This window comes from Lysinibacillus sp. VIII_CA, assembly GCF_049943995.1.
Classification (GTDB): Bacteria; Bacillota; Bacilli; order Bacillales_A; family Planococcaceae; genus Lysinibacillus; species Lysinibacillus pinottii.
In genome coordinates, this window is sequence record NZ_JBNFXM010000004.1 from 67,059 (window position 1) to 123,943 (window position 56,885).

Genomic DNA, 56,885 nt, shown 5'->3' on the forward strand with positions numbered 1-56,885 from the left:
GGAAAAGATGTTGCCAGTTCCAAGTGCGAGTATAAAAGAAGGAATGCAAGTAGCGGTCATCCATGTGGATCAATCTCATTTAAAATTAAGTTCAACGATGGAAAATCAAGAGCTGTTAAAAGAAATTGATGAGGTCATCAAGGGTGTGATGTAAGAGTTACTTTTAAATAGTAAAATAAATAATAAAAGCTGCCATCATCTACATGACTGTAAGATGGGCAGCTTTTATTTGTCCTTCAGCGGGAAGGTATTACATGTTATCACAATCGTTCCTACTTCCTTTATAGCTTCTTACAATTTTGGTTTACAGAATCTTCATTGTGTTTGTACGACTCATGTATGTGGTTTCATAAACTGGCAGTCATCATCGTGTACGATTTTCATTAAAGGGAGGAGCTACGTTCATACAACTTGAAGAAGGTAACAACCAATAACGAAAAACAATTACACATGGCGTCCATTTAATGATAACTTTTTGGTCGTAAAAACAACTAACTTGTTGTTCACAATTTTCGGCTGTACATAGTGCTATGCGGGTTAAACAAAGAATTTCTAAGGGAAAGTGTTCACTTTTATTTGTTTGATGATTGGTTTTCTTTACTTATGTCATCTTGCAAACATACTATTCAATTGTAAGCCCGCTGAAGTTGATATTCATACTGTCAAACACATAGCTGTTTGTACAAAGCTGAAAAATATGAGGTACAGAACAAATTGTTTGTTCTGCACGTTTATCTTATAATATTCTGAAAAATTAGTCAATTAAAAAGCTATTGATTTTTTATTTTTCGTGAGTGCTATAAATACAGTATAATCGTGTAGGAAGGGAATGAGTTTGAACTATGGATCATTTAATGAGTAAAGTACGAGAAATTTATGAACAGTTTGACGCCAGCCATGATTTTCAGCATATTGAGCGTGTCTATCAAAATGCGCTAGCGATCTTACATACAGAACCAGCAGCCGATGCCGAGGTTGTTAAAATTGCGGTGCTGTTACATGATGTGAGCGACAAAAAGTATACCGATAGTAAGGAACAGGAGGAACAGCTCATTGCAGAGCTCCCTGTTAGCGAAGAAAAAAAGCAACATATTCGAGATTGTATTGCACAAGTATCGTTTAATGGTGGAAATGAGCTAGTGGCTACATCTTTGGAAGCAAAAATCGTTCGCGATGCAGACCGTTTAGATGCGATTGGGGCAATTGGCATCGCACGAACATTTGCCTATGGTGGTGCGAAAGACCGCAAGCTTTATGATAAGGATGAAGAAGCACGCACACATATGTCAGAATCCGAATATCGTCAAAAAAATACGTCATCTGTCACTCACTTTTACGAAAAGCTATTGCTGCTAAAGGATTTAATGGTAACGGAAAAGGGCAAGCAAATGGCACTTGAACGTCATCAATTTATGGAAAGCTTTTTACAGCAATTGCAACATGAAATAGGTCAATAGCATAAAGCACCGCCCTCAATGGAAGGGAGGTGCTTTTATGTGATGTTCCGGTATTTCTTTCGTAGTATTAAAAATAGGAAGAGAATGTTCAGCCCTATAAAAATTAAAAAATAGTTTCCCCTTCAATCCACTGCGTTTGTTCATATTTTTTTCTTTAATGAATACAAAGTTTCGATATATAGAAATAAATTAATTACGACAGCAAATTCCATTTAGTTGCTGATAGTGGGGTGGTTGACATAACCATTTTATTGTGATGGAAAGTTTTTTCGATGAAATCTGCAATACTTGCATATTGGGCGATTTCATAGTCAGTAAATCGTAATGAATCGTCCGAACTCTCTTCTATAATTAGGAATCATAACAATAAACTTGGAAATTTTCATCATGTTACTCCTTTATATTAACTTGGAATAGTATGTTACACTACTGTTTTAGACTTCTCAAATGGTAATTTATACTAATATACTACCGCTTTTGTACAACAAATTCATCAAAAGGGGAAAGCTGCTGAACGAGCAGGTCTAGAACAAAAGATCATCAAATTTCCGTGTGTTTACAGGAGAATGGGAACATCATTAGGACAAATTGTTGATAGTTTGTTGTTCTTTGTTTACCTGTCAATTGATGTTATGATGAATAATGGATATCAATAATCGTCTACATAAAAGTAGTGTGGGCATGAACAATACCTAACATGAAAGAGATGGAATAGTGGAATGAGTCATTTAATCGTACAAAATTTAACAAAAACTGTGGGCGATAAAACGCTTTTTGAAAATATTGAATTTACCATTTATGAGGGTGAGCGAGCTGGCTTAATCGGTATTAATGGTACAGGTAAATCGACCCTGCTGTCGATTTTAGCAGAGGATATCGAAGCGGATACTCTCACTATGGATCGCCCCAACAAATACCGTATCGCCTATTTACCACAGGAACCGTCATTTCAATCAGGAGAAACAGTTTTGCAAGCAGTCTTTGCTGGCGATTCACCGGTTTTACAACTGAATCGTCAATATGAGGAAACGGTGGCTGCACTGGCAGTAAATCCAACATCTGAAAGTTTACAAAAGACTTTATTTGGTTTGCAACAGCGTATGGATGAAGAGCAGGCATGGGATGTCAATGCGCTTGCGAAAACAGCCTTAACAAAGCTAGGCATTGAAACATTTGATAAAGAAGTGCTAACGCTTTCTGGCGGACAGCAAAAACGAGTGGCATTGGCTAAAGTATTAATTGAACCAGCAGATCTCTACTTATTAGATGAGCCGACCAACCATTTAGATGTGGAGGCAACGGAGTGGCTTCAAGAGATGGTGCTACGCTTAAAGGGTGCAGTTATTTTTATTACCCATGATCGTTATTTCTTAGATGAATTATCAACACATATTTATGAGCTAGCCGATCAAACTCTGTATAGACACACCGGAAATTATGGTGATTTTTTAGAGGCCCGTGCCATCCGTGAGGAAATGAAGGCGGCATCTGCTCAGAAGGATCGCAACCGTTATCGTTCAGAGTTGAAATGGATTCGTCGCGGTGCAAAGGCGCGCTCTACTAAACAAAAAGCGCGTATCCAACGCTTTGAAAAGTTGGAGGAGAATTTAGAGCGTAAATCAGAGGATGTTTCATTGGAAATGGGACTCGCTACAACCCGTCTTGGGCGCAAAGTACTCGAGGCTGAAAATATTTCGAAAGCATTTGGACAGCAAAAGATTCTGGATAACTTTTCATTTTTACTCCAGCAAGGTGACCGTATTGGCATAATTGGTGCGAATGGCGTAGGGAAATCTACCTTATTAAAGATGCTAGCAGGAGAGCTTACACCAGACCAAGGTGAAATTCTTGTTGGATCAACAGTGAAGCTCGCCCATTTCAAGCAAACTTTACCGAAAATGAATGAAAATGAGCGTATGATTGAATATATACGTGAGGCTTCGAATGATATTACAGATGCAGAGGGTGTACGCTATTCCGCGGCTCAAATGCTAGAGCGATTTTTATTCCCACTACATGCACACGGTACACCAATTGGTAAATTATCAGGTGGTGAGCGCAAGCGCCTTCATTTATTACGTTTATTAATGGAGCAGCCTAATGTTTTATTATTGGATGAGCCAACCAATGATTTAGATATTGAAACATTAGGTGTGCTTGAGGATTTCATTGAGCATTTCCCTGGCGTAGTCATCACGATTTCCCATGACCGTTTTTTCCTAGACCGTATTGCGAAAAAGCTATGGATCTTAGATGGAAAAGGGCAGGTTGAGGAAACACTGGATCTTTATAGTGAGTATTTGGAGAAGCGTGAGCATACTGCAACTGCTAAAGTTGATGCACCGAAAGCTGAAAAGCCGAAGTCTGAAAAACCAAAATCAGACAAGAAAAAGCTATCATTTAAAGAGCAAAAAGAATGGGAAACGATTGCAGATGATATTGAGAAAGCAGAAGCAGCTATTATGGAGACCGAAGAGGGAATCGCTAATGCTGGTTCAGATTTTACAAAACTACAGGAATTAACAGCTAAGCTTGATGAGCTAAATGCACAGTATGAGCATCTGATTGAAAGATGGTCATATTTAGATGAAATTGCTAACGGATAAGGAGCGATAGACATGAAGATTATTACAATTGAACCGACACCAAGTCCAAATTCTATGAAGATTGTTGTTGATACAGAGCTACCGTTCGGGAAAAGCTATAATTTTACAAAGGATAATAAAGATGAAGCGACTGGCGAAGCAGCAGCTATTTTAGCTATTGAGGGGATAAAGGGCGTTTATCATGTAGCTGATTTCTTTGCGGTGGAGCGTAATGCAAAATATGCTTGGGAGGGTATTTTAGCAAGTATCCGTCAAGTATTAGGTGAAGACGTTGAAACGCAAGATGAACCAATGGTAGCTAACGAGTTTTACGGGGAAGTTTATGTCCATGTACAGTTCTATAAGCAAGTACCCCTACAAGTAAAAGTGTTTGATAACCAACGTGAACATCGTATGAGCTGTGGTGATCGTTTTGTCGAGGCTTTTAACCAAATTATTGAATCAGCAGTAGATGAAAACTATATTTTCCAGCGTAAATGGATTGATTATGGTGTGCGGTATGGTGAACTAGAAGAAATCGCAGAAGCGGTCAAAAGGGAAATTGATGTCACATATTCTGCAGAACGATTAGCAGAAATTGTAGCTGCGATTAATAATGATGATGAAAAAGCAATCGTTCCATCCAATAAGCTGAAAATAACAGTGGAACAGTTCCAACAACCAGAATGGGAGAAACGCTTCCAGTTGTTAGACCAAATGGCTGATCCGGAGCTGGATGATTTACCATTGTTAGATTTAGCTTTACAGGATGAGCAAATGTCTATTCGTCGTCTAGCAACTGTATATTTAGGGATGGTCGAAGATGTTACGGTAGTTCCATATTTAGAGAGAGCCCTTCAAGATAAAAGTGCCGCCGTGCGACGTACAGCAGGTGACTGTATGAGCGACCTTGGCTTTGTAGAATTTGAAGGAGCTATGCAGCAAGCCCTACAAGATAAGAACAAATTGGTACGTTGGCGTGCAGCGATGTATTTATATGAGGTGGGTACAGAACAATCATTACCCGTATTAAAAGCGGCTGAAGATGATAAAGAATTCGAAGTAAAGCTACAAGTGAAAATGGCCATTGCCCGTATCGAGCAAGGTGAAGAAGCAAAAGGCTCGGTTTGGAAGCAAATGACCGAATCCCGCCAACAATAATTATGGAAGAAAAAACCAGCAATTGCTGGTTTTTTTATTTTGGTGTGAGAGCTTTATGCCAAAGAAATGAAGTTGCTCAATATCCTTGATTTTCAAAGGTGTTTACTTTTTAAATTATAAAAAATAACATTAAGTAGAAAAAATGTTGTTTTTTAGCGATTTATGGCTAAACAAAAAGTTAAGGTCATGCTATGAATTATTAACATATTGTCTAGTTTCATAGAGAAGGGTCAATGTTAAAATAATATAAATTCAGAATATTCTATAAAATAGGAGGTCCTTTGCATGACAGTAACTAGTTTAAAAACAACCAAATCGTATGTGCGAGATCGGCAGGCGGTCATCGCGTTAACACAAAAGCTAGTACGAATTGAAAGCGTTTACCGCGAGAATGATCCAAAGGGTAATGAAGAGGAGGTAGCACACGTAGTTGCGGCATATTTAAGGGATATTGGCATTGAGACGCATGTAGAGGAGGTTGTGCCTGGCCGGCCGAATGTTATTGGTATTATTGATTCGGGCAAGCCTGGGAAAACATTACTTTTCGAGGGTCATACAGATGTTGTAACGGAAGGAAATCGAGATGCATGGGCATATGATCCGTTTGGAGCAGAGATTGTTGAGGGGCGTATGTACGGCAGAGGAACAAATGATACGAAGGGGAATCTCGCATGTATGATTACTGCCTGTCAATCACTACTACTAGATCAGGAAGAGTTTACAGGCAAGATTATTTTATGTATTCCTTGTGATGAAGAGGGGCTCATGCTGGGCATTAAACATTTTATTAAAAACGGCTGGGCAGACGGAGTAGATGGGGCTATTATTTGTGAGCCACAGGAAAACAATGTATGCATTGCACAGCGTGGGGCGATTCGTTTACAGGTTGATATTTTCGGTAAGATGGCATATGGAGCAATCTCGTGGAGTGGCATTAATCCGAACTGGCGTATGGCACGATTGATTGTAGAGCTGGAGAAACTAGAAAAAGAGGAGCAGGCTCGGTTAGGACGTGACCCAATGCTGAATTGGCCATCTATAACACCAACGATTTTACGTGCGCCTGTTAAAGGAGATGCACAAATCAATGTCATTCCTGATCACTGCATGACGACACTTGATATTCGTACGGTTCCTGCCCAAGACCATGATGAACTACTAGGAAGAATCGAATCCATTATTAAACGATTACAGGCAGATGATCCGGATTTTAACGTGGAACTAACGATTCTTGATAATCGACCTGCTACAGCAACTGCTAAGGAAGATGCTGTTGTACAGGCCATTTACGAGGCAGTAGCAGAGGTGACAGAGAAGGAGCCAAAATATAATGGTGTTCCTGGTGCTACAGATGGTACGTTTCTTCATGTCCATGGGATTCCAATAGTGACGGTTGGTGCAGGAGATCGTGAAATTCCTCATCAAATCAATGAATATGTAGATATTGAAGAATTGGCAGAAACAACTGCCATTTATCGTTTAGCGGCATTAAAATTTTTGGCTGGTGATGTCCAATGACAACGATAAAAATTGCAGTTATACCAGGCGATGGCATTGGAAAGGAAGTCATGCAGGAAGCATTAAAGGTTATAAAATGTGTGCAAGAACGGGATTCATCCTTACAAATGACAACGACGGTTTTTCCGTGGAGCTCTGAATACTATTTAGCGCACGGCTGTATGATGCCAGAGGATGCACTTGATACACTACAAAAATATGATGCGATATTATTTGGAGCAATTGGTGATGCTCGCGTACCAGATGATGTCACGGTATGGGAGCTCATTATGCCGATTCGTAAAAATTTCCAACAGTATGTGAATTTCCGTCCCATTAAATCTTTGCCTGGGATATCCTCACCTCTAGCTGGCGAGAACGAGATTGACTTTGTCATTTTCCGCGAAAATGCTGAGGGCGAATATTCGGATAGTGGTGGTCGACTGTATCTACAGCAGCCACAAGAAATGACGATTCAAAATACAATTATGACGCGTATTGGAATTGAAAAAATTGTTCGTGCAGCCTGTGAATATGCTCAGCAGCAAGGGAAAACCAAGCTGACAAGTGCGACAAAATCTAATGCAATCATACATTCCATGAAATTTTGGGATGAGCATACAAGAAAAACAGTGACACAAATTGCACCAGAATTACAGCTTGAATCCATTTATATCGATGCATTAGTCGCTTATTTTGTCGAACGACCACAGGAATTTGAAGTTGTTGTGGCTTCCAATTTATTTGGCGATATTTTATCTGATTTAGGCTCTGCCATTGTTGGGGGGCTTGGGCTGTCGCCGTCTGCAAACTTAAATCCAGAGAAGAAATTTCCGTCTATGTTTGAGCCTGTGCATGGTTCCGCGCCAGATATAGCCGGCAAGGGTATTGCCAATCCAATAGCTCAAATATGGTCGCTTGCCTTACTTCTTGGACATCAGGGAAGAAAGGATTTAGAACATTTGATTGTCCAAGCTATTAGTAAAGTACTGGAAGAAGGCGTCGTGAAAACGGCTGATATTGGTGGACAAGCAACGACGGCACAAATGGGCGATGCGATTTGTCAGGAAATCAGTCATATGTCTGTAACAGCGGGAGGTGTATAGTATGGCAACTGAGCCAAAGGTGATTGTTGTGACAGGAGCAGGTGGCGGAATGGGACAAGCCATTATTGAAGAGCAGCTTAAGCAGGGTAATCTGGTCATAGGACTTGATTTATCCATAACGGCGCTGTCAAATTTAACCCATGACTCCCTGCAATGCTTTGAAGTTAATGTATTGCAGGAGGAGCGAGTGAATGCCATCTTCCAGGAAATTTTTAATAAGTATGGGAGAATGGATGGACTTGTCAATGCACTAGGGATTGCACAAGCTGCTACGCCCATTGAGCAAGTAACAATGGATGATTGGAATCGCTTAATGGATGTCAATGTAAAAAGCTTATTTATAACAGCAAAAGCAGTTGTCCCCTTTATGAAAAAACAGCAAAAGGGTTCTATTGTGACGATTGCTTCAATTTCAGCAGTACGTCCAAGACCTGGCTTACAGGCCTATATTGCGTCAAAAGGTGCAGCGGAAAGCTTTACGAGAGGGCTAGCGATTGAGCTAGCACCAGACCAAATTCGTGTTAATACGATTCATCCTGGACCTGCTGATACACAAATGCTTGGGCAATTTGCTGCACAAGGGGCAGATGTCGAGCAAACCAAGCAAAGTGTGTTTGTGCAATCTGTCCCACTAGGGCGATTGGTGAAGCCTTCTGATATAGCAGGAGCTGTCAGTTATTTATTGTCTGATGCAGCTAGCATGGTCACTGGGACGACCTTACATGTAGATGGTGGTCGTGGATTATAGGAGGGGTACGATGAAAAATATTCCTATGTTGATTAATGGGGAATGGATTTATGGGGATGCAGAAGTATTGCTAGATGTTGAGAATCCTTCAACCGGAGAAATCATTGCGCAAATTAGTAATGCAAGTCAAGCGCATGTAGAAGAAGCGGTGCGATCAGCACGTAGAGCCTTTGAAAGTGATGAATGGCGACAATGGAAGGCTTTTGAACGAGGTCAGTTATTAATTGACTTCGCTCATTATATTCGTCAGCATGCCGAAGAATGGAGTTTACTAGAATGCCGGGACGTAGGAAAACCTTTAACACAAGCAAGGGCAGATATTGAAGCGGCGGCTCGTTATTTTGAATTTTACGGTGGAGCGGCTGATAAAGTGATGGGGGATACGATTCCAATTGAGGATGGACTATTGAATGCAGTAGTACTGGAACCCGTTGGTATTACGGTACATATCGTGCCATGGAACTATCCGGTTCAAATTACAGCACGAAGTGTCGCTGCGGCGATTGCTACAGGCAATGCAGTTATCGTGAAAAGTGCAGAAGATACACCACTTACTACACATGCCATTACGGAATGGCTTGCAGAGAAACTGCCTACAGGAATCTTTCAACATATTACGGGCCTGGGACGTGATGTGGGTCCATATTTAACCTCACATCCTGATATTAATCATATAACCTTTACGGGCTCTGTTCCTACTGGAATTGCAGTGATGAGAGCGGCAGCAGAAAATGTGGTCCCTGTAACATTAGAGCTTGGCGGAAAATCACCCAATATTGTGTTTGCGGATGCCAATATGGAGCAAGCATTAGAGGGCGTTGTAAGGGCTATTATTCAAAATGCAGGGCAAACATGCTCTGCTGGGGCTCGACTACTCATTGAAGAAAGTATAAAAGATACATTTCTCCCACAATTAGTGCAAAAATTTCAAGCGATACAGGTGGGGCCTGGTGAGGCGGACATGGATATGGGGCCATTATTAAATGAACGTCAGTATACAAAAATCACTACATTATTACAGCAAGCTAAAAAAGACGGCTATGTCATCACTGGCGGGGAGCCATTGACGATTAAAGGGTATGAAAATGGCTTCTATGTGCAGCCAACTATACTAGATGGAGTACAGCCGAATGATCCTTTAGCACAGGAAGAAATTTTTGGGCCTGTGTTGACGGTTTTAACATTTGCTAGCGTGAAGGAAGCCATTACTCTAGCCAATAGCACAGAATATGGCTTAGTTGCGGGTGTGTGGTCACAGAATATTGATACAGCTCATTATGTGGCAAGTCGTGTGCAGGCAGGACAAGTATTTATCAATAATTATGGGGCAGCTGGTGGTATACAAATGCCGTTCGGAGGCTATAAAAAAAGTGGCATTGGTCGAGAGAAGGGCTTTGTTGCTCTGCGGAACTATACGCAAATGAAAAATATTGCCATACGCTATGCACCACCTATTCAACGCTAACAGGGAGGGACGCCTATGGAACATGCAAAAGTTAAAGAAGTGCTCTTAGAGGTCAATCAATTATCCATTCGATTCCATTTGAAGAATGGCAAAGAGGCCAAGGTGGTAGATGATGTGAACTTTACCATTCATAAAGGAGAAACGGTTGCATTGGTGGGAGAATCAGGCAGTGGCAAAAGTATTACATCGTTAGCTATTATGCGTTTACTGCCAATCCCTCCTGGGGAAATTACAGCAGGAAGCATCCACTTAAACAGCAAAAATTTATTAGCCTATAAAAATAAAGAGATGAGCCATATTCGTGGCAATGAAATTAGTATGATTTTTCAAGAGCCCATGACCTCCCTAGACCCAGTATTTACTATCGGTAATCAAATGGTAGAGGGCATTCGAAGACATCAAAAGGTTTCAAAAAAAGATGCTTGGCAAAAAGCACTACAATTATTACAGGAAGTGGGGATTGCTAATGCGGAGAAGGTAATCGCTGAATATCCACACCAATTATCGGGGGGGATGCGGCAACGCGTCATGATCGCCATTGCGATGTCTAATAATCCTCAGCTATTAATTGCGGATGAACCGACTACAGCATTGGATGTAACCGTACAGGCACAAATTTTAAAGCTGATGATGAAAATGAAGGAGGAGCATCAATCAGCCATTTTATTTATTACTCATGATATGAGTGTTGTTGCAGAAACAGCGGACCGTGTCATGGTCATGTATGCAGGGCAAATAGTGGAGGAAGCTCCCGTAAGAGAGCTTTTTTTAAATCCCCAGCACCCTTATACGATAGCACTGTTAAAAACAATGCCGAGTCTTGAAACGGAGGTCACAAGGCTGCCATCGATCCCGGGCACTGTGCCCCCAGCATATGCCTTACCAGAAGGTTGTCGGTTTGCACCGCGCTGCTCGCATGCCATGGCGCAATGCCATCAGGATAGTCCGACCATACACCATATTCAAGAGACACATAAAGTGCGCTGTCATTTATTCACAGAGAAGGAGGAGCTGGCACATGACGGAGAAAGAAGTTTTACTGGAAATTAATCATTTAAAAGCTTACTTTCCTGTGAAGCGCAAGTCTATGAAAGAAGAGAAAAAAATGGTCAAAGCGGTCGATGATATTTCCATTGAAATCTACCGAGGAGAGACGCTAGGTATTGTAGGCGAATCTGGATCAGGAAAATCTACATTTGGACGAACGATTTTAAAGCTCGTTGAACCAACAGCTGGGGAAGTATTGTATAAGGGACAGCCAATCCAGCATTTAAAAGGGAATAAGCTTCAATCTTATCGCAATCAAATGCAAATGATTTTTCAAGATCCCTTTGCCTCTCTAAATCCTAGAATGCGCATTGGAGCAATTATTGAGGAACCAATGAAATTACAATTAACGTTGACGAAGGAACAGCGCAAAGAGCGCGTGAAAGAATTGTTACAAAAGGTTGGACTTCCTGAAGATGCGATGCATAAATTTCCACATGAATTTTCAGGAGGTCAGCGGCAGAGGATTGGGATTGCAAGGGCTCTTGCGATTCGCCCTGAATTCATTATTGCGGATGAGCCAGTATCGGCATTAGATGTGTCTGTGCAATCACAAGTCCTAAACTTAATGATGGATTTACAGGATGAATTTCAGTTAACTTATTTATTTATTTCCCACGATTTAAGTGTTGTGAAGCATATAAGTGACCGTGTGGCGGTGTTGTACTTAGGGCGGGTTGTGGAAATTGGGACGAAGAAGGAGCTATACGCTCATCCATTGCATCCTTATACACAAGCATTGCTATCTGCCATTCCAGTCGTCCATTTTGATGAGCCAAAACAAGAAATACTTTTACAAGGTGAACTACCTAGTCCAATCAATCCACCTGTTGGCTGTGTGTTTCATACACGTTGTCCATATGTTATGGAAAGATGCCAGCACGAGAGGCCTAAGCTTCAGGAGAACAATGCAAATCAGCGCGTCGCTTGCTTTTTATACGATTAATAATCTGAATATTTAATTTATTTCGAATTGAGGTGTTGGTATGTTTGGTAATATTACCGATGTTCCAGGGATCAAGGTAGGGCATCGTGAAAACGAAGAGGGGATTACAGGCTGTACGGCACTATTAATGGAAGGCGGGGCAGTGTGTGGGGTAGATGTTAGAGGGTCTGCACCAGGTACTCGTGAAACGGATGCTTTAGATCCTATTAATGAAATTGATCGTGTGCATGGTATTTGTCTGTCAGGGGGCAGTGCCTTTGGGTTAGATGCTGCCACAGGAGTCATGCGATTTTTAGAGGAGCAAGGAATTGGGGTTGATGCAGGTGTTGCCAAAATTCCAATTGTACCAAGTGCCGTCCTCTTTGATTTATTTATCGGTGATCCTCAAGCTCGACCTACAGCACAAATGGGCTATGAAGCGGCTCAAGCTGCGCAAGTAGGTTCATTTCAAAATGGCAATATTGGCGCGGGCTATGGGGCAACGGTAGGTAAATTAGCAGGACCAGACTTTGCCATGAAGGGTGGACTTGGCAGTGCATCATTTGCGGGTAAGGATGGGCTTATTGCTGGGGCTATTGTGGCTGTTAATGCAGTGGGAGATGTCAAACATCCTCATACACGGCAAATTTTGGCGGGAGCGAGAAATCCTCAAACAGGACAGTGGCTGGATTGCTGTGCCTATCTCGAACAGCATGCACAATCAGAGGCACTTGCTGGCACAAATACAACCATTGGCGTAATAGCGTTGAATGCAAAATTAACAAAGGCAGAAGCAAAAAAGATTGCCCAGCTTACACAAAATGCACTCGCCCGAACGATTTATCCTGTCCATACGATGCTTGATGGCGACACTATTTTTGTGCTAGGTACAGGAGAGCAGACATTTGCGCTAGATTATTTGGGACATTTAGCGACTAAGGTGATGGAGGAAGCTATTCTTGCTGGTATTCAAGCGGCAGATAAATTGGCAGGGGTGGAAAGCTATACAAGCATTCAAAAGATAAGCACTTAGGAGAAGGGGGAACGGCAATGAATTTGAAAAATAGTGGGGTAATACTCTTCATGTTCGTGATGGCATTCATTATAAGTGCATGTTCAAGTGATGGAGCGAAAGTATCGACGAGCTCTAATAGTTCTGATGGCCAAACTACAGCAGATGTACCGCAGGAAATTGTAGTACGTGTAAATGATGATCCGGATTTTTTAGATCCACATAAGGCAACCGCATCCATTTCATATCAAATGATTATGAATTTATTTGAAGGATTAATGGCACCAGAAACAAATGGTTCTTTAAAAGAAGGACTTGCAGAGAGCTATGAGGTTTCAGAGGACGGTTTAACATATACATTTAAGATTCGCCAAGGAGTGAAATTCCATAATGGTGATGATTTAACGATAGAAGATATTCAATATTCATTTGACCGTTTAATGGGGAAAAACGGTGGTGAAAAAATGTCCAATAACTTTGATAACGTGGCATCAACTGAGGCACCAGATGCCAGCACATTTGTGATTAAGTTAAAGAATCCTAATTCTAACTTCCTGTATTCATTAACGGCAAGACAATCAGCAATTATTCCTAAAAGTAATGATGGGAAGCATAATGAGAATCCAATCGGAACAGGTCCTTTTGCCTTTGTGAAATACGCGCCAGGGACAAATTTAGAACTTAAGAAAAATGAGAACTACTGGCAGGAAGGCTTACCTTATTTGAATAAAGTTACGTTTACCTTCCAATCGGATGATCAAGCAGCGATTATGAGCTTGATGGCAAATGAGGTTGATTTAACAAGTGTGCCATGGCATCGTGTGAGTGAGGTTGAAGGGAGCTACCATTTAACGCATCAAAATAATAACTCATCCTTAATCATTACATTTAATGAAACAAAGGCTCCATTCGATAACGTAAAAGTGAGACAGGCTATGAACTACGCGATTAGTAAATCCGATATTATTGATTCGGTATTTGCGGGCTATGCTGTCCCACTTGGTTCAAATATGAGTCCAGCGATGGGCGATTTCCAAAAAAAGGGCTTAGAAAGCATGTATGAACGCGATATAGAAAAAGCAAAGGCGTTATTGGCAGAGGCTGGTTATCCGGATGGCTTCAAAACAAAAATTACGGTATCTTCACACAATGATATGTATTCGAATATAGCTCAAATTGCAGTTGCGAATTTACAAGAAATTGGTGTTGATGTGGAAATTGAGGTGGTGGAGTGGGGAATTTGGCTAGACCGTGTTTATTTTGGTCGTGACTATCAAATGACAACGATTGATTTAACAGGTCGTGCATCAGCCTACGAGGTTTTAAATGATTATATTTCTACAAATGATAGTGAAAACTTCTTCCTATTTAAAAATGACGAGTATGACAAAATTATGACTGATGTGCTAAAGGAAACAGATCAAACCAAACAAATTGAGTACTACCATCGAGCACAGGAAATTTTAGCTGAGCAGGCTACTGCGGTTTATATTGCTGATTACCAAATTGTTTGGGGTTCTGACAAACAAGTGACGGGGCTGAAGAGCTATCCATTCTGGTTCCATGATATGTCAGAGGTTCAATTTTCAAACTAGGAGAGGATGAGTGCCCATGATGTATATTCTACGTCGAATCATCCTGTTAATAACAACCATCCTGCTTGTATCCATTATTACATTTGGTGTTTTTCAAATATTACCTGGAGATCCGGTTCGAACAATGCTGGGGACAGAAGCGGATCCCACACAAATTGAAAATTTACGATCTGAACTCGGCTTAGATCGTCCTCTTTATGAACAATATGTGGATTGGATGAAGGGCTTATTGACAGGTCAGCTAGGTGATTCCATTCGTTTTTCAATGCCTGTAAAAGATTTATTATTTGATCGACTTCCTGTCACTATGTCGTTGGCAGGGATTACCCTACTCATTGTTTTAGTCATTTCCTTACCTTTAGGGATGTTTGCGGCAAGAAGACAAAATAAAATAAGTGATGTGTCGTTATCTACTGTGACACAAATTGGGATGGCTGTACCATCCTTTTGGCTAGGAATGATGCTTATTCTTTACGTTGGCTTACAGTTTAGCTTCTTTAAAATTAGTGGTTATATACCATGGACACAAAGTGTTGCTGGGGCGCTTAGTACGCTCCTTCTCCCAGCCTTAACCATTGCGATACCACAAATTGCTGTGAACTTCCGCTATGTGCGTACCGCTATTTTAGAGCAGGTTCAGCTCGACTATGTACGGACAATTCGTAGTAAGGGAATGTCTGAACAAAATGTCATGTATAAGCATGTATTGAAAAATTCAATGATTCCGATTTTAACCGTATTTGGCCTAATTATGGCGGAAGTTGTAGCGGGGACGATTATTGTGGAGCAAGTATTTTCTTTGCCTGGTATTGGACAGCTTCTCATAACGGCTATTAGTAACCGTGATTTTCCACTTGTACAGGGGATCGTTATGTATATTACGGTCGCTGTGGTCATGATAAATTTTATTGTCGATATTTTATATTCTGTATTAGATCCTAGAATCCCATTACATTAAGAGGTGGATACAATGAAACAGCTACAACGTTATACTAAAAAACTGAATTTATCCATTGGTCTCCTCGTCATTGTCGGCTTTTTGCTCGTCATGCTGGTCAGCTTTTTTTATACACCACATGATGTCAACGCCATGAACATACCTGAGAAATTGCGTGGACCAGGTGGTGCTTATCTTTTTGGGACAGATGAATTCGGGCGTGATATTTTTAGCCGGATTATGAAGGGGACACAAACAGCTTTCGCCGTTGGGCTACTAACTGTAGGAATTGGGACATTGTTTGGTATTACCATAGGAGGAATTGCAGGTTATGTTGGTGGCTGGGTTGATGAACTATTTATGCGAACAATGGACGCTTTAATGGCGTTTCCTGGCATTATATTAGCATTGATGCTAGTAGCGGTATTTGGCCCTGGGATTGTCAATACGGCCGTAGCCTTAGGCATTATCGCCATCCCTGCTATTGCTAGAATTGCACGGAGCGGATTTGTCCAACAACGTGATTCAGAGTATGTATTGGCAGCCAAATTAATTGGTGTCAAGCCTCATAGCATTATGTTTCGTCATATTTTACCTAATATATCGTCGCAAATTATTGTCGCTGCGACTGTCACATTTGCTACTGCAATGTTAGCAGAGGCAGCACTAAGCTATTTAGGGCTTGGTGTTCAGCCACCAAACCCTAGCTGGGGCAGAATGTTAAAAGATTCACAGGCTTATTTAATCGGTGCCCCTTGGTATACGTATGCGCCTGGAGGAGCCATCACGATTCTTGTTCTTGGCTTATATATGCTTAGTAACGCTTTACGTGATTTTATGGACCCACGTTCAAAATCGTAATAAATCAGGTGCTGTTTTCTGCAAAAGTTCATAGGCCTTGACGGCAATTTCAATGTTTAGTCGATGTGGCGCTTGTAAAAAATCAGCACCGAATATACTTTCTAGTCGTTCAATGCGTTTATAGAGCGTTTGACGGACGATAAATAATTGCTCTGCCGTATCATTTTTAGCTCCATTGCAAGCTAAATAAACAGCTAATGTTTGGAACAAATCATGGCCGTTTTTTTGATCCAGTAATAATAATTCTAGCAAGTAATCTTTCACAAATTGTAATAGGGTGGTTTGCTCTTGCTGTAATAATAACCGGAAAACGCCTAAATCCTTATAATAAATGGAGCTAGTCAATTGATGATGCTGCATTTGGATAGACGATTTAGCCTCCTTATAGCCAAGATGGACACTTTCTATTGTTTGATAAACATTGCTTATCCCACAGGTAAGGGTAAGCTGTTCAAAAAATTGAGATGCCTTTCTAGCAACAATTTGTGATATGGCTTGATTGAAGGAATCTCGATTATCCTTCATATAATCTGCAGCTATATAGAAGGCTAAAATAATAATCTCATGCTGTCGTACTGAAACGGTAGGGAAGAATCCTAGCTTCTTTAAGATGGAGCGAACATACATGGCATTTTGTAATTGTATTTCCTGCCACTCTTCCTCTGGCACTGCTTTGGCTTCGTCATGTAGATTGAACACGACGACACGGTAAAATAAATTCCGACTTTCAATCGGTAAATAGCTTTGGTAGTATGGGACATCCACAGGCTGGCCTTGAATTAATGCAAGAATGAACTCATCCTCACGGCTTTGCTGACGTTCCTGAAGCATGCGATTTCTCATTAAAATTTGGGCAATGGACATCGTAGCACGTTCTAAGTTTAATAAGGTGTAATCACTCGGTTTGGGCAGTTCAGAATGCATACATAGATAGCCCCAAACTTGTCCAAGACCATTTACTGGGATAATGACAAAATGGTCCTTGTCAATTGATAAAAGATGTAAGGGCTCTTGTAGTTCTAACTGCTGACAATGTTCTTCCATCATACGTAAGTGTTTTTTAGCTTCGACTGGATAATAAAAGCTTTTTGTATCTTCGGAGACAAATAAAAATAATGCCTCGGTATCTTGATGAAGGACTTGTAAGATTTTTAAAATCCCATTGGGCATTAACGATAATTCCATAAATGTTTTAGAAAGGGTATCGAGCTGTGTAAGTGCCTGTTGGTGTTGGTTAATTATGTACGTATGTAAATCTTGTGTAATATCGATAAAGCGAACTATTTCTTCAAAGACAATGATTGGAAAATGATGCGCATTCGCCATGGCAATCAGCTCCACAGGGACATGATCAAAATAGTCTCCAATTTCAATACAAAGCCCTGCAGCTTCGTTCCGAATAAGGTTTTGTAAGTAAGCAATTTGCGTTTCACGCTCTAACTGTAAACCGACCCCAGTAGTTAAAATGAGTTCACCACCATTAATTAACGTATCAAAATCTTTAATTTCTAAAATATGTGTCCACAGAACTTGTCGTTCAAGGCCATGGTGTCCTGCTATAAGCTTCGCTGATTCAAAATGTTTGCGCTTAAGGACATCACGTACGAGTAGAGGATGTTTGGACATAATTTAGCACCTGCCCTTCGAATGTACAATGTCTAATTTTTATTATGTTTGAGAAGTCAGAAAATTTCAACACGAATGAGTGTATATAGTAAAAATTGACGAAAGGCAAAAAATACATCTAGGATACACGATTGGAGGTCATGAGATGGAAAAGGAACGAAGTGATCAGTTCACCCATACCTTACAGCACAAAGATCGTGAAAACATTTGGCACCATATGTCCATTTATAACGAGCATACTCCAGTCATTATTGAACAAGGGGAAGGAGCATGGATAAAAGACAGTTTAGGCAATCGATTTTTAGATGGCATGTCAGGCTTATGGGCAGTCAATGTGGGTTATGGACGTGAGCGACTTGCTAAGGTCGCTTACGAGCAATTAAAAAAACTATGCTATGCCCCTTTAACACAGAGCCATGAGCCTGCTATTAGATTAGCTGAAAAAATCAACAGCTTACTAGAGGACGACTATATGATGTTTTATTCGAATAGTGGTTGTGATGCAAATGAAATAGCGTTCAAGTTAATACGACAATTCCATCAACAAAACGGGGAAGGGACACGCTATAAAATGATTGCTAGTTATCGAGCCTATCATGCTAGCTCGCTTGGAGCATTTGCCGCTACAGGCCAGGCATTACGTAAATATAAATATGAACCATTAACACCAGGCTTCCTGCACGTTGCCCCACCCGATCCTTATCGTCGTCCTAAAGGTCAATCAATGGAAGTATATAATTTAGCAAGAGCGCGTGACATCGAAGAAAAAATTATTGGGGAGCAAAATGAAACGATTGCCGCTGTTATTATGGAGCCATTCATAACAGGTGGGGGTGTCTTAATTCCACAACAAACATATGTTCAAGAAGTAGAGCGCATTTGTAGAAAGTACGGGGTGTTACTTATTATCGATGAAGTTATTTGTGGTTTCGGGCGAACGGGTAAGCTGTTTGGCCATCAACATTTCGGTATTCGTCCAGATGTTATTACAATGGCTAAAGGACTTACTAGCGCCTATTTACCACTATCAATTACAGCAGTAAGAAAAGATATTTATGATAAATTTAAAGAGATCGACGGCTATAGTCATTGTCGACATATGAATATGTTCGGTGGTAACCCGGCAGCCTGTGCTGTGGCATTAGAAAATATTAAGATCATTGAAGAAGAGGGACTTGTACAGCGTTCAAAAGATTTAGGAATTCAACTACTCCATGACCTACAAGACTTATTAGAGTTACCCTTTGTTGGAGATATTCAAGGGCTAGGGTTGCTCGTTGGTATAGAGCTTGTTGAAGATAAAGCCTCACAAAGACCTGCAAAGGAAGAAAGGGTGGCAAGCATCATTGCTGAGTGTAAAGCGAATGGCTTAATTGTTGGGAAAAATGGCGGTACAGTGGAGGGCTCCAATACTATCATTACGTTAAGTCCACCGCTTTGCTGTACCGATGAAGATCTTGAATTTATGGTAGCTGTTTTAAAAAGAGTATTTGCCGCCCATGTCTAATACGAGGCGATTCCAGAGCAGGGGAATTCAGGAATCGCCTTTAATAGTGTCGCTTCTGCCCTTTTTTTACAGATTCCCAATCAATTTCAATGTTTTGTAGAACTCGCTTGAGTAAATGGTGGATGCTGTCGACTTCATCGCTAGAAAAACCATCAAGTGCTCGTTTATTAGAATACTCGCCTTCCCGCTTTAAAAATGGATAGATGTCTAAGCTTCTATTGGTTGGAAAAAGTAATTTGTTTTTTTTATTTCCTTGATCACTACGTTTTTCAATAAAGCCTTTTGTTTCTAATTTTTGGATGGCCCTAGAAGCAGTTGTGCGATCCACCTTCAATAGCTCTGCCACCTTTTCTTGAATAATGCCAGGATTTTCGCAAATTCGGATAACATATAAATATTGACCCTTCGTTAAATCCAATTCCTTAAATTCTATATTACTAATCGAGTCTAAAGCCCGTGCGATAGCACCTATTTCACGTAAGATTTCTTTCATTTTCGATCCTCCTGAGATTTTTATTGTATTTGCAATAAAAATCGTTCTATACTAATAGTATCATCTTTGGGTGAAAATTGCACCTGGAGAAGAGGATGATGGTAGTGAAACGAGGAGGAGTATTCATGAGCATAAAAAAAGTAACAACTGATGCAGACTTACAATTAGCATTTGATTTTAGACGAAAAGTTTTTATTGAAGAGCAACAAGTACCAGAGGTAGAAGAGTTTGATGAATTTGATTCACTGCAAGCACCATGTGATCATATTCTTGTGTACTATAAGGAGCAGCCAGTGGGAACGGGTAGACTGCGTGTAGTCGAGGGCTATGGTAAACTGGAGCGCATTTGTATAGTAGAAGAGTTCCGTAAATTTGGACTTGGCAAAGAAATTATTATTGGCTTAGAGCAAATTGCCCGAGACAATGGCCTCACAAAAGCTAAATTAAATGCACAATCGTATGCAGAGGGTTTTTATGAAAAATTAGGCTATAAGCGTGAAGGGGAAGAGTTTATGGATTGTGGCATTCCCCATATTTTAATGAAGAAATACTGGTAGATGTGCTAGGGATTGAAAAACAGATAGAATTTCCACCCACACTTTATTGAAGTGAGTATGATGTTCAATCAAATAACGATAACGGATTCAGATGCATCAATACTTTGTCATACAATAATACCTCCTCCTGTTGACCTTGGGAGGAGGTATATTAGTGTTATGAATTTTGGATATGGGTTTCAATGATCCATAAAGCTCCGTACGTCATGGGGTTGCAAATCTACAACTAATTTTAGCAATTCGTTTATTTCTCTTTCACAACCGTACCGGCAAAGCTATCATGAGGAAGGCATTGTCCATGCTGTTGCTCAAATGCCTGGCGATTTTTTAAATAGTCAAATGAACTGATTGTATCCCGATAAGCTATACGTTTTAAAATTTGACAGTCTGATAATTCACGACCATCTGCATTTTCCAGTACTAGTCCCGTAGCTTTATAGCCAATGGTTTGTCCACCTTTACGAAGCTGTGCGTACTCTAATGCCCATAACATGACTGTCGGTGTAACGAGTGCATGAACCACCTCATTTTTCACTTTCTTCCGTAGAAAATACTCCACGCCCAATGTGACAGCCGTTGAAATAGCAGTATCCATTAAAAAAGCAGCAGCTCGTTTTTTTGTAATCGATTCCATGCAGGTCCTCCTCCCATTGATTTCTCACCAGTACATACGGAAAATAAGAATAAAAGGTTTCAAATTATTTTAGATTCATTCTAACGGTAGTTCAGGATAGGAGGGAATCGCCCCGTGCTTCATTGTCGTGATTCCTGCATAGCGATTGGCAAAAGAAAGCAGGGATATCGCATACTGTTCACAATAGGCTACCAAATGATCGGCAGATAATTGATGTTGAAGGAATTGACTTAATATCGCCCCAATAAAAGCGTCCCCAGCACCAGTCGTATCAACTGCTTGTACATTCTCAGCATGGACCTTACGTTGACATTTCTTTGTATATAATGTTGCGCCTTCTGCTCCATGAGTAATAATAATGGTCTCCAGATGCCCCTGAAATAATGTGTGCACAGCCGAAAATTCTTCCTCGATGGCTGTTAAAAATAACAGTTCTTCATTCGAAAGCTTTACAATATGGGCTTTTGGTAAAAAAGCTAGAATCGTTTCTCGACAAGCCGTCTCATCCTGCCATAAAGGCAATCGAACATTCGGATCAAAGGAAACGATGCTGCCTGCTTGATGTGCCTGCTCGATAAAAGCTAAATGGGCTGATTTCATTGGACTGTCAACAAGATTAACTGAACAAAAATGAATGATATCTTTGTTAGTTAATAGTTGTGATGGGAGATACTCTTGTTTGTACAATAAATCTGCAGCATGGCGTCGATAAAATTGAAAATCTCGCTCGCCCGTTTCAGAGAGTGCTACAAAAGCAAGGCTAGTTTCTCCCTCAGTAGTTTGTCGAATATATTGTGTGTCCACACCTGCCTGCTGCAAAGTCTTCTTCAGAAAATCACCAAACGCATCCTGACCTATTTGTGTTAGGAGGGCTGCCTGTTGACCAAGCTTGGCACATACTGCTGCGACATTTGCAGGGGCTCCACCAGCATGTTTCGTGAAATGCTCGATTTGTACTAGGTCACCATGCTGCTGTGTTGGTGTAAAATCTATTAGCAATTCACCAATTGTAAAGAGTTTGCCCATTAGGATACCTCCTGTGGTAGCCGTTTTTTCTTCGGGGTATAGATCGTGTAGAAAATCCCGCCGAAGATGAATAAAATGCCCAATGTTTGCATAAAGTTCGGCATAAAATCAAGCAGCAGCATATCGAGTAAAATGGCCACTACAGGGTCGACGAATACTAAAACGGAAACTAGAATAGTAGTAAGACTGCGAATACTATCGAAAAATAAATAATATACAAATCCAGTATGAATAAATCCTGTGCCTAGTATATAGAACCAATTGGTTGTAGTTAAACCTTCAAAGAGTGAGAAATCGATGAAGGGCAGTAGAATCAAAATGCCAACTGTTGTTTGTATATACGTTAAGGCATAGGAGCTAAGCTTTGTAATGGTCTTGCTTGTCAGCATGGTAAGAGCATAAAACACCGCTGACAATAAAGCCCAAACAAATCCTGATTGCATAAATTCAGAGAAAGATACAAAGTTTTGAAGACCCATGATAAAAATACTACCGATAAAACAAGTAATAGTTGCCACAAGTGCTTGGATGGTCATTTTTTCTTTTAAAAAGATAGCACCTAAAATTAAGACAAAGATAGGGGCTAAATTATAAATAGAAATGGCAATCGAAATAGACATTTCCTCAAAGGCTTTAAATAAAAATACCCAATTTAGTACTAAGAAAACGCCACAAATAATAGTTTGAATTACTTCTTTCTTCTCCCATTTTTCTGTTTTATGTCCACCAGTGATGAGCCACAATCCTCCTAGAAAGAGGGTTGCACAAATACATCTAACAAAGACGAGCTCTGTTGCAGGAACTCCAGTATGAACAGTAAAAAAGCCGATGGAGCCAAAAAGTGCCATTGATACGGTTAGTTTAATGATGGCTGAAATGTTCATACAAAACCTTCTTTCTGTTTTTTAGTAAATGCGAAAAGGAAAGGGGATAATCCCTATCAGCATACTTTTTGCTATAGCATGACATTATTCGCGAATTTGCCCATTGCCATATATAAAATATTTTGTAGAGGTGAGAGCAGGTAATCCCATAGGGCCCCGCGCATGTAGCTTTTGTGTACTAATACCAATTTCTGCGCCATAGCCAAATTCAAAACCATCCGTGAAGCGGGTCGAGGCGTTATGATAAACTGCAGCCGCATCAACATTAGTTAAAAACGTTTCCGCCACCAATAGATCTTCCGTTATAATGGCTTCAGAATGATTTGTCCCATAATGATGAATATGCTCAATGGCCTCGTAAACATTTTCAACTAATTTAACGCTTATTTTTAAATCAAGGAACTCAGTCGCATAGTCTTCCTCAGTAGCTGGGAGCGCTCCAGAAAATGCCTCGCATACTCGCTCATCACCAATAATAGTAACACCTGCTTTATGGAGCGATGATAAAAGTTGCGTGCCATATGTTTTAAACCATACAGGGTGAATTAGTAAGCTTTCCGCAGCATTACAAACAGAAGGACGCTGTGTTTTGGCATTTAAACAAATTTTTTCTGCTTTTATGTAATCCGCCATTTGGTCCACATATATATGACAATTGCCTGCACCTGTTTCTAATACAGGGACAGAAGCCTCTCGGACGACCAAGTCAATAAGAGCCTTGCCGCCTCGAGGTATTAATACATCCAAGTACTCGTTTAAATGAAATAATTCTTTAGCGGTCTCACGGCTCGTATCCTCGATTAATTGGACAGCTTCTGTTGGTAGAGACGTCTTCGCCAATGCACGATGAATACTTGCTACGAGAGCATTATTTGAAAACTTAGCAGATGAGCTCCCTCGTAAAATGACGGCATTTCCTGTTTTTAGGGCAAGTGTCGCGGCATCAACCGTAACATTTGGTCTTGCCTCATAGATCATTCCAATGACACCAAGTGGGACCATGCGCTTTTCGATGTGTAGGCCATTACCTTTATCTATACGTTCGATAACTGTGCCAACTGGGTCCTTGAGAGAGACAAGTAAATGAATGGCATCAGCCATCGCTACTATGCGTTCTTCATTGAGCATGATGCGATCTAATGTAGAAGAGGGCATCCCCTGTTGCTCTCCATTGATAAGGTCTTTTGCATTTTCTTCTAAGATGTCTTGTTGGTCCATCAATAGCTGTTCAGCAATTTTAGTCAGCGCTTCATTTTTCTCACATGTAGTTTTAATATTTAACATATAGCTAGCGGCTTTGGCACATTTTCCCTTTTCTTGAATTTCACTTACCATGTTCAGACCTCCTTATTTAGTTTGAATTTTCAGCCATTTATCCCTGTGAATGACCTCAATCGGGCATTTCGATAATGTATTTGTCCGTTTGCCCATAGCGGACAAAAGTTCTTGTGATGAATACAGCACCTCACCACGTCCTAGTAAACCTTGTTCACAATACACTTCAACTACATCACCATTGTTAAAATCACCTTCAACCTGAAAAACACCAGCAGGTAACAAGCTTTTGCCATTGACCATTAGTGCTTGTTCAGCACCTCTATCTATAAAAATTTTACCAGATATTTCCGCGAGTGCAATCCACTGTTTATGATTCTTTAACACGGCTAGGTCATCATGTCCGACATAAGTTCCATCACCACGCCCTGCTAAAATATCAACAAGCTTTTGAGCGCCATAACCTGTTCCGATAAAAACTTTAACTCCAGCCTGTAAAGCTGTACGGGCAGCCAGTAGCTTCGATGCCATGCCGCCTGTTCCAACCTTTGACCCTGTGCTGTCTGCAAAGTCTAACAAGTCGTCCGTGATGGACGTTAAATAATCAATTCGCTCTGCCTGAGGGTTTTTGCTAGGGTTGGCGTTATATAAGCCATTAATATCTGTTAATATGATGAGTTGATCTGCATGAACAAGTCCACTAACAAGGGCAGACAGCATATCATTGTCGCCAAAGGTTAGCTCACTTATAGAAACGGTATCATTTTCATTAATGATAGGTAGCATCGAGCGCTCAAGCAATTCCTCGAAAGTAGCATAGGCATTTTTATAGCATTCTTTTTTAGAAAAATCAGTGCGCGTCAGTAAAATCTGAGCAGGCAATATATCATAAATACTAAATAATGCACTATACGATTGAATAAGTAAGCTTTGCCCTACAGCTGCTGCTGCCTGTTTGCCCTTTACCGTAACAGGACGAGCCGGGTAGCCAAGCTGTTTAAAACCTGCTGCTACTGCACCTGATGACACAAGTAATACATCATGTCCTTGTTTTTTCAACTCCGCGATTGCCTGAACATGATCCATTAAACGAACTTTATCGATTTCGCCTTTTGCATTTGTTAAAGAGCTACTCCCAATCTTGACGACAATTCTCTTTTTTTCCACCACACTACCTCCAATTGTCAAAAATAAAAAACCCTTTTCATCCTAAAAAATTAGGACGAAAAGAGTTGCTTTCCGCGGTACCACCTACATTGAATATCGTGCGACATTCCACTTTCCTCATAACGCTAGAGACTGCGCCTAGTTTAGCTAGGACGATAGACGAAGTAGGTTCATTAGTCTTTTCTTGCACAATGTCTTGCAGCCGATGGACATCGTTCTCTGTTCAAGCAGATACTAATTACTGATCTTCGTTCGTTTTCTCATCATAAAGTTTTTCAACTATTGAGTAAAGAATGCACTACTTCCAAAAGCCTGTCAAGATGATGAGGGAAATTACTTGAAAGTTTTGATAAATTGAGAAAAAAAGATAGAAAGGGCATGAATTTTTTATTTAAACCACCAAATGGCGATGAAAAGAGGGAGCATTGCTAGCAACATTACAAAGAAACTCCATAGTACTTGTTTTCCCGAGGACATGTTTTTTGGCTTTATGCTCATTTGTTCATAAAGCTTGTTAATGGCACGTTGTTCTTTCGCATAAAGCATTGCTTGAAATTCCTCGTAATCTTGAATATAGCTAGATGGAGGACGTGGACTAAAGCGTAAATCTCTAATAGAGTCCGTAATATCTATGTCATTCATCCAATAAGTGATTACAGGAGCTAAGCCTGTATTCTGTGTAGCTTTCACCTCAATGTCATGGGACTTCATTTTATAGTACACCTCACCGTGCTCGTCTTCATACAGTGAAACAATATCACTAACTGCCACTAATAATCACCTCTTATTGAATTCATCTATTGTATCATGAGTTTCTTCTATTATAATGGAATAAAGAAGAAAAGTGTTGTTTAAGCGAGCATTAATGGTGAAACGTATGTTCACGAAAAAAATTTAATAAAGTCATAAACTTACAGCTAAAGGCAAGTACGGCATGTAGTATAATGAAAATAGTTTGCTGAAAGTAGTGAAGGAAGGGCATTATTGGAGATTTCCATGATGCAATGAGTCATTTCGATAAAGGAGACCCATTTACCTCGTAATCTTATTTTATATGATATAGAAAAGGGATAGTTTTTTCTTTGCATTGTTACCACAGTCTTCAATTCATCATTTGAACATATTGGGTTTTAAACGCTGATTTTGGGTATAGTATTTTTAGGTACAAGCATTATTAATATTTTTATTGTTTAGTATGATTGCAGGGAAAGTTAGATCCGTCATGATTGGAACGCCTGTGATGGCTAAGCAATTAATATGGTTCAAGGTATCCTCTTTACATTTATCGGGATACAGATTGCCATTAGCATAACAGTAGGAGGAATTCACATGGCTATTTTACATATAACTTTTAGCTTAGCAACCCAGGGTTCCATGAAGCTTGCTATACGCCAACATCTTTTGCAACGTAATGAATCAGTTTTAAGTGTTCATGATGATTTCTCTTTTGGACCTCTTCACAGCTTAGAAGAGCGCATAGTATGGTTAAACACTCATATTTTGAAGGATAATGAAGAACAGCAATTATACGTAGATATGTATGAAAGCTGGAAGAAAAAAATGGCCGAACTGCCATGTGATGTGGATGTTTGGGTTTGGTATAGTCAAAATACACATGAACAGATTGGTCTACGCTATGTTATGAGTGAGTTTATTCATAAATGTAGCATGGTTTATGGGATTGACGTAACAGATGGACTGAAGCAAATTCAACCTCATCTCGATATTCGTCATACAGGAGAGCTTTCCTCAGAAATGCTGATGAAGCTTCGTCCTTACGCAAAACGATTTTCAGTTCAGGAATGTCAACAGCTTGCCAAGGAATGGGAAGACCTTAAAGAGCATTCAAGTCCACTCCGATTGTGGAAAGAGGGTATTGTACATGTCGAGGAAGATGCACTGGATACGCTCATCATTGCCAGTGTGAAGGATTTGCATGTACAATATAATGAAGAATGGCTTTTACTTATGCCTATAATCAGTACTATTAGTGTTGCCTTGGATGATTATATTAGTGATGAATTCATGATGAAACGAATAATGACTATGATTGAGCAAGGCTTCTTGCAGATAGAAGGAGATTTAACGGATTTTCATTCCTGTAGGGTGAAGTATATAGACGTATAATAAAAAGCGGTAGGCTGCATTGGGCAACCTACCGCTTTAGCTTTCCTGAGAGGGAGGAGACATTTTCTTTTCATAAAAATCAAAGACAAATTGTTGGAATTGGCGTGCAGATGGGGACAAATAACGATTGTCAATCCAGGCCATGCCAATAATACGTTCACAAACCATATCCTCTACATGGATTTTGACGATTTTTTTCGGATTCAAATCCTCATCATCAGGAAGCAATGATACCCCGAGTCCTGCACCCACAAAACCTGCAATGGTAGAAACCTCATCACCTTCATAAGAGATTTTTGGCTTAATGCCCGCAGCATGTAACAAGCGATCAGCTGAGCGGCGGAGGGCATACCCTTTTTTCATAAGCACAAAGTTCTCATGTTCCAATTCTTTCATTTTTATGCTTTTGCGATGGGCAAGAGGATGGTCAATCGGAACCATAATAAATAACTCATCTCGCCATAGCTCCTTCCAGCTAACGGGAGGCTCTGTATCAATCGCTGCTAGTAAGCATAGGTCTAATTCGCCAGCAAGCAATTGCTTTAACTGAGAATGTGAGTAATTTTGTGTGAAATGAAAACGGATATGGGGGTGCTTCTGACGAAAAGCACGAATTAAGTCTGGTACAATACTAGTCCCAAGAGTGTGTAAAAAACCGAGTGACACATCCCCAAGCTCCGGATTATTAAGCTCTTGTAATTCTAATACTGCTTTCTCGTATTCTTTACGCATTCGTTGTACACGATATAAGAAAAGTTCACCATAGCGATTGAGCATTATGGAACGCCCCTGCCTATCAAAAAGCGGGACACCTAGTTCTTCCTCCAGCTTTGAAATTGAACGGCTTAACGCTGGCTGTGAAATTGCCAATGCCTCGGCAGCACGTGTCATATGTTCTAACTTTGCAACGGTTACAAAATATTCTAATTGTTGCCACTCCATTTTTTCACCTCTATTCTCGTAATTTTTAAGTTAACTGCATTATAACGGGAAACAAAGAGGAAGTATAGGTGGCAAAAACTTTTTAAACAGACGTTGCTTTTAATTAGAAGAATGGAAAAGTTAAGTAGCAGAAAGTGTGATAGTACAGGTGTTAAGTTGACATCATTCATGCATGGTAGACATTGATTTGATAAAAACTATAAATTGTACATTATGAATAAAGGGTGTTAAGATAGACACATAAAATACACAATTAATAATTTCCGTGAAGGGGATATCCTAAAATGAAGTTAACAAAGCCACAACCTCTAACAATTGAGGGAGGCAAAAAAGCCGTACTATTATTGCATGGATTCACAGGTAGCACAAAAGATGTGAAAAAGCTAGGAGAATTTTTATCTCAACGAGGTTATACCGTTCATGCACCGATTTATAGTGGGCACGGAGTAGAACCAGAAGCACTATTAGAAACGAAACCAGAAGACTGGTGGAACGATGTTGTAGAAGGATATAACTTCCTTCAAAGTAAAGGCTATGAAGAGATCGCAGTTGTTGGCATTTCACTTGGTGGTGTTTTCTCACTGAAGGTTGCAGAGACATTTCCAGTAAAAGCATGTGTAGCGATGTGTGCACCGATTACACGAGATAACTCAAAAGGCTTATTTACACGTTTGTACCACTATGCTCGTTTATATAAACATTTCGAAAATAAATCAAAAGATCAAATTATTTCAGAATTACATGAATTACGTATTTCTCCAAAAGATTCATTAGATGGTGTAACACGTTTAACGACTGAAACACGAGATGATTTATCAACGATTAAAGCTCCAACATTAGTACTACAAGGGTCATTGGATGATGAGCTTTATCAGGAAAGTGCACCTTTCATTTTAAATACTGTAGAAACTGATGACAAAGAAATCATTTGGTATGAAAATTCAGGTCATATAATTACGTTGGATAAAGAACGTGATAAAGTATATGAAGATGTTTATAAATTTTTAGATCATATTGAGTGGTCAGTTGCAAATTAAGGAGGGGCTGTCAGAGGACAGCTCTTTTTTTTGTACTAAGTTTACTATATTCAAAAAAACTATTGTAATTATAATAAATGCTTGATAACATAATTGAATTGTAATGAAAAATCATTCGATTAAAATAATTTGCTATAGTTAAAAACTTCTAAGGAGCACATCAATTATGCAACAAAAAATACCTTTCTCAACCTATGCAGTCATCGGCACTATGTTATTCGGTCTGTATTTTGGAGCAGGGAACCTTATCTTTCCAATCCAATTAGGTCAACTAGCAGGGACCAATTTTTGGCTTGGGTTAATCGGATTTTTAGTCACGGCTATCGGTCTACCATTTTTAGGAATTTTAGCGATTGGCTTATCAGGTAGTAACGGTTTGCGCGATCTAGCGAGCCGTGTTCACCCCATCTTCGGTATTGTCTTTTCACTAGCCCTTTACTTAACAATTGGCCCGTTTTTTGCCATTCCACGTACTGCGACCGTACCATTTGTAGTGGGCTTTGAGCCTTATATTCAAGCACAGCATGTTACATTATTGCTGGCCGTGTTTAGCTTCATTTTTTTCGCCATCGTTTATTATTTTTCGTTAAATCCAGCGAAAATTATGGATTACATTGGTAAATATTTAACACCAGCCTTTTTAATTGTATTATTCATTTTAATTATTACGAGTATCGTAAAGCCAATGGGGGATTTCCAACAACCAATGGGCGATTATATAGATGCTGCCTTTATGACAGGCTTTAAAGAGGGCTATAATACGATGGATGCTTTAGCTTCCCTTGCTTTCGGGATTGTGGTCATTAATGCAATTAAAAGTGCAGGCATTTCCGATCGAAAGGAAATAGCGAAGGCGACATGGACGTCAGGTATATTTGCAATGGCCCTAATGATGCTTATTTATGGCCTGATTACGTATATGGGCGCTTCCAGTATTTCTGCGGTAGGTACCTTTGAGAATGGGGGATTAATTTTTTCCGCAGTGGCAGATCATTATTTCGGTTCGTTCGGTGCTATTTTATTAGCCGTTATCATTGTGCTCGCTTGTTTAAAGACAAGTATCGGCTTAATCACTTCATGTAGTGAATTCTTCCATGAAGTGTTTCCGAAAGTAAGCTATAAATGGTTTGTCTTTTTATTGTGTCTCGTATCCTTTGTCATTGCCAACTTCGGATTAAACAATATTATACAATTCGCCATCCCAGTGCTGATGTTCCTATATCCACTTGCGATTGTTTTAATTTTACTGGCTCTTAGCTCATCGTACTTTCACAATAAGCAAGCGGTGTATGCCATCGCAATGATTTTCACATTTTTCATTAGCGTAATTGACGGCTATAAAGCTTTAGTGGCAAGTATACCTGAAGCACAATTACGTGTATTGGATGCTGTAGAGAAGGCTTATTCATCAATCTTACCATTTTATGATATTGGGTTAGGGTGGATATTGCCAGCAATCATTGGAGCAATACTTGGAGCTCTAATTCCTTCTAAAAAAGTACTATATTAATAAATAAGCACGCACAGAAAATGATAGCTGTGCGTGCTGTTTTACTATATTAGTAAGCTGTCCAGCCACCATCTACCGCAATAACTTGCCCGTTCACAAAGCTTGCTTCATCAGAGCCAAGGAAAATAGCTAATTGGGCAATTTCCTCAGGTTGACCAGCACGAGGATTAATCGATAAACCAAGTGATTGGCGTGCTGCACCTGTTTGACTCATATTTGTCATGGAAGAGGCGATATTCGTCATAACTGCCCCTGGTGCAATACCATTACAGCGAATATTTTTATCCGCATACATAAAGGCTGTATTTTTAGTTAATCCAACAACGGCATGTTTAGACGCAGTGTAAGCAGCTCCTGCTCGTGCACCATATAAGCCACCAGCGGAAATATTATTGACAAAGACACCATGTCCTTGGGCGAGGAAAATGTCTGTTGCCATACGCATGGAGCGCATCACGGCTGTTGTATTAACCGCAAATACTTTATCCCAACGTTCATCAGAAATTTCCCCGACTGGCTCCATACCATCCATGATACCGGCGTTATTGACTAAAATATCTAATTGACCAAAGTACCTTTTTGTTTCATCAAATAAACGTTGTAAGTCTTCTGTTGATGCGACATTTGTTTGAATGGCAAAAGCTGTACCCCCAGCCGCTTGAATGCCTTCCACCACAGCTTGGGCACCTTCTATATTTAAATCTGAAACGACAACCTTAGCACCCTCTTTTGCATAACCCTCTGCTATAGCTTTCCCCATACCTGAAGCTGCACCTGTGACAATGGCTACTTTACCTTCTAATCTCATCTCAAAGACCTCCTCATACTATTTTTTTATAGATATTGAACATCTGTTCATTAAAATCATATAATAAATATGAAAGCGATTTCAATATGCAAAATATCTGGATGTGTTGAGTAATCAACACTTTTGGAAAAACTGTTTACTTAGGAGCTGAAAAAAATGTCTACAACAGATTTACGAGTTATTAAAACAAAGCAAGCCTTACACTCAGCTTTATTGACACTGCTTAGTCAAAAGCCATTGGAGCAGATTTCTATTGCGGAAATATGTAGAGAGGCCAAGGTGAATAGGGGGACATTCTATTTGCATTACGAGCAAAAAGAAGGACTCTTTGAAGAATACTTTCAAGAGATTATGGAGGATTTATACCAGTCCTACGAAGAACCTTACCGTGCCGTGACAACATTGGATACACACCAACTAGATCCAGACACAATTCGTATTTTTCACCATATTGAACGCTTTAAAATGTTTTATCGAATTGTGTTTTCCAAAAACATTCCATTAACGTATTATTACATGCTGTTTGATGGAATTTACTCATTGCTAAAGAGAGATATCACCCTGCATCACGAACATCAAATGACAGCATCGATTTCAATTGATTATTATAGCGCCTACCAAGCAAACGCGATTATCGGACTCATTATCCAATGGTACCGTGGCGACTTTAGCGACAGCGTGACCGTCTTAAATCAGCAGCTAGCTGCCATACTGAAAAATGTTCGAAATGGTGGGTAGAGCAGAAAGAGGTGAATAAAACGCAGAAAGTGATGGATCGAGCATGAAAAGAGGTGGATAAAATGCTCAAAAGGGATAGCCCCCACTCTGTCCATCACCGAAGGAACAGAGCCTAGGGGCTATAAAATACAACTAACTAGAACTCTTAGCAAGTGCGGGTTTTATTGCTACGGTCACTGTAGCGATTGTCAGAGTGACAAGTATGATGATACCTAAGGAGCTACTATTTTGTAGCAAATTATCGGCACTTCCTCCGAAAATAATAGTGTAATAGCCATCGGCACCGTAAGAAGCGGGTAGCATAGCAGCTATTTGCTTGTAACCTTCAGATAGCATGGTTTTTGGAACGAGCACTCCAGAGGTTACTAGTTGGAGGGATAGGGCACAAATATTGAAGACCATGCCGATATTTCCAAAAAGAATGACGAAAACCTGGGCTAGGCAAAGGAAAGCTAGGAACATCACAGATTGGAAGAGATAGATGGATAGAAAGCTTTCATTGCTCGAAATAGTAAATAGATGCATTAACCGATTGTAAGGAATGGTAAAGTAAGAGCTACTCCAACATTGAGCAGCTGTCGTGCAAAGAACAATTGCCATTTTGAGAGAATACTTTGTACCTTTTGTGCGGCTTGCTGATGTTGCATAATCATCACCATTGCCCCTACAAAGGAGGATATAATGACCATAAGTGGGATAAAGTTTGCTGCAAACCCCTTCACATCATTCGTTTTAAGAATAGTAGCATCGACGGCGTGATCTTTAATTGACATCATGGTTGTATGGACAGATGCGTTTATTTGCTGGGAGGTATTTTGCTCAAAAGGAAGCTGTGCAAATTGTTGGGAAAAAACCTCGATTGCCTGATTTTGTTGTAATGGGTAGAGCATTCGGTTCATTTCTTCTGTTAATTGCTTAGCGACACTATCCATCATGTTTTTGGCCATACTAGCATTGGCCTGATTAATCGAATAGATGATTTCTGCTTTTTCTCCAGTCTGAAGTTGATTCGTAAAATTTGCGGGAATTTGCATAATCATATTAATTTGGCGTTCATTTAGGGCATGCTCTGCTTGCTTCAACGAGGAATATTTGTTTACCGTAAATGGAATGTTGTCCTCCATATCCTTTACAATTTGTTGTCCCATCCCCGTATCTTCCACAACGAAGCCTATCGATAATTCATCAGCTCGCTCATTGACACCGTCATAGGCTGTCATCCAAATTGTAAAGAAAATTAATTGGAAGGCAATCGCAGCAACAATGCCAATATATGTTTCACGAACGCTCAATAAAGTTTGTAAACCTTTCATTGTTAAACTACCCCTTTATAAAGTAAGTACTTACTTGCATCGGAAGGAAAAATTTTTTCTAGGAAACGAGTCCCCTAGAAAAAATAGCAACACTTGTCTGTAATAGTTCTTCGGTTGGTATGTCAGACACCATAGTACCAAGACGTGCACGTGACATAAAATGGCCAAAGTTAAGCGCAATAAGCGATAATGCGGCAGCTTCAAAATCAACCTCTCTTATCTTCCCTCGCTGTTGCATTTCTTGAAAGTACTGGCAGAGTTCCTTTTTGATCAAAAGAGGGATATTTGCAATTTCCTCACTGATTTCAGGAAACTGAATGGACTCCTTAAAGCCAATCATTACCAAATCTTTAATCGACATTAAGAATTCAAAATGCTTTAAAGAAAAGTTTAATAAATCCTTTTCTAATTCCCACGTAACATTTTGATGGATCTCCTGTTGTAAAAGAGGATAATACGAAAATTGTTCAACTATGGCTTTCAAGAGGCCACGCTTATTGCCAAAATGGCGGAAAAGTGTAACTTCATTGACGCCTGCTAATTCAGCAATCGTTTTCGTTGTTGCGGCAGTATAGCCCTTTTCGCTAATCAATTGTAGAGCAGCTTCGATGATTCGTTCTGCGGTTCCCTTTGTTGTCAAACATAAACTTCCTTTCATGCAAGTAATCACTTACATGCTAACACAGTGCATGCTTCTCTGCAACATAATAATCCATTTCAATGAAATAATCGTCAACAAGAATATTGACAACTATATCGACGACTGATATATTTTATTTGTATCGGCTGACGATATATTGGTGGACGATATAAAGGGGGATTGTATGACACAGGAGCATCCGCCGTTAACTGAAGGCGTATATTATATTTTATTAGCTTTATATGAGCCTAGACATGGTTATGGCATTATGCAATTAGTAGAGGAAATGAGCAGTGGGCGAGTACGCTTAGGCGCTGGTACCATTTATGGGGCCATTAAAACTTTGCTAGAACGAGGCTGGATTGAGGCGCTCGACGATGACGGTCGAAAGAAAGAATATGTAATAACAGAAACTGGAGAAAAGGTAGTTGAATACGAAATTTTAAGATTAAGGGAACTTTTTGACAATGGTATCCGTATAACGAGAGGAGCTGAATAATATGCATACATATCGATTAATGATTAATCCATATGCATTTGTCCTATTATTCTCATTCCCATTATATAGGCTTATACGTGTACGCAATCGATTGAAGAAAGAGCTAATTATATTTTCAGATTAGTGGACGTCCATTATTTTCTGGGAAATCAGAAAATAGTGAAAGAACTTCCTATAAGGGGTGAGAGGATGGAAAAAAGAATTTACCGTTTTTTTGTAGATTATGAAAAGGAAGAACGGTGGGTCAATGAAATGGCAGATCGGGGGTGGAATCTTAAAAAAGCAATTGTAGGTTTTTTTGTTTTTGAAAAAGGAACACCACAACAATATATTTATCGAAATGAATTTGTGAATAGGAAATCGAAGGATTATTTTGAGTTTCTAGAGATGATGAATATAGAATGTGTGTACAAATTCGGTGGTTGGGCATATTACCGAAAACCAAAGGCAGAGGGGCCATTTGAATTATTCTCAGATACTACCTCTAAAATTAGCTATATAAAATCGATGAATCGTATTTTTATCGTACTGTTGCTAGTCAATATAGTGGCTGGTCTTTATAATCTTTCGTTAGGAACGTGGGGGCCATCTTTAAAAGTAGTCAACACCAGTGTAGGGTGTTTAAATTTTATCGTATCCATAATGGTGTGTATCTCTATTTTAAAAAATGCAAACCGTAAAAAAAGATTGAAGGAAAATTTACATATATTCGAAGGGTAAGGAGGATGACAACATGACTTTACAGTTACAGCATGTCACGAAGAAGTATAAGGATTTTACGGCTGTAGATGGATTGGATTTTACGATTGAAAAAGGTGAAATCTTTGGTCTAATTGGCCAAAATGGTGCGGGGAAAACAACCACTTTCCGTATGATCTTAGATTTACAGGAGACAACAGCAGGTACAATTACATGGAATGGTCAGCCAGTTAATGCGATTAACCGAGATGTCCTAGGATATTTACCAGAGGAAAGAGGTATTTTCCCAACGATGAAAGTCGAGGAGCAGTTATACTTTTTTGGTGAGTTACGTGGGATGAAAAAGGCGGAGCTGAAAAAGGAAATTGATTTTTGGATTCAACGTTTTGAGCTGGAGGAAAGACGTAAAGATAAGGCTGAAACGCTATCAAAGGGAAACCAGCAAAAAGTACAGCTTATTGCCAGCTTTATCCATAAACCTGAATTTTTAATTTTAGATGAACCGTTTAGTGGATTGGACCCGGTTAATAAAGACTTATTAAAGGATGCCATTCTCCTTTTAAAGGAACAGGGTACAACCATTTTGTTCTCTAGTCACCAAATGGACAATGTTGAGGAACTTTGTGATCACTTATGCCTATTAAAAAGAGGTGTTTCGTTATTCTCTGGTAGTCTACTAGATTTAAAGAAGCAATATGGCAAAACAAAACTGGCCGTAAGAACAGATTGGTCAACCACACAGCTATTGGCGTTAGAAGGCGTCAAGGAAGTACGTGTAGAGAAGGAACAAACCGTTCTTACATTAGTGGATGAAAGCTATGCCCAAAGTATTTTTGAGCAGCTTTCCAATGGGAAGTATATCGAAAAATTCAGCTTGGATTATTTATCATTAGATGAAATCTTTAAAGATAAGGTAGGTGGCAATGTTGTCGAAGTTTAATTTATTAATGAAACAATTATATAAATCAAAAATAAAATCAAAATCCTTTATTTTAATGACATGTTTATATGTACTTGTAATGTCTGTAGCTGTTTTCTGGTCTGAAATTAAAGAGCTTTTTACAGGTGATGATGAAGCACAGCAAATTGCCATTATCAATGATACGTCCGCTGATTTAAGTGGTATCTTTGTTTCCAATGGGGACATGGCTTTTATCCAAGATGAAAAGGATATACCGGCACTTGAAAAAAAGGTAAAGGATGGCAAGCTAGATGCCATTGTGACAATTAAGGATCAAGGCGGTCAGCTACAAGCAGAAATTGCTACGTTTACACCATTGAAATTAAACGATCAATCGACATTGTCATCCTTATTGCAATATGCTGGTCAGCACTATGCGGTTCAGCAATTATCACTATCACCTGAACAGGCAGCACAAATTATGGCCGCACAAACGACGATTTCCACTAAAAACTTAAATGAGGAATCAACGGGTGGGAAAAGTGAAGAAGAAAAGCAATCAGGCTTAGTTGTTTCCTATGCAGTTGGGATTTTAATTTATTTCTTTATTTCTACATTCCTATCTATGATTACGACTGAAATTGCCTCTGAAAAAGGCTCGCGAGCAATGGAAATGCTTTTAGTAAGTGTCAAGCCAACTACTCATTTTAAAGCAAAAATTGCAGGTGTATTATTACTCGCTTTAACACAGATGGGTATTCTTGCAGCAGTATTCCTCATCTATGCTAAACTCGTAAAAGGCGGAATAGTTTGGGATATGGCGTCTGACATTGTCAAAGAGCTGTCAGTTGGTTACGTTATCTATGCCATTGTATTCTTATTGCTAACGGTTATCCTATATCTTATCATTGGCGCATTATTCGGCTCATTAGTATCGAAAGTTGAAGAAGCAGGTCAAGTATTAATGCCGGCCATGATTATTACGATAATCGGCTTCTATGTCATGCTAACAGGGATGGGTAATCCAGATACAATCATCATTAAAATATTCTCTTATATCCCGTTAACATCAGGAATGATTATGCCAATGAGGATAGGTGCTACTGATATCGGGGGTATAGTGCCATTGCTATCTCTAGGTATTTTAATCGCAACGATTATAGTCGTGTACCTATTTAGTTTATCGTTCTATAAACGCAGTGTACTGACATATAGCTCAGGCGGTGTCATTCAAAAAATAAAAACAGTATTAAAGGTAACAACTTAAGTGTTAAGCAGCTACACGATGATGTAGCTGCTTTTGGTCGTTCCATACCAATGATAGAAAACAATGTAAAGGAATTTGCGTAATCAGTCGAATTTTGTTTAGAAAGAAGCTATAATTTAAAAAAGAGCATGAAATTGGTTTTGTCTTTCTATCGTAATGAAACCTTTTTCCAAGGTAATCGTAAGTAAATTGTAGAGATAAATTGCAGGGGGTAAAACGTATGTCTGAATTCAACAATGATCTTTTAAAATCCAAGGACCCATTCGCTTCTGAAAATCCTTTATTACAGCCTAATCCACTTATGCAACAAGAGCCTGAACAAAAGCCGGTACTTGTTTCTGAGCAAGAGCTATCACAAATTGCGCAAAACCAGCTTATGCTAAAGAAAGATCCAGAGGTTCATGCACTTGCTCAACGCATTGATGTTAAAGATCAAATCGCCATGCTAGAGCTTGGTAAGGAAACAGCAAGTGGCATTTCTACTTTTTCAGATAAAATGCTGGCTACTATGAAGTCCAGCAAACTAGAAGAATCGAGTGTCCTATTAAATAATTTGAATAAAATTATGGATAAATTTGATCCTCAAGATTTTTCAGAGGAGAAAAAGGGTGGCTTCATCTCCAAGCTCTTTAATAAAGGAAAAGAGCAATTGGAAAGATTCCTATCTAAATATGACAGCATGAATAAGGAAGTAGATGTGATTTACCGTGAAATTCAAAAATATGAAGGTGAAATGAAGCGTAATACAATTGATCTTGAAAATCTATATGATCAAAATTTAAATTACTTCCAATCTTTAAGTAAATTTGTTGCTGCAATTGAAGTAAAGATAGAAGATGTTCGTTCAACATTACCAGCCCTTGAGCAAAAGGCTCAAACTGGCGATCAATTAGCAGCAATGGAATATGAAACAATGCTACGTGCAGTGGAATTATTAGAGCAACGTCGCTATGATTTAGAAATGGCGCAGCAAGTATCATTCCAATCCGCACCTCAAATACGTTTAATGCAACAAGGTAATAACCATTTAATTGCGAAAATTAACTCAGCCTTTGTGACGACAATCCCTATTTTCAAACAAGGTTTAATTCATGCAGTTACTTTAAAGCGTCAAAAGCTTATTTCCGATTCTATGAGTGAGCTAGATCGTCGTACGAATGAAATGCTCGTGCGTAATGCTGAAAACATTAGTAAAAACAGCGTGAATATTGCACGTGCTGCAGGCAGCCCAAGCATAAAAATTGAAACAATTGAAACAACATGGCAAACGATTATGACTGGTATTCAAGAAACAAAGCAAATTCAAGCTGAAACAGCCAGAAGTCGTGAAGAGGGTCGTAAACGTATTGAACGTTTGCAATTAGAATATGAAAAATTGAAAAAAATGTAATAATGGAAGCTTCTTGTAGAAAACGTTGCAAGAAGCTTTTTTATTTGTATGTGTTATATGTTCTTTGACAAAAAGTAAAATACTGATTATGATAAAATTAAATGAGAATGATTATCAAATGAAAAAGGAAGCGAACAGATGTTATACAAAGCTTTACGATTACATGAAATAATTCGTGGAGGAGTGAAATGATGACCAATAAAATAAGTTCCTCTACATTGTCGTATGAGCCTTTTGAAGATGGAACGCTTGCTCTTAGCGCAGCTGAAACTTTAATGCTTATTCCACAAAGCCGTTATTTAGAGTTATTGCAAAAAGAAAAAGTGTACAGTGCTAGACATACCGATTTAGATAAAAAGCAAAATGGAATAGAACAAGAATGCAAAATATTAAAAAAACAAAATGCAGCACTTACAGAGGACTTGCAAAAATCAAAGCAGCAAAACATAGTCCTTCAAAAAAAAGTAACGGAATATAATTGCGTGGTAGAGGAAATGCAGGTGCTACGACAACAAAATACGGAGCTACTAATTGAATTAAGTAAATATACGTCTTTGTCGAGGGAGTCACTAACAGGACCACTTAAGTCAATGATAAAAAATATGCGAGAGCAGGGGGTTGGCATAAAGGAAATTCATATACGCATCAAACGCCAAATCAATCCAGATATTAGCTATAGTACAGTGCGCAAATATATCTCCGAGCTAGAATCAGAGCAGAAGGATGGACGGTGATAGAAGTAGTTAAGAAATTTGGCATTTACAGTTGCCACTCAAAGCCCTATAATGAGTCTATTCTTTAACTAGTTTAACATTATGTGAGGTCGCTATTGATTTCACTAAGAGTAGGAGCGTTAGTGGCAATGTCAAATGAGAAAAAAGGGGTTTTGGCGGCATTTTTTGCCTATGCCTTTTGGGGTGCCTTTCCTCTCTATTGGAAACTACTTGAACATGTACCAAGTATGGAGATTTTATTATCCCGAGTGATTTGGTCGTTTGTCTTTACTGTACTGGCTGTCATCGTATTTCGAATGCGTAAAGACCTTATAGCGGACTTAAAATATTTATGGTCACATCAAAAGCATTTCTGGCAGCTTGCGGGTGCTTCCTTCGTCATTTCAATGAACTGGTACTTGTATATTTGGGCAGTTACCCATAACCATTTAATTGAAACAAGCTTAGGCTATTATATAAATCCGCTCTTGTCTGTTATTTTTGGAGTGATTTTCTTTAAAGAATCGCTAAGTCGCGCACAATGGGTAGCGACAGGAATTGCCTTTCTGGCCGTTATTATTTTAACGATTAATTATGGCTCTGTGCCATGGGTAGCACTGTTAATTGCGCTATCTTTTGCTATATACGGCGTATTGAAGAAGAAAATTACACTGGATGCTACAAGAGGATTAGCTATTGAAACATTATTGATCCTACCATTTGCCTTAGGCTATTATGTTTATCTATTTTCAACCCATCAAGCTTCGTTTTTACATGTTGACGTAAAAACAGATATTTTGATGATTTTCAGTGGTTTAGTAACAGCTGTACCACTCATCCTATTTGCAAAAGGTGCACAAAATATTCCATTATATTTATTGGGCTTTATCCAATACGTTTCACCAACCATTGTTTTGATTTTGGGTATTGTACTGTACAAAGAGCCATTTAGTCAGACAGAGCTTTTAGCATTTAGCATCATTTGGGCAGCATTATTACTATTCTCAGGTTCCAAGATTATAGAAACGAGAAAAGCCCATCATAAATCAGTAGACTTGTAGAATTTTCTACAAGTCTTTTTTCTTATTTGCACAATATTGAGCCGCACCTTTACAATTTAGTCAGCATATAGTAAGATGATGTCAATAATTAGATAACAATGATATAAAATGAGAGGTGCTTTTTGTGAGTGCGGTAGGTTCTAACTAGGTAAAAAGTAAATGAAATAAATGATATGGCGACAGGGGATATATGTCATGAACAGACCCCTTATTTGGTCATGGATTTATTTCAAAACCTATGTAGATACCTACAATACTTTATCAAGCGGTGCATATATGGATGAAACTTCAGAAAATGAGGTTTTATTTGTAGTGCTATGAACACTCGCCTTTTGAAGATAGAGCTGTGGGGATTCCTCACAGCTTTTTTTATTTTGTTTAACACTTCATTGCTATCTAATATTGGGTAGGTATCTTCATGAATGATAAAAATCAGAATGAGGAGCATAAATAAATGAATTTTACTACTCTTGAGAAGTTACAATACCAAGAATTAAAAGATATCGTTAAATCCTATTGTGTAAGTGGGTTGGGGAAACAGTTATTAGATAAATTAATGCCCAGCTCAAACTTAGCAATTGTAAAAACTCGCTTGAATGAAACAACTGAGGCCCGTGTAATCGTAGATGCGGAGGGTCATGTACCATTTTTAGGTGTATCCAATATTGAGCATATCATGACCAAACTGGCAAAAGGGATGATCTTGGACCCCAGTGAGCTCATCAGCATGTCGGACTTTTTAAGAGGCTGTCGTAACATTAAAAAATTCATGTTAGATAAAGAATTTTTTGCGCCAGTTCTTTCATCTTACGCGAATTCAATGGCCGAATTTAAAAATGTGGAGGAAGAAATAAACTTTGCTATAAAAGCTAATCGTGTCGATTCAGCTGCTAGTCGAGAATTAAAGCGGATTCGTCATCATATCGAAACGACAGAGGAAAAAATAAAAGAACGCTTAACAAAATTCCTCAACAACAGTGCCAACAAAACGTATATACAGGAGTTCTTTATTAGTCAAAAGGATGATCGCTATACGATTCCAATTAAGGCTTCCTATAAAAATCATGTACAGGGGACGATAGTGGAAATCTCCTCAAAAGGGGCAACCGTTTTTATGGAGCCAAGTATTGTGGCTAAATTAAATGGAGAATTAGCTACTTTAAAGGCTGAAGAAGCGGTGGAGGAGTATCAGATATTAGCATCTTTATCAGGGCTTTTAATGAATCATCTTCACGCCCTCCATATAAATATGGAGTTGATTAGCCAATATGATATGGTCTTTGCTAAAGCAAAATTTAGTAAACAAATTGGTGGCATGGAGCCACGCTTAAATGATTATGGCTACATTCAAGTAATCAATGGCAGACATCCTTTATTACCAGGAAACGCTGTACCACTTCAATTTACGATAGGGAAAGATTACAGGAGCTTAATTATTACTGGACCAAATGCTGGTGGCAAGACGGTCGTGTTGAAAACAATTGGCTTATTAACATTGGCGACAATGTCAGGCTTTCATATTGTGGCAGATGAGGGCACTGAATTGGCTATATTCGATCATATCTTTGTTGATATAGGTGACAATCAAAGTATGGAAAATGCGTTAAGTACGTTTTCATCCCATATGAAAAATCTCTCCGATATTATGAGAGCATCCAATAATCATACACTATTAATATTGGATGAGATCGGCAGTGGTACTGAGCCGAATGAGGGTGCAGCACTGGCTATTGCGATTTTAGAAGAGTTCTATCAAATGGGCTGTATCACAGTAGCGACAACACATTACGGAGAAATTAAACGATTTTCAGAGATGCACCCAGACTTTATGAATGCAGCTATGCGATTTAATAGTGAAACATTAGAGCCTTTGTATCAGTTAATGATTGGCACGTCTGGAGAGAGTAATGCACTTTGGATTTCTAAAAAAATGAATGTCCGTGCAGAGGTTTTACAACGAGCGCAAGATTATATGAATCATAAGGATTATCAGCTGACTCGTGTGCAGGATAGTAAAATTCGAAAGCCGAAAGTAGAGAAAGCTGGCAGGGCAGCCATCATTGAATTTGCCAAGGGGGACCGAGTGAAATTATTGGATCATGATGATGTCGAGCTTGTTTATCAAGAAATGAATCAGTTCTATAATGTCACTGTGTACTATAAGGGTGAGATGCTAGAGGTTCATGTGAAACGACTTGCATTAGAGCTACCGGCAACCGAACTATACCCTGAAGGATATGATCTTGAGACTTTATTTGTCGACTATCAAGAACGTAAGCTTCAGCATGATATAGAGCGTGGTTCCAAAAAAGCATTGCGCAAAATTCATAAGCAAATAAAAGAAGATCATCAGCAGTAAGAACAAGGGATTGCACGAAGTAGTGCAATCCCTTTACTAGTAGGAATTAGAATCAATTTGTGCCCTAATTGTCATATAGACTTCTTCAATTTTGCGTTTATAAGGTAAATCAACTAAATCCAGTGAATCAGTGTAAGCCATTTTCGCAATGTCGTAGGCGGTTGTAAGTTCCCCGAAATGTGCATAGCAAAGGGCCTTATAGGAAAAGCATTCATTTAAGCCTAAAATATCATATGGATGGCTGACAAAATTAGGTGCTTTTTGAAAATGCTCAAATACAGCTCTAGCCTCCTCATAACGACCGAGTAAATATAGAGACTTTCCTTTTTCCGCATAATAATAGTTTGAATCCAAAATATCTAAATCCTCATGCTTCAGCTTATTAAAGCTCTCAATTTCGATTAATGCCTGCTCATAATTAAACATGTAATTATTATTATAATGTGCTCGTAAAATAAAGATGAAAGCATCTACTAGTGCGCGCTCAGCAAAAGCCCGATATTGCTCCAGCTTCATAAACATATGCTCTGCTTGTTCAAAGTCATGGTCAATCATCGCGCAATACGCTCCTATACGATACATATCATCAATTTTATAAAACAGCTGATTTTTATGAGCATTCGTAATCGTCTCGTTTATTAATTTTTTCCCTTCTTCATGTTCTCCGATGGCAAGCTGTAAAATGCTTGTATAATAAGCCATTAATAAAGCGTCACGAGAATCAAGCTGATAATCCTCTTGTTTGATAATTTCTTGTGCCTGTAAAATACAGGCATAGGCCAGGTCATATTGACGTTTTCCCGCTAATATGGACATTTGCAGGATGAATGTTTTGAACCAATGGCTAAGTAAATTAATTTCTTTAAAGATAGTGCGCGCTTGTAGGAGGGATGTTTCCCATGAAGTTAATCCTGCTTCATACTGTGTGACAGCGTATATATACAATAAACGGCCTGCTTCATAACTATGAGGAAGTCCCTCGACTGATGGCTTGATTAAATCAACAATTTCTTGATAGCGAACTATGTCTCCCCATTTTACCTCTGCAAATAAAATTTCCACCTGCTCTAAAAGTGAACGAATGGATGAGGGTGCTACTTCTTCGAGTAATTCACTAGCCTTGACACCTAACCGTTCAGCAATATAGTCCAGGCTTTCCATAGAGGGCTTGGCCTTTTCATTTTCTATTTGACTTAGCATTCCTTTTGTTAGACGATCACCGGCAAGCGCCTCTAATGTTAATTTTTTTTCTTTCCTTAATTTGCGAATTCGTGCGCCTAGAGAGTTCACTGCCTCGCCTCCTTTTGTTTAATTATATTAAACTTTTTCTTGCGTGAAAAGAGGAAGCTATGGTATATTTTGTTTAATAAAATTAAACTTTTTAATTCAACTAAAAAATGGAGGGGTTTATAAGATGAATGAAACGGAGAAATTAAGAAAGGCGACCTATCATTTATGGACTTTTACAGCGAGTAAAATGATTGCCATGTTAGGGGCAAATGTCATGGCGTTTGGTTTTAGCCTGTATATATTAGCCATGACAGGGTCAGCCATGAGCTTTGCGACCAATATGATTTGTTCAGTGTTACCTCGTGCTCTCGTAGCACCCTTGGCAGGTTATGTAGCGGATAATTTTTCAAAAAAACGAACGATTTTATTAGCACAGGCAGGAACCATTTTGACCGTAGGGGGATTACTGATTTATACAGAAACGGTAGGGATGTCGGTTTATGCTATTTACATAGCTACAGTCTTTAATACAATATGTTCCGCATTTTCTGGGGTCACGTTTTCATCTGCAATTGCTACACTTGTAAATCCAGAACGTTTACAGCGCGCGATGTCATTTAATCAATTATCAATGTCGGTGGCTGCCATTGGGGGACCAGTCATTGGCGGCATGATGTATGGATTTTTCAATATTGATATATTTTTAATGGTAAATATTGTAGCGTATATCATGGCGTTTTGCTTAGAGGCAACAATGGATTTTAAACTCTATAGTACTAGAGGGGAAGATGTGAAGAAGGAGAAGGTGTGGGAAGGGCTTAAAGGTGGCTTCCATTATATTAAACAACGAAAAGTTATAAAAACAATCATGTGGGTGGCATTATGGATTAATCTATTTTTTTCTGCGATTGCCGTTGGAGGAACATATATTATTATTGAATTGCTGAAAGTAAAATCAACGCATTTTGGTTTTATAGAGGCATCAGGAGCAGCAGGTATGCTGATAGCCTCTCTTTATTTTGCAACAAGACCAGAAGTCAAAGCGCCATTACGTTTCTCAAAAATAAGCTTATTACTGTTAGCAGGTAGTCTCGCCTTAGCAATCATTCCGTTAGTCACGAATTTTTCCTATATCGCGATTGTAATTTTCTACCTAATCATTTACTTTATTTTTGCCATTTTTGAAATGGGGATAAATATGCCAATAGGGGTGTATATGCAAAAAATCATCTCAGAAGAATTCCGCGGACGCGTTTTCGGTCTAATGGAAACAATGGCAATGTCTATGATGCCAATTGGTATGGTTGTTTATGGCGTATTATATGATGCAATACCGGCCACAATCATTTTACCTGTTACGAGTGTCATTATCATTACCATTTCACTTGTGATGCTACGCACTTCCATTTTAAAAGAAGCACATCCAGAGTATTATGAAAAAGAAGGCATAACAAAAAGTGTCCCTCATTCAACAACATAAATGCATGTCTGACTATAGACAAAAGGTATCGTGACGTAAATGCTCGATACCTTTTGTCATTTTTTACTATAGGAGTATTATTAAGTACCTGCCATAGTAGAGATCAAAGGCTTTACTTTATTAATGGGCTTAACGATCCTCAATGACGATATAGGTAGCTTGAATCGGGCCATGTACACCAACGATTAAAATCATTTCGATATCTGCTGAGTTACTAGGACCTGTAATGAAATTAATACAGGAAGGAATTTTCTCTCCGTTGTTGATTTTTTCACGAATCCACCGTGCTGCTTGTGTCATACGAGGCACCATTGTACTTTTGGGGATTAAAATGATCGATTTTTCTGGTAAGAAGCTAATACTTCTTCCTTGATCTCTACTGCTAAAAAGTACAGCCGTCCCAGATTCAGCAAGTGTCATCTCGCTAATAGTAATGCCTATATTGGCTTTTTCTGCATGTAGGATATTTTCCTGTGGTTGCTGTGAATTCCATTCATAGTACTGAATATTAGACTGCGGCCATTTTTCTGTCATTAATTCAGATAGTCCGAATTCTTGAAATCGCTCGTCCCTAGAACTAATGATGGATTGTCCGCCATATTGGTCCACAACAGATTGCAAATCTTGAGAAAGCTTGGCACAATTGGAAATCACGATATTCGTATGAATATTGGCGCATTGTTTCATGAAAATCTCTAGTAATTCGTCTCTCGTGGCATCTTTTAATGTACGGTTTTGTGGTTGATACTGCCACGTGGGGCGTGGAAGCGTTGTAATAGGTGAACGCCCTAACTGCTGTGCAATGTTTGCTAAAAAATTCTCTCGATGCTGAATGGTACCAGTCATGATTCCTCATCTCCTTTTGTGCGGTGCTTCATCCAATTTCGGAAACTGTTTTTATTCGGTGCAGGGAAATCCCGTGCTTCAGTCCATGCTTTTAAAGGACCTGGACCTTTAGTAATCGTATGGTCATTCGTGAAGGGAGCCATTGCAGGAGCGGCCATTTTTGTAGCCATCTTATACAAGGTAGGGGAGGATGCTCCTAAGCCAAATGCCTTCATTAGTAGCTTTTCGGAAACGGGTGCTTTGCCTTCATTTTCAACAATGACCTGACGATGTCTATGAATAAGCTGATGTAAAGGTATTTTTACAGGGCAAGCATCCGTACAGGCACCACATAGCGTTGAGGCATAGGGGAGCTCTTTAAAATCATCATAGCCTCCTAATAACGGAGAGAGTACTACACCAACCGGACCCGAGTAGATAGAGCCATACGTATGCCCACCGACATGACGATAAACAGGGCAAGCATTGACACAGGCGGCACAGCGAATGCATTGTAAGATAGGCTGAAATTCGCCACCAAGAATGGCTGAGCGACCATTATCCACTATGACTAAATGGAATTCCTCAGGCCCATCTGTCTCACCCTCGTCTTTAATTCCTGTAAGCGTAGTAATATAGCTTGTCAGCTTTTGCCCTACAGCACTACGTGTTAATAAGCTTACGAGAACCTCCATTTCTTCAAAGGTAGGAACAATTCTTTCCATTCCCATTACAGTGACTTGAGTTTTTGGCAGAGCCGTAACTAAATCAGCATTGCCTTCATTGGTGACTAGCGTAATCGATCCACTTTCAGCAATGGCAAAATTACAGCCTGTTATACCGATATCGGCAGTTAAATATTCATCGCGTAGTTTTTCACGCACATAAAGAGCAAGCTCCTCGGGCTTTTCCGATTGAGTGTAGCCCTGTTTTGCTTTAAACACATCTCGAATTTGCTCTTTGTTTTTATGCAGAGCAGGAGCCACAATATGAGATGGGGGCTCGTGATCGGCAACTTGCAAAATGTATTCACCTAAGTCCGTTTCGATCACTTCACAGCCTAGTTCCTCTAATGCAGCATTAAGGTTTATTTCCTCGGTTACCATCGATTTTGACTTCACAATTTTAGCAGCATTTTTCTGTTTCGCAATATCTTGAATATAGGCTGTTGCTTCTTGTGCAGTTTGAGCAAAGAAAACATGTCCACCTCTTTTGGCAACATTGTCACTTAATTGGTATAGATAATAATCAAGATTTTCTAAAACATGTTTCCGTATTTCCTCTCCATGTGAACGCCATTCCTCCCAATCTCCAAGTTCCTGAGTTTGTTGTAGACGACGTGTTTGAAAGCGGTCCTGAGCTCTGGAAACAGCGCTACGCATAAATTGATTTTCAAGCTCTTTTGTGACACGGTCCTGAAAGCGATTATTACTAGTTTTCATGGCCATGAATGTTCCTCCTTTTATCGGCAATTTAAAACCTCTGCAATGTGCATTACTTTAATTGGCTTTCCTTGGCGATGAATACGACCACCCATATTGATTAAACAGCCAGCATCTGCTCCGATTAAATAATCCGCCCCTGTCTCCTCTACATGGTGGACCTTTTCTTGAACCATTTCGCCAGATATATTGCCCATTTTGACAGAGAATGTGCCACCAAACCCACAGCACCTATCTTTTGCTGGGAGCTCCACATACTGTAAACCATCGACATTTTGTAATAACTTTATAGGAGCCTCATTCACTCCAAGGAGGCGAGTCATATGGCAGGAAGTATGGTAAGTAGCTTTGCCCTCTAAATGGGCTCCAACATCCTCTATCTTTAATACATGGACAATAAATTCAGTAAACTCATACGTTTTGGCTGCCAATGCCTTTGCTTTTGAAGCCCATAAAGGGTCTCCCTTAAAAATCTCTGGATATTCCTTAAACATATAAACACAAGAACCAGAGGGGGAGACGACGTAATCAGCATGCTCGAAGGCAGTAATCATTCTTTTCATCGCATTTTTGGATTCTTTCACATAGCCACTATTATAGGCGGGCTGTCCACAGCAAATTTGTTGCTCAGGAAAATCAATTTCACAGCCAAGTCTTTCTAACACTTCCACAACAGATTTCCCTATATCTCCCTGAAACATATCCACTAGGCAAGTAGCAAAGAGAGTTACTTTCATATGCATCGCTCCTTTTTATAAACAACAGGTCATCAGATGACTTTTGGTTATATGTATCATACTACAAACTTTTCAAAGAAAGAAGATGTTTTGATGGAATTTTCAGAAAAAATAAAACAACCTAGTCGAGAGCTAGGCTGTTTTAAAGCAGGTTGGATTCCGTTGTTTCAAAATATTGTAATAGAACCTTTTCAACATTGCTTAAATGAGAGGTCATCGCCTGTTTGGCCAATTCTTCATTTTGCTGTTGAATAGCAAGGAAGATTTTCATATGTTCCTCATATAGTTGCTCGCTTGTTGTTTTTTTAGAGTACAACCAAATGCGGCGTGTTTCTTTCATTGTATCAATCATCAGCCCAGAAATTTGATCTAGAATGGTAGCAAGTAGGGGGTTTTGGGAGGCAGTTGCAATTGCCACATGAAATTGATAATCCACTTTTTCACCAAGTTCACCATTCCCATGGGCTTGCTTCATATTTTCTAAGATTTGAACCATTACTTGAATATCCTGTTCTGTACGGTTGTTTGCGGCACTCGCAGCTGCGCCCACCTCAATGATCTTGCGCACTTCTAATAAACGGGCAATATCAAGTTTATTCGATAACATGGCTGTAGATAATGGAAAATCGAGTCTGTTTGGAGGCACACTCTTTACAAAAGTCCCTGAGCCTTGTTTGATTTCAATCAATCCCATTGCCTTTAAGGCAGAAAGCGCCTCTCGCACAGCGGAACGGCTAACTTGCAATTGTTCAGCAAGCTGTTCAACCGAGTCCAGTCGATCACCCGGCTTTAAAACACCACCTCTTATTTTTTCATGCAAAATTTCGGACACTTCTTCATAGATTTTTTTAGGTTTTATTTTTTTTAATTCCAAGGAGCTACACCTCTTTTTTCAATCAAATGCGCGTTTGTTATGAATATTATACATGAAGATCAGATAATTACTCTTGAATAGTGTATAAAAAACGGTGCATTGGCTAAAAAAATGAGATAGGTAAGCTTATTTAAAAATGTAGAATAATGGCGAATTTTGTTGACAGAAAATCAACAGCGGCGCATAATGCAGAAGTAGCTTATTAAGCTTTTTATATGTTTGGGAGGAATTTTCAGAAATCTCATCATTTTGCCATGAAACGTTCACAATCAGGAAGGGCGCAATTTATCAGTTTTTTTGGTACGATGGTTGCAGTAACTGTAAGGAGCGATCGAAAAATATGGGAACAGATATTAACGTATTTTTAGCTTTTGGTGCAGGGTTTCTAAGTTTTATTTCACCATGTACCCTCCCATTGTATCCAGCATTTTTATCGTACATAACTGGTATGACATTAGATGAGCTAAAATCAGAAAAAGGGATGCTACAAAAGCGTGCCATTTTCCACACACTATTCTTTTTACTAGGATTTTCAATTATTTTTATTATTATCGGACTAAGTGCCTCCTATGCGGCAGAGTTTTTCCTGAATTATCAAACTTTACTACGTCAGGTTGGTGCCATTTTAATCGTAGTATTTGGTTTAATGATTGTTGGATTGCTACAAATTGATTTCCTCATGAAGGATCGGAAGTTTCAATTTAAAAATCGACCATCTGGCTATTTGGGATCTGTTTTAATTGGTATTGCCTTTGCGGCAGGATGGACACCATGTACAGGACCAATTTTAGCTTCTATTATAATGTTGGCTAGTACAAACCCAGGCGCAGGCTTTAGCTATATGTTCGCCTATTATTTAGGGTTCGCAATCCCATTCTTTGTGTTATCGTTCTTTATTTCACGAATGACTTGGATTCGCACACATAGCCAAAAAATCGTGAAAATCGGTGGTTATATCATGATTGCCGTGGGTATCTTGTTATTCTTTGATGGATTAACGTATATTACTCGTATATTACAGCCTATTTTCGGTGGATTTACAGGCTTTTAATTTGTTAAACTAAAGAGGCATACCGTACTTTAACGTGGAGGGAGATGAACATGTGCCTACAGTTTTAGTAGTGGATGATACGCTATTTATGCGTGTTGCAATCAGTAATATGTTTTCAGAATGGGGTTATGACGTAGTAGGTAAGGCAGCAAATGGTAAAGAAGCTGTGGCTATGTATCGAGAGTTACAACCAGATTTAGTAACAATGGATGTAACGATGCCCGTTATGACTGGTATTGCGGCGGTAAAAAAAATTATCCCAGAATTTCCAAATGCAAAAATAATTATGGTAACAGCATTAGGCCAACAAAAGTTAATTGTAGAAGCGATTGAAAGTGGGGCGAAAGATTTTATTACCAAGCCCTTTGAGCCAGAAAGATTAAGAGCCGTCGCTGACCAATTACTTGGTCAAAATTGCTAATTTGACATTAGAGGAGGATCTTTTATGTTGAGCAATATCCCTTCTCACTATTATGTTATTGGGTCGACCATTATGGCCATTCTAATGGGTAGCTTTGTCATGGTTATACGTATGAGAGCTTCCAAAATGCCAACAAATGAGAAGAAAATTATTATTCCGCCCATCGCGATGTCTTCTGGTGCACTCATGTTTTTATTTGAACAATTCCGAGTACCACCGATGCAAATATTAGAAGCAGCCGCTGTAGGAATGGTGTTCTCGACAATTTTAATTGCCACTTCCAAATTTGAAGTGAAAGGTCGAGATATTTATTTAAAACGTTCAAAAGCATTCGTTTTTATATTATTTGGTTTATTAATATTCCGAGTAGTGGCTAAAATGGTTCTAAGCAGCTCCATCGATGTTGGTGAATTAGCAGGCATGTTCTGGATCCTAGCCTTCGCCATGTTAGTACCTTGGCGAATTGCCATGTTAATCCAGTTTAAAAAAATCAAAAAAACGATTCCCCAGCTACACTAGTGCTCAAACTAGTGTAGTTTTTTTATGCTTTAGATTCGGGAGGTGGGGCGAATTTGTTATGCATCGTGGAGGGTGAAACGCTCGAATTGACGGATAGGATTGCAAAAGTGGCGGATAGAACGCTCGAATTGACGGATAGGTTGCAAAAGTGGTGGATAGAACGCTCGAATTGACGGATAGGTTGCAAAAGTGGTGGATAGAACGCTCGAATAGACGGATAGGATTGCAAAAGTGGTGGATAGAACGCCCAAAGTGACGGATAGAACTGCAGAAGTGGTGGATAGAACGCCCGAATAGACGGATAGGTTGCAGAAGTGGTGGATAGAACGCCCAAAGTGACGGATAGAACTGCAGAAGTGGTGGATAGAACGCTCGAATTGACGGATAGGTTGCAGAAGAGGTGGATAGAACGCTCGAATAGACGGATAGAACGCCAAATGAGGATGGTCCGCTCAAAGCAGTACCCCTAAAAAACGCAGCACAAGCTTGTGTGCTGCGTAGTTTTCTTTATTCAAATAAATGTTCGTAGGGGGCGATGTCAATTTGCATTTGCTCTAATTTTTTGCGTAAAAATTTGTGATCGCGTTTAGGTGTTGCTTGGATGTAGCCACGAATAATGAGGTCATTGTTAATGGCAGGTGCTTTTTCCTCTAAAGCAAGCTCGCCAATTTTCCCTGCAATCTTCTCCTTTGCTACTTGTCTAAAGAGCTCAGGGACAGGGCTTACAAGCTCATAGAGTAACTCTTTTTCAGCTTGTCCCCATAAATGGATTGTTTTATCTAAATAAAATTCCTGCCAATCTAAATCAGACTTTCCATCCTGCTTTGGGAGTGCTTTTAAAAACTTGCGGAACATGAAAAAGCCGCCAATCGCCATCAATGAAATGAGGACAACCACCCAAAATAAAATAAACCATAAAAACCAACCTTGTAACAAATCGTTCACCTCTTTGCCTTCTCTGACTCTATTATAAAAGCTTCTGAAAAAAAATTCATCCTATAATGTCCCTTTTTTAGCAATTCGTCTTTATATAGTGTATGAAGGGAGGTGACGATGGATGGCGAACGTGAATTTTTTACAAGCTACACTGCGTCTGAAATATGTGGAAGGCTACAATGAGCAAAACGAGCCAACATACACTACTAAATCGTATCGTAATATCGCTAAGACACATAGCGTAGAAGATTTAGTAGCTGTCGCCCAAGCGAAGGCCAGTCTCTCATCACAAGCATTAGCCGGTATTGAAAAGCAAGAGACAAGCGAATTATCTTAAGGGGGGATGACAAAATGACACAAGTTTTAGAGTTACAATTTGTTACAGCGGATGGTAAAACATCCATGCTTACGATTGATGCTCCAAAGCCAACAGTAACAGCAGCTGACATTCAACAAGTCATGAAAACTATTATGGCTAAAAATGTATTTTCTGGACAAGCTGGAGCATTGACAGCTATCAAAGGTGCACGCATTGTAGAACGAAAGGTAATAGAATTCGATGTAGCAACAGAATAATGAAAAAATGGTCTTTGCTAAGAGAACTGCAAAGGCCATTTTTACCTAGTGAGAGGGGGCATAGCAATGGAACAGTGGTTAAACATGATATCGGATATTGGTTTTCCGATTTTAGTGTCCTTTTATTTATTATACCGTGTCGAGGTAAAGCTAGATGCGATTCATGAGGCACTTGTTTCCTTAAAATGAAATTAATTTCACAAATATGTACGAAAGCTGTCACCTAGAGGTTCTTGTCAACGCTTACAGCCTAAGTTAGGATGAGGATAGTGTAGGTTAGGGAGAGTGTTAACATGAAACATAAACGAATGGGGCTAGTATTGCTTTTAGCCTGTGTGACTGTGCTAGGTGCCTGCGGGAATTCTAAATTTAAAGCAGATTATAGTTTAGAGATACCTGATTTTGAACATGTCAATCAGCGTGGAGAGACAGTTTCACTTGAAAGTTTAAAAGGCAAGCCATGGATCGGTATGTATATTTTCACGAATTGTGTATCGATTTGCCCACCAATGTCCTTGAATATGGCACAAGTCCAAGAAAAGCTTCAGAAAAAAGGGGTAGAGGATTATAATATCGTCGCCTTTTCTGTAGATCCAGATGTTGATACGCCAGAAGTATTAGCCAACTATATTAGTAAATATAATGTGCCAGATGATTCTAAGTGGAATCTTCTTACAGGATATTCACAAAAGTATATTGAACAGTTTGCGGTTAAAAATACGAAAATTTTAGTGAAAAACGATCCTAATAGTGATCAAGTTATCCATGGTAATCAATTTTTCCTAGTTGATAAAGAGGGAACAATCGTTAAAATGTATAATGGCTTCGCTGAAAATATTGAAGATGTACCAATTGATACAATAGCTTCTGATATTGAAACATATATTGATGAAAATTTATAAATAGAAAACCGTCTCAAATTTTTGAGATGGTTTTTTTCTTTTATGACGACGAATCGGAAATTAGCTGGTGAATGATAAGATATTCCATTTATAATAATAAAAAAGAGGGGATGGGGATCGACTATGACGATTGCGGAAACGTATTTACAGGTTGTCCAAAAGAGATTCAAAAGTGTGAAAGAGTTAGGCGATAAGGCACTGGATCAATTGGAGGGGGCAGAACTGCACTGGGCGTATAATGAAGAATCCAATAGTATCGCGGTCATTGTTAAACATGTTAGTGGTAATATGATTTCGCGCTGGACTGATTTTTTAACGACAGATGGTGAGAAAACTACACGAAATCGGGATGATGAGTTTATCAATAGTCTTTATACAAAAGAAGCAATTCTCGCGGTCTGGGAAGAGGGCTGGCAAGTATTTTTAGATGCTTTGGCAAGTATTACAGAATCCGATTTGCAGGGACATGTCACAATCAGAGGGGAAAAGCTAGCGGTAATCGATGCGATAGAAAGACAAATGGCTCATTATTCACAGCATATTGGTCAAATTATATATATCGCGAAGCAAGTAAAGGGATCTGACTGGCAAACGTTAAGTATAGCGAGAGGACAGTCGCAAACGTTTAACAAGGCTATGCTTGAAAACATCCACGAAAAATAAGAGAGATCGTAGCAATCTTTTAGTTGCTACGATCTTTTTTTATGATACATAAAGCTTGTACATTGCCGTCTCCGAATCAATGGCTTGAGCTAGTTCATATGCTTCCTGCTGATTTTTATGATGAGAGATGATCTCATAGAAAAAGCGAATAAGAAACATAAGATTTGCGTTACCATCGATATAATCATCTGGTGCTAAATAGGAGTGACAGCCACTTTCTAAAAATGCTGTTGCGAGCTGTTTCCACCCTAATGTACAGCCTGCTGCAATAACCTTTACACCCTGTAGGCGGCTATAAGTTTGTATATCCAATGGACCAAAGTACAAACTCTTTGGTTCATCGTCTTCATACACATCCTCCCCTAACTCAGGCAGACAAAAGCGTCCTTCATCTCCGTGAAAATTCAAAATGAGATAATCCATTTTGCCATGAAGATCAATGCCCGATAAGACATCAATCAAATCATTTGGTCTACCAATCAAATGAAGCGTTACCCTTGCACCAAAGGATTCAAGTGCGGCTCGGATGGCCATTGATTCGAAATCACAATCAGGTCCTACTACTAAATTAACATATAATTCTGGCTTGCTCATTTCCCGTTCCACCTCCATCCTTTAGTATAGATGAAACTTATTGGATGGGTAAACCGTATATTACAATAATTACTATATATGTAAAGAGTAAAGGAGTATAAGCAATGAATCGGGTTGGACATTTACTTACACTAATTCTTGGCATTACGCTTAGCCTCATCACCCTCCTGCTGTTTTTGAACAATGAAAGGCAAAGAGACGAACTAGTAACCCTTCCGCATAGTCATTTTCAAACGATTGAGCAGGCATGGTATATGTCTGGAAATGATGGCAAGGAGCAATATTTATATCCATTAAAGCAAGTGTTCTACCTTAATCGTTATGAGGTGAAAGATACAGAACACCTGCAACAAGCTTTACAGACCAAAAAAGTCCCGACCAGTCGACCAACCGAACCTACCCCAACGAGTGATTTATATATTCGTTTCGATAATGGAAAGGAAATGGCTGTTAAGGTGATGGTGGACGACGAACAATTATTCTTCATGGATCAGAAAACGATGCAGTATTATAAACTACAAACTAAAGAAGTGGTAGATTATTTTCTTTTATTGAATGAAGAAAGCCGAACGCCATGGTTATTATTTATTATGTATACAATTTTATTTTTTAGTCTAGCATATATGCTGGCAAAGCAATTAATAGGAGGTACATCGAAAACTGATCAGCAAAACTTGATGAAAGAAAAGGAGAAGAGACTCGCTTCTGATTTTATTCTTCCTGTCCTCCTGCCATTAACGATCACATTTACGATGCAAATATATGGGGCTCAGCATAGCTTATTATTACTAAGTGTCCTGATGCTTACTTCAGGTATTCGTGAATATGTGGAAAAAAGGGGGCTTTTCGTGAAAATGGTATTACTTCTCCCACTTTTTTGGTTATATCTACATGGCTTTCAATGGATTAATTCCTATTTAAACTAGCGTAATAGTGGATATTATTGTCAATAGTTTTCAGGTGGAGTTTTCATTATTGTTAAATTTTAGCGATATTTTGTGAGAAAAGGTACATATTTTATAGGATAATAGATTTAGGTAGGATATACTCAATGGTGATTACAGTA

General features: G+C 39.2%; 60 protein-coding genes (1 of these 60 only partly in view). 40 read left to right on the forward strand and 20 right to left on the reverse strand.

The window, feature by feature from the left end:
- The 14 genes from ACP3VS_RS07610 to ACP3VS_RS07675 form a co-directional block, all read left to right on the forward strand.
- Positions 1–154, forward strand: partial view of a DUF917 family protein gene (locus ACP3VS_RS07610; protein WP_289449211.1) — the 3' portion only. The gene continues 890 nt to the left of window position 1, outside the view; 154 of the gene's 1,044 nt are visible here — the last part of the coding sequence; its start codon lies beyond the left edge, outside the window; it ends in the stop codon at positions 152–154.
- A 688-nt stretch (positions 155–842) separates the two neighbouring features.
- Complete coding sequence (locus ACP3VS_RS07615; RefSeq protein WP_031419547.1) at positions 843–1,457, forward strand: HD domain-containing protein; 615 nt, start codon at positions 843–845, stop codon at positions 1,455–1,457.
- 719 nt (positions 1,458–2,176) lie between these two features.
- The gene (locus ACP3VS_RS07620; protein WP_012293865.1) at positions 2,177–4,063 is read left to right on the forward strand and encodes an ABC-F family ATP-binding cassette domain-containing protein; all 1,887 of its coding nucleotides are present in this window, start codon (positions 2,177–2,179) and stop codon (positions 4,061–4,063) included.
- Positions 4,064–4,075: 12 nt separating this feature from the next.
- The gene (locus ACP3VS_RS07625; RefSeq protein ID WP_012293866.1) at positions 4,076–5,203 is read left to right on the forward strand and encodes a conserved virulence factor C family protein; all 1,128 of its coding nucleotides are present in this window, start codon (positions 4,076–4,078) and stop codon (positions 5,201–5,203) included.
- Positions 5,204–5,488: 285 nt separating this feature from the next.
- Complete coding sequence (locus ACP3VS_RS07630; RefSeq protein WP_426388505.1) at positions 5,489–6,721, forward strand: M20 family metallopeptidase; 1,233 nt, start codon at positions 5,489–5,491, stop codon at positions 6,719–6,721.
- The gene (locus tag ACP3VS_RS07635) at positions 6,718–7,806 is read left to right on the forward strand and encodes a tartrate dehydrogenase (protein ID WP_197150697.1); all 1,089 of its coding nucleotides are present in this window, start codon (positions 6,718–6,720) and stop codon (positions 7,804–7,806) included. The genes ACP3VS_RS07630 and ACP3VS_RS07635 overlap by 4 nt, the downstream gene beginning before the upstream one ends.
- 1 nt (position 7,807) lies before the next feature.
- The gene (locus tag ACP3VS_RS07640; RefSeq protein ID WP_197224944.1) at positions 7,808–8,554 is read left to right on the forward strand and encodes an SDR family NAD(P)-dependent oxidoreductase; all 747 of its coding nucleotides are present in this window, start codon (positions 7,808–7,810) and stop codon (positions 8,552–8,554) included.
- A 10-nt stretch (positions 8,555–8,564) separates the two neighbouring features.
- On the forward strand, positions 8,565–10,019 hold the full coding sequence (locus ACP3VS_RS07645) for an aldehyde dehydrogenase family protein (RefSeq protein ID WP_325881378.1): 1,455 nt from the start codon (positions 8,565–8,567) through the stop codon (positions 10,017–10,019).
- A gap of 15 nt (positions 10,020–10,034) precedes the next feature.
- Entirely contained in the window at positions 10,035–11,069 is a 1,035-nt protein-coding gene (locus ACP3VS_RS07650; RefSeq protein ID WP_012293871.1) for an ABC transporter ATP-binding protein, read from the forward strand.
- Positions 11,038–12,012 carry an ABC transporter ATP-binding protein gene (locus ACP3VS_RS07655; protein WP_012293872.1) on the forward strand — a complete coding sequence of 325 codons (975 nt, stop codon included), beginning with the start codon at positions 11,038–11,040 and terminating at the stop codon, positions 12,010–12,012. The genes ACP3VS_RS07650 and ACP3VS_RS07655 overlap by 32 nt, the downstream gene beginning before the upstream one ends.
- Before the next feature lie 40 nt (positions 12,013–12,052).
- Positions 12,053–13,024, forward strand: a complete 972-nt coding sequence (locus tag ACP3VS_RS07660; RefSeq protein WP_012293873.1) for a P1 family peptidase — start codon at positions 12,053–12,055, stop codon at positions 13,022–13,024.
- A 17-nt stretch (positions 13,025–13,041) separates the two neighbouring features.
- Positions 13,042–14,598, forward strand: coding sequence for an ABC transporter substrate-binding protein (locus ACP3VS_RS07665; protein WP_036161273.1), 1,557 nt, complete (start codon positions 13,042–13,044; stop codon positions 14,596–14,598).
- A 16-nt stretch (positions 14,599–14,614) separates the two neighbouring features.
- Entirely contained in the window at positions 14,615–15,556 is a 942-nt protein-coding gene (locus tag ACP3VS_RS07670; protein WP_426388506.1) for an ABC transporter permease, read from the forward strand.
- A gap of 12 nt (positions 15,557–15,568) precedes the next feature.
- The gene (locus tag ACP3VS_RS07675) at positions 15,569–16,396 is read left to right on the forward strand and encodes an ABC transporter permease (protein ID WP_031419555.1); all 828 of its coding nucleotides are present in this window, start codon (positions 15,569–15,571) and stop codon (positions 16,394–16,396) included.
- Here the strand turns inward: ACP3VS_RS07675 and ACP3VS_RS07680 are convergent.
- Positions 16,385–18,022: a PucR family transcriptional regulator gene (locus ACP3VS_RS07680; protein WP_031419557.1), complete on the reverse strand. Its 1,638-nt coding sequence runs from the start codon at positions 18,020–18,022 to the stop codon at positions 16,385–16,387. The two genes, ACP3VS_RS07675 and ACP3VS_RS07680, sit on opposite strands and share 12 nt — an antisense overlap.
- Before the next feature lie 145 nt (positions 18,023–18,167).
- On the opposite strand from ACP3VS_RS07680, the gene ACP3VS_RS07685 reads away from it, so the two are divergent.
- Positions 18,168–19,529, forward strand: a complete 1,362-nt coding sequence (locus ACP3VS_RS07685; protein WP_197150700.1) for an aspartate aminotransferase family protein — start codon at positions 18,168–18,170, stop codon at positions 19,527–19,529.
- A gap of 40 nt (positions 19,530–19,569) precedes the next feature.
- On the opposite strand, the gene ACP3VS_RS07690 is transcribed toward ACP3VS_RS07685, so the two are convergent.
- Positions 19,570–20,022 carry a MarR family winged helix-turn-helix transcriptional regulator gene (locus tag ACP3VS_RS07690; protein ID WP_012293879.1) on the reverse strand — a complete coding sequence of 151 codons (453 nt, stop codon included), beginning with the start codon at positions 20,020–20,022 and terminating at the stop codon, positions 19,570–19,572.
- Between the two features lie 125 nt (positions 20,023–20,147).
- Here ACP3VS_RS07690 and ACP3VS_RS07695 point away from each other — a divergent pair, with 125 nt between their 5' ends.
- Positions 20,148–20,579: a GNAT family N-acetyltransferase gene (locus ACP3VS_RS07695; protein WP_031419559.1), complete on the forward strand. Its 432-nt coding sequence runs from the start codon at positions 20,148–20,150 to the stop codon at positions 20,577–20,579.
- Positions 20,580–20,823: 244 nt separating this feature from the next.
- Here the strand turns inward: ACP3VS_RS07695 and ACP3VS_RS07700 are convergent, their stop codons facing one another.
- The 6 genes from ACP3VS_RS07700 to ACP3VS_RS07725 form a co-directional block, all read right to left on the reverse strand.
- Positions 20,824–21,213, reverse strand: a complete 390-nt coding sequence (locus tag ACP3VS_RS07700) for an RDD family protein (RefSeq protein WP_036215531.1) — start codon at positions 21,211–21,213, stop codon at positions 20,824–20,826.
- Positions 21,214–21,288: 75 nt separating this feature from the next.
- The gene (locus ACP3VS_RS07705) at positions 21,289–22,239 is read right to left on the reverse strand and encodes a carbohydrate kinase family protein (protein ID WP_012293882.1); all 951 of its coding nucleotides are present in this window, start codon (positions 22,237–22,239) and stop codon (positions 21,289–21,291) included.
- On the reverse strand, positions 22,239–23,123 hold the full coding sequence (locus ACP3VS_RS07710; RefSeq protein ID WP_036215533.1) for a DMT family transporter: 885 nt from the start codon (positions 23,121–23,123) through the stop codon (positions 22,239–22,241). Before ACP3VS_RS07710 ends, ACP3VS_RS07705 begins: the two co-directional genes overlap by 1 nt.
- A gap of 84 nt (positions 23,124–23,207) precedes the next feature.
- Complete coding sequence (locus tag ACP3VS_RS07715) at positions 23,208–24,458, reverse strand: glutamate-5-semialdehyde dehydrogenase (protein ID WP_031419562.1); 1,251 nt, start codon at positions 24,456–24,458, stop codon at positions 23,208–23,210.
- A 12-nt stretch (positions 24,459–24,470) separates the two neighbouring features.
- Complete coding sequence (proB, locus tag ACP3VS_RS07720) at positions 24,471–25,565, reverse strand: glutamate 5-kinase (RefSeq protein WP_031419564.1); 1,095 nt, start codon at positions 25,563–25,565, stop codon at positions 24,471–24,473.
- A 387-nt stretch (positions 25,566–25,952) separates the two neighbouring features.
- Entirely contained in the window at positions 25,953–26,336 is a 384-nt protein-coding gene (locus tag ACP3VS_RS07725; protein WP_012293886.1) for a hypothetical protein, read from the reverse strand.
- A 558-nt stretch (positions 26,337–26,894) separates the two neighbouring features.
- Between ACP3VS_RS07725 and ACP3VS_RS07730 the strand changes: the two genes are divergently transcribed.
- On the forward strand, positions 26,895–27,692 hold the full coding sequence (locus tag ACP3VS_RS07730; protein WP_197224951.1) for a DUF1835 domain-containing protein: 798 nt from the start codon (positions 26,895–26,897) through the stop codon (positions 27,690–27,692).
- Positions 27,693–27,728: 36 nt separating this feature from the next.
- Here ACP3VS_RS07730 and ACP3VS_RS07735 read toward each other — a convergent pair whose 3' ends face one another.
- Positions 27,729–28,634: a LysR family transcriptional regulator gene (locus tag ACP3VS_RS07735; RefSeq protein ID WP_099805972.1), complete on the reverse strand. Its 906-nt coding sequence runs from the start codon at positions 28,632–28,634 to the stop codon at positions 27,729–27,731.
- Between the two features lie 284 nt (positions 28,635–28,918).
- Between ACP3VS_RS07735 and ACP3VS_RS07740 the strand changes: the two genes are divergently transcribed.
- Both ACP3VS_RS07740 and brnQ read left to right on the forward strand, forming a co-directional pair.
- Positions 28,919–29,671 (forward strand): alpha/beta hydrolase, encoded by a 753-nt coding sequence (locus ACP3VS_RS07740; protein WP_031419567.1) that lies wholly within the window; start codon positions 28,919–28,921, stop codon positions 29,669–29,671.
- A gap of 166 nt (positions 29,672–29,837) precedes the next feature.
- The gene (brnQ, locus tag ACP3VS_RS07745; protein WP_197224952.1) at positions 29,838–31,181 is read left to right on the forward strand and encodes a branched-chain amino acid transport system II carrier protein; all 1,344 of its coding nucleotides are present in this window, start codon (positions 29,838–29,840) and stop codon (positions 31,179–31,181) included.
- A gap of 49 nt (positions 31,182–31,230) precedes the next feature.
- On the opposite strand, the gene ACP3VS_RS07750 is transcribed toward brnQ, so the two are convergent.
- Positions 31,231–31,989, reverse strand: a complete 759-nt coding sequence (locus ACP3VS_RS07750; protein ID WP_031419571.1) for an SDR family oxidoreductase — start codon at positions 31,987–31,989, stop codon at positions 31,231–31,233.
- A 156-nt stretch (positions 31,990–32,145) separates the two neighbouring features.
- On the opposite strand from ACP3VS_RS07750, the gene ACP3VS_RS07755 reads away from it, so the two are divergent.
- Positions 32,146–32,727 carry a TetR/AcrR family transcriptional regulator gene (locus ACP3VS_RS07755; RefSeq protein ID WP_197224953.1) on the forward strand — a complete coding sequence of 194 codons (582 nt, stop codon included), beginning with the start codon at positions 32,146–32,148 and terminating at the stop codon, positions 32,725–32,727.
- A gap of 132 nt (positions 32,728–32,859) precedes the next feature.
- On the opposite strand, the gene ACP3VS_RS07760 is transcribed toward ACP3VS_RS07755, so the two are convergent.
- Genes ACP3VS_RS07760 through ACP3VS_RS07770 form a run of 3 tightly spaced genes read right to left on the reverse strand, consistent with a single transcriptional unit; the run spans position 32,860 to position 34,698 of the window.
- Positions 32,860–33,327: an ABC transporter permease gene (locus ACP3VS_RS07760; protein WP_426388507.1), complete on the reverse strand. Its 468-nt coding sequence runs from the start codon at positions 33,325–33,327 to the stop codon at positions 32,860–32,862.
- Positions 33,252–34,040, reverse strand: coding sequence for a YhgE/Pip domain-containing protein (locus tag ACP3VS_RS07765; protein WP_426388508.1), 789 nt, complete (start codon positions 34,038–34,040; stop codon positions 33,252–33,254). The genes ACP3VS_RS07760 and ACP3VS_RS07765 overlap by 76 nt, the downstream gene beginning before the upstream one ends.
- 58 nt (positions 34,041–34,098) lie before the next feature.
- Positions 34,099–34,698, reverse strand: coding sequence for a TetR/AcrR family transcriptional regulator (locus ACP3VS_RS07770; RefSeq protein ID WP_012293895.1), 600 nt, complete (start codon positions 34,696–34,698; stop codon positions 34,099–34,101).
- A gap of 166 nt (positions 34,699–34,864) precedes the next feature.
- Here ACP3VS_RS07770 and ACP3VS_RS07775 point away from each other — a divergent pair, with 166 nt between their 5' ends.
- From ACP3VS_RS07775 to ACP3VS_RS07820, 10 genes are all read left to right on the forward strand, one after another.
- Entirely contained in the window at positions 34,865–35,179 is a 315-nt protein-coding gene (locus tag ACP3VS_RS07775) for a PadR family transcriptional regulator (protein ID WP_031419577.1), read from the forward strand.
- 1 nt (position 35,180) lies between these two features.
- Positions 35,181–35,303 (forward strand): hypothetical protein, encoded by a 123-nt coding sequence (locus tag ACP3VS_RS07780; RefSeq protein WP_426388509.1) that lies wholly within the window; start codon positions 35,181–35,183, stop codon positions 35,301–35,303.
- Positions 35,304–35,368: 65 nt separating this feature from the next.
- On the forward strand, positions 35,369–35,899 hold the full coding sequence (locus tag ACP3VS_RS07785; RefSeq protein ID WP_099805968.1) for a DUF2812 domain-containing protein: 531 nt from the start codon (positions 35,369–35,371) through the stop codon (positions 35,897–35,899).
- Positions 35,900–35,912: 13 nt separating this feature from the next.
- Positions 35,913–36,818: an ABC transporter ATP-binding protein gene (locus ACP3VS_RS07790; RefSeq protein WP_426388510.1), complete on the forward strand. Its 906-nt coding sequence runs from the start codon at positions 35,913–35,915 to the stop codon at positions 36,816–36,818.
- Complete coding sequence (locus tag ACP3VS_RS07795) at positions 36,802–38,046, forward strand: ABC transporter permease (RefSeq protein ID WP_426388511.1); 1,245 nt, start codon at positions 36,802–36,804, stop codon at positions 38,044–38,046. The genes ACP3VS_RS07790 and ACP3VS_RS07795 overlap by 17 nt, the downstream gene beginning before the upstream one ends.
- A gap of 220 nt (positions 38,047–38,266) precedes the next feature.
- Positions 38,267–39,436 (forward strand): toxic anion resistance protein, encoded by a 1,170-nt coding sequence (locus ACP3VS_RS07800; RefSeq protein WP_036161284.1) that lies wholly within the window; start codon positions 38,267–38,269, stop codon positions 39,434–39,436.
- 188 nt (positions 39,437–39,624) lie between these two features.
- The gene (locus ACP3VS_RS07805; RefSeq protein WP_012293903.1) at positions 39,625–40,170 is read left to right on the forward strand and encodes a hypothetical protein; all 546 of its coding nucleotides are present in this window, start codon (positions 39,625–39,627) and stop codon (positions 40,168–40,170) included.
- A gap of 128 nt (positions 40,171–40,298) precedes the next feature.
- Positions 40,299–41,210 carry an EamA family transporter RarD gene (rarD, locus tag ACP3VS_RS07810; protein ID WP_036161285.1) on the forward strand — a complete coding sequence of 304 codons (912 nt, stop codon included), beginning with the start codon at positions 40,299–40,301 and terminating at the stop codon, positions 41,208–41,210.
- 195 nt (positions 41,211–41,405) lie between these two features.
- The gene (locus ACP3VS_RS07815) at positions 41,406–41,531 is read left to right on the forward strand and encodes a hypothetical protein (protein ID WP_012293905.1); all 126 of its coding nucleotides are present in this window, start codon (positions 41,406–41,408) and stop codon (positions 41,529–41,531) included.
- Positions 41,532–41,664: 133 nt separating this feature from the next.
- On the forward strand, positions 41,665–43,569 hold the full coding sequence (locus tag ACP3VS_RS07820; RefSeq protein ID WP_426388512.1) for an endonuclease MutS2: 1,905 nt from the start codon (positions 41,665–41,667) through the stop codon (positions 43,567–43,569).
- A gap of 36 nt (positions 43,570–43,605) precedes the next feature.
- On the opposite strand, the gene ACP3VS_RS07825 is transcribed toward ACP3VS_RS07820, so the two are convergent.
- Complete coding sequence (locus ACP3VS_RS07825) at positions 43,606–44,859, reverse strand: helix-turn-helix domain-containing protein (protein ID WP_012293907.1); 1,254 nt, start codon at positions 44,857–44,859, stop codon at positions 43,606–43,608.
- Between the two features lie 124 nt (positions 44,860–44,983).
- Between ACP3VS_RS07825 and ACP3VS_RS07830 the strand changes: the two genes are divergently transcribed.
- On the forward strand, positions 44,984–46,279 hold the full coding sequence (locus tag ACP3VS_RS07830; RefSeq protein ID WP_036167908.1) for an MFS transporter: 1,296 nt from the start codon (positions 44,984–44,986) through the stop codon (positions 46,277–46,279).
- A gap of 129 nt (positions 46,280–46,408) precedes the next feature.
- Here the strand turns inward: ACP3VS_RS07830 and ACP3VS_RS07835 are convergent, their stop codons facing one another.
- From ACP3VS_RS07835 to ACP3VS_RS07850, 4 genes are all read right to left on the reverse strand, one after another.
- Positions 46,409–47,125, reverse strand: coding sequence for a LutC/YkgG family protein (locus ACP3VS_RS07835; RefSeq protein ID WP_031419589.1), 717 nt, complete (start codon positions 47,123–47,125; stop codon positions 46,409–46,411).
- Positions 47,122–48,552: a LutB/LldF family L-lactate oxidation iron-sulfur protein gene (locus tag ACP3VS_RS07840; protein WP_099805965.1), complete on the reverse strand. Its 1,431-nt coding sequence runs from the start codon at positions 48,550–48,552 to the stop codon at positions 47,122–47,124. The genes ACP3VS_RS07835 and ACP3VS_RS07840 overlap by 4 nt, the downstream gene beginning before the upstream one ends.
- Positions 48,553–48,566: 14 nt before the next feature.
- Positions 48,567–49,283: a (Fe-S)-binding protein gene (locus ACP3VS_RS07845; RefSeq protein WP_036167914.1), complete on the reverse strand. Its 717-nt coding sequence runs from the start codon at positions 49,281–49,283 to the stop codon at positions 48,567–48,569.
- Positions 49,284–49,425: 142 nt separating this feature from the next.
- Positions 49,426–50,157 carry a FadR/GntR family transcriptional regulator gene (locus ACP3VS_RS07850; RefSeq protein ID WP_426388513.1) on the reverse strand — a complete coding sequence of 244 codons (732 nt, stop codon included), beginning with the start codon at positions 50,155–50,157 and terminating at the stop codon, positions 49,426–49,428.
- A gap of 340 nt (positions 50,158–50,497) precedes the next feature.
- On the opposite strand from ACP3VS_RS07850, the gene ACP3VS_RS07855 reads away from it, so the two are divergent.
- Genes ACP3VS_RS07855 through ACP3VS_RS07865 form a run of 3 tightly spaced genes read left to right on the forward strand, consistent with a single transcriptional unit; the run spans position 50,498 to position 52,148 of the window.
- Positions 50,498–51,208: a cytochrome c biogenesis CcdA family protein gene (locus ACP3VS_RS07855; protein WP_031419593.1), complete on the forward strand. Its 711-nt coding sequence runs from the start codon at positions 50,498–50,500 to the stop codon at positions 51,206–51,208.
- A 34-nt stretch (positions 51,209–51,242) separates the two neighbouring features.
- The gene (locus ACP3VS_RS07860) at positions 51,243–51,629 is read left to right on the forward strand and encodes a response regulator (RefSeq protein ID WP_031419594.1); all 387 of its coding nucleotides are present in this window, start codon (positions 51,243–51,245) and stop codon (positions 51,627–51,629) included.
- A 24-nt stretch (positions 51,630–51,653) separates the two neighbouring features.
- Positions 51,654–52,148 carry a CcdC family protein gene (locus ACP3VS_RS07865; protein WP_031419595.1) on the forward strand — a complete coding sequence of 165 codons (495 nt, stop codon included), beginning with the start codon at positions 51,654–51,656 and terminating at the stop codon, positions 52,146–52,148.
- Positions 52,149–52,655: 507 nt separating this feature from the next.
- Here ACP3VS_RS07865 and ACP3VS_RS07870 read toward each other — a convergent pair.
- Positions 52,656–53,084, reverse strand: a complete 429-nt coding sequence (locus ACP3VS_RS07870) for a DUF2621 domain-containing protein (protein ID WP_008175629.1) — start codon at positions 53,082–53,084, stop codon at positions 52,656–52,658.
- 121 nt (positions 53,085–53,205) lie between these two features.
- Here ACP3VS_RS07870 and ACP3VS_RS07875 point away from each other — a divergent pair, with 121 nt between their 5' ends.
- The 5 genes from ACP3VS_RS07875 to ACP3VS_RS07895 all read left to right on the forward strand — a co-directional run bounded on the left by ACP3VS_RS07875 (position 53,206) and on the right by ACP3VS_RS07895 (position 55,225).
- Positions 53,206–53,421, forward strand: a complete 216-nt coding sequence (locus ACP3VS_RS07875) for a DUF1659 domain-containing protein (protein WP_426388514.1) — start codon at positions 53,206–53,208, stop codon at positions 53,419–53,421.
- A 14-nt stretch (positions 53,422–53,435) separates the two neighbouring features.
- Positions 53,436–53,660 (forward strand): DUF2922 domain-containing protein, encoded by a 225-nt coding sequence (locus ACP3VS_RS07880; RefSeq protein WP_012293919.1) that lies wholly within the window; start codon positions 53,436–53,438, stop codon positions 53,658–53,660.
- 66 nt (positions 53,661–53,726) lie between these two features.
- Positions 53,727–53,849 (forward strand): YvrJ family protein, encoded by a 123-nt coding sequence (locus tag ACP3VS_RS07885; protein WP_426388515.1) that lies wholly within the window; start codon positions 53,727–53,729, stop codon positions 53,847–53,849.
- Positions 53,850–53,953: 104 nt separating this feature from the next.
- Positions 53,954–54,562 carry an SCO family protein gene (locus ACP3VS_RS07890; RefSeq protein WP_012293921.1) on the forward strand — a complete coding sequence of 203 codons (609 nt, stop codon included), beginning with the start codon at positions 53,954–53,956 and terminating at the stop codon, positions 54,560–54,562.
- A gap of 123 nt (positions 54,563–54,685) precedes the next feature.
- The gene (locus ACP3VS_RS07895; protein ID WP_012293922.1) at positions 54,686–55,225 is read left to right on the forward strand and encodes a DUF1572 family protein; all 540 of its coding nucleotides are present in this window, start codon (positions 54,686–54,688) and stop codon (positions 55,223–55,225) included.
- Between the two features lie 39 nt (positions 55,226–55,264).
- Here the strand turns inward: ACP3VS_RS07895 and ACP3VS_RS07900 are convergent, their stop codons facing one another.
- A complete protein-coding gene (locus ACP3VS_RS07900; RefSeq protein ID WP_031419605.1) occupies positions 55,265–55,819 on the reverse strand; it encodes a hypothetical protein in 555 nt (184 codons plus the stop codon).
- Positions 55,820–55,923: 104 nt separating this feature from the next.
- On the opposite strand from ACP3VS_RS07900, the gene ACP3VS_RS07905 reads away from it, so the two are divergent.
- A complete protein-coding gene (locus tag ACP3VS_RS07905; protein WP_426388516.1) occupies positions 55,924–56,745 on the forward strand; it encodes a hypothetical protein in 822 nt (273 codons plus the stop codon).
- Positions 56,746–56,885 lie beyond the last annotated feature (140 nt).

What these genes read in the sequence shown, in the direction of transcription:
- ACP3VS_RS07620 (WP_012293865.1), top strand. Translation starts at nt 2,177, where the DNA reads ATGAGTCATTTAATCGTACAAAATTTAACAAAAACTGTGGGCGATAAA.
- ACP3VS_RS07740 (WP_031419567.1), top strand. Translation starts at nt 28,919, where the DNA reads ATGAAGTTAACAAAGCCACAACCTCTAACAATTGAGGGAGGCAAAAAA.
- ACP3VS_RS07770 (WP_012293895.1), bottom strand. Translation starts at nt 34,698, where the DNA reads ATGAAAGGAAGTTTATGTTTGACAACAAAGGGAACCGCAGAACGAATC.
- ACP3VS_RS07625 (WP_012293866.1), top strand. Translation starts at nt 4,076, where the DNA reads ATGAAGATTATTACAATTGAACCGACACCAAGTCCAAATTCTATGAAG.
- ACP3VS_RS07685 (WP_197150700.1), top strand. Translation starts at nt 18,168, where the DNA reads ATGGAAAAGGAACGAAGTGATCAGTTCACCCATACCTTACAGCACAAA.
- ACP3VS_RS07790 (WP_426388510.1), top strand. Translation starts at nt 35,913, where the DNA reads ATGACTTTACAGTTACAGCATGTCACGAAGAAGTATAAGGATTTTACG.
- ACP3VS_RS07755 (WP_197224953.1), top strand. Translation starts at nt 32,146, where the DNA reads ATGTCTACAACAGATTTACGAGTTATTAAAACAAAGCAAGCCTTACAC.
- ACP3VS_RS07655 (WP_012293872.1), top strand. Translation starts at nt 11,038, where the DNA reads ATGACGGAGAAAGAAGTTTTACTGGAAATTAATCATTTAAAAGCTTAC.
- ACP3VS_RS07840 (WP_099805965.1), bottom strand. Translation starts at nt 48,552, where the DNA reads ATGGCCATGAAAACTAGTAATAATCGCTTTCAGGACCGTGTCACAAAA.
- rarD (WP_036161285.1), top strand. Translation starts at nt 40,299, where the DNA reads ATGTCAAATGAGAAAAAAGGGGTTTTGGCGGCATTTTTTGCCTATGCC.
- ACP3VS_RS07780 (WP_426388509.1), top strand. Translation starts at nt 35,181, where the DNA reads ATGCATACATATCGATTAATGATTAATCCATATGCATTTGTCCTATTA.
- ACP3VS_RS07885 (WP_426388515.1), top strand. Translation starts at nt 53,727, where the DNA reads ATGGAACAGTGGTTAAACATGATATCGGATATTGGTTTTCCGATTTTA.
- ACP3VS_RS07830 (WP_036167908.1), top strand. Translation starts at nt 44,984, where the DNA reads ATGAATGAAACGGAGAAATTAAGAAAGGCGACCTATCATTTATGGACT.
- ACP3VS_RS07660 (WP_012293873.1), top strand. Translation starts at nt 12,053, where the DNA reads ATGTTTGGTAATATTACCGATGTTCCAGGGATCAAGGTAGGGCATCGT.
- ACP3VS_RS07680 (WP_031419557.1), bottom strand. Translation starts at nt 18,022, where the DNA reads ATGTCCAAACATCCTCTACTCGTACGTGATGTCCTTAAGCGCAAACAT.
- ACP3VS_RS07855 (WP_031419593.1), top strand. Translation starts at nt 50,498, where the DNA reads ATGGGAACAGATATTAACGTATTTTTAGCTTTTGGTGCAGGGTTTCTA.
- ACP3VS_RS07785 (WP_099805968.1), top strand. Translation starts at nt 35,369, where the DNA reads ATGGAAAAAAGAATTTACCGTTTTTTTGTAGATTATGAAAAGGAAGAA.
- ACP3VS_RS07615 (WP_031419547.1), top strand. Translation starts at nt 843, where the DNA reads ATGGATCATTTAATGAGTAAAGTACGAGAAATTTATGAACAGTTTGAC.
- ACP3VS_RS07765 (WP_426388508.1), bottom strand. Translation starts at nt 34,040, where the DNA reads ATGAAAGGTTTACAAACTTTATTGAGCGTTCGTGAAACATATATTGGC.
- ACP3VS_RS07735 (WP_099805972.1), bottom strand. Translation starts at nt 28,634, where the DNA reads ATGGAGTGGCAACAATTAGAATATTTTGTAACCGTTGCAAAGTTAGAA.
- ACP3VS_RS07695 (WP_031419559.1), top strand. Translation starts at nt 20,148, where the DNA reads ATGAGCATAAAAAAAGTAACAACTGATGCAGACTTACAATTAGCATTT.
- ACP3VS_RS07880 (WP_012293919.1), top strand. Translation starts at nt 53,436, where the DNA reads ATGACACAAGTTTTAGAGTTACAATTTGTTACAGCGGATGGTAAAACA.
- ACP3VS_RS07630 (WP_426388505.1), top strand. Translation starts at nt 5,489, where the DNA reads ATGACAGTAACTAGTTTAAAAACAACCAAATCGTATGTGCGAGATCGG.
- ACP3VS_RS07705 (WP_012293882.1), bottom strand. Translation starts at nt 22,239, where the DNA reads ATGGGCAAACTCTTTACAATTGGTGAATTGCTAATAGATTTTACACCA.
- brnQ (WP_197224952.1), top strand. Translation starts at nt 29,838, where the DNA reads ATGCAACAAAAAATACCTTTCTCAACCTATGCAGTCATCGGCACTATG.
- ACP3VS_RS07900 (WP_031419605.1), bottom strand. Translation starts at nt 55,819, where the DNA reads ATGAGCAAGCCAGAATTATATGTTAATTTAGTAGTAGGACCTGATTGT.
- ACP3VS_RS07875 (WP_426388514.1), top strand. Translation starts at nt 53,206, where the DNA reads ATGGCGAACGTGAATTTTTTACAAGCTACACTGCGTCTGAAATATGTG.
- ACP3VS_RS07715 (WP_031419562.1), bottom strand. Translation starts at nt 24,458, where the DNA reads ATGGTAAGTGAAATTCAAGAAAAGGGAAAATGTGCCAAAGCCGCTAGC.
- ACP3VS_RS07645 (WP_325881378.1), top strand. Translation starts at nt 8,565, where the DNA reads ATGAAAAATATTCCTATGTTGATTAATGGGGAATGGATTTATGGGGAT.
- ACP3VS_RS07700 (WP_036215531.1), bottom strand. Translation starts at nt 21,213, where the DNA reads ATGGAATCGATTACAAAAAAACGAGCTGCTGCTTTTTTAATGGATACT.
- ACP3VS_RS07665 (WP_036161273.1), top strand. Translation starts at nt 13,042, where the DNA reads ATGAATTTGAAAAATAGTGGGGTAATACTCTTCATGTTCGTGATGGCA.
- ACP3VS_RS07845 (WP_036167914.1), bottom strand. Translation starts at nt 49,283, where the DNA reads ATGAAAGTAACTCTCTTTGCTACTTGCCTAGTGGATATGTTTCAGGGA.
- ACP3VS_RS07775 (WP_031419577.1), top strand. Translation starts at nt 34,865, where the DNA reads ATGACACAGGAGCATCCGCCGTTAACTGAAGGCGTATATTATATTTTA.
- ACP3VS_RS07650 (WP_012293871.1), top strand. Translation starts at nt 10,035, where the DNA reads ATGGAACATGCAAAAGTTAAAGAAGTGCTCTTAGAGGTCAATCAATTA.
- ACP3VS_RS07905 (WP_426388516.1), top strand. Translation starts at nt 55,924, where the DNA reads ATGAATCGGGTTGGACATTTACTTACACTAATTCTTGGCATTACGCTT.
- ACP3VS_RS07710 (WP_036215533.1), bottom strand. Translation starts at nt 23,123, where the DNA reads ATGAACATTTCAGCCATCATTAAACTAACCGTATCAATGGCACTTTTT.
- ACP3VS_RS07805 (WP_012293903.1), top strand. Translation starts at nt 39,625, where the DNA reads ATGATGACCAATAAAATAAGTTCCTCTACATTGTCGTATGAGCCTTTT.
- ACP3VS_RS07800 (WP_036161284.1), top strand. Translation starts at nt 38,267, where the DNA reads ATGTCTGAATTCAACAATGATCTTTTAAAATCCAAGGACCCATTCGCT.
- ACP3VS_RS07640 (WP_197224944.1), top strand. Translation starts at nt 7,808, where the DNA reads ATGGCAACTGAGCCAAAGGTGATTGTTGTGACAGGAGCAGGTGGCGGA.
- ACP3VS_RS07835 (WP_031419589.1), bottom strand. Translation starts at nt 47,125, where the DNA reads ATGACTGGTACCATTCAGCATCGAGAGAATTTTTTAGCAAACATTGCA.
- ACP3VS_RS07815 (WP_012293905.1), top strand. Translation starts at nt 41,406, where the DNA reads ATGAACAGACCCCTTATTTGGTCATGGATTTATTTCAAAACCTATGTA.
- ACP3VS_RS07795 (WP_426388511.1), top strand. Translation starts at nt 36,802, where the DNA reads ATGTTGTCGAAGTTTAATTTATTAATGAAACAATTATATAAATCAAAA.
- ACP3VS_RS07670 (WP_426388506.1), top strand. Translation starts at nt 14,615, where the DNA reads ATGATGTATATTCTACGTCGAATCATCCTGTTAATAACAACCATCCTG.
- ACP3VS_RS07890 (WP_012293921.1), top strand. Translation starts at nt 53,954, where the DNA reads ATGAAACATAAACGAATGGGGCTAGTATTGCTTTTAGCCTGTGTGACT.
- ACP3VS_RS07750 (WP_031419571.1), bottom strand. Translation starts at nt 31,989, where the DNA reads ATGAGATTAGAAGGTAAAGTAGCCATTGTCACAGGTGCAGCTTCAGGT.
- ACP3VS_RS07820 (WP_426388512.1), top strand. Translation starts at nt 41,665, where the DNA reads ATGAATTTTACTACTCTTGAGAAGTTACAATACCAAGAATTAAAAGAT.
- ACP3VS_RS07895 (WP_012293922.1), top strand. Translation starts at nt 54,686, where the DNA reads ATGACGATTGCGGAAACGTATTTACAGGTTGTCCAAAAGAGATTCAAA.
- ACP3VS_RS07730 (WP_197224951.1), top strand. Translation starts at nt 26,895, where the DNA reads ATGGCTATTTTACATATAACTTTTAGCTTAGCAACCCAGGGTTCCATG.
- ACP3VS_RS07675 (WP_031419555.1), top strand. Translation starts at nt 15,569, where the DNA reads ATGAAACAGCTACAACGTTATACTAAAAAACTGAATTTATCCATTGGT.
- ACP3VS_RS07865 (WP_031419595.1), top strand. Translation starts at nt 51,654, where the DNA reads ATGTTGAGCAATATCCCTTCTCACTATTATGTTATTGGGTCGACCATT.
- ACP3VS_RS07635 (WP_197150697.1), top strand. Translation starts at nt 6,718, where the DNA reads ATGACAACGATAAAAATTGCAGTTATACCAGGCGATGGCATTGGAAAG.
- ACP3VS_RS07760 (WP_426388507.1), bottom strand. Translation starts at nt 33,327, where the DNA reads ATGGCAATTGTTCTTTGCACGACAGCTGCTCAATGTTGGAGTAGCTCT.
- ACP3VS_RS07690 (WP_012293879.1), bottom strand. Translation starts at nt 20,022, where the DNA reads ATGAAAGAAATCTTACGTGAAATAGGTGCTATCGCACGGGCTTTAGAC.